This window comes from Thermomonas sp. (assembly GCF_035369645.1).
GTDB lineage: Bacteria > Pseudomonadota > Gammaproteobacteria > Xanthomonadales > Xanthomonadaceae > Thermomonas.
Map to the genome: position 1 here is coordinate 1 of NZ_DAOOUM010000008.1, position 43,607 is coordinate 43,607.

At 61.8% G+C, this 43,607-nt stretch carries 43 protein-coding genes; 29 read left to right on the forward strand and 14 right to left on the reverse strand.

Going from position 1 to position 43,607, the window contains the following annotated elements; translation table 11 throughout:
* From PK789_RS02615 to PK789_RS02630, 4 genes are all read left to right on the forward strand, one after another.
* Positions 1–447: energy transducer TonB (locus PK789_RS02615; RefSeq protein ID WP_324306821.1), on the forward strand; the 447-nt coding region annotated here is incomplete at its 5' end.
* Positions 448–524: 77 nt separating this feature from the next.
* Entirely contained in the window at positions 525–1,283 is a 759-nt protein-coding gene (locus PK789_RS02620) for a MotA/TolQ/ExbB proton channel family protein (RefSeq protein ID WP_324306823.1), read from the forward strand.
* Positions 1,284–1,318: 35 nt separating this feature from the next.
* Positions 1,319–1,747: an ExbD/TolR family protein gene (locus PK789_RS02625; RefSeq protein WP_324306825.1), complete on the forward strand. Its 429-nt coding sequence runs from the start codon at positions 1,319–1,321 to the stop codon at positions 1,745–1,747.
* Positions 1,748–1,758: 11 nt separating this feature from the next.
* Positions 1,759–2,172, forward strand: coding sequence for an ExbD/TolR family protein (locus tag PK789_RS02630; protein WP_324306826.1), 414 nt, complete (start codon positions 1,759–1,761; stop codon positions 2,170–2,172).
* Positions 2,173–2,298: 126 nt separating this feature from the next.
* On the opposite strand, the gene PK789_RS02635 is transcribed toward PK789_RS02630, so the two are convergent.
* The 6 genes from PK789_RS02635 to phhA all read right to left on the reverse strand — a co-directional run bounded on the left by PK789_RS02635 (position 2,299) and on the right by phhA (position 9,089).
* Positions 2,299–3,054, reverse strand: coding sequence for a pyridoxine 5'-phosphate synthase (locus PK789_RS02635; RefSeq protein WP_324306827.1), 756 nt, complete (start codon positions 3,052–3,054; stop codon positions 2,299–2,301).
* On the reverse strand, positions 3,051–3,308 hold the full coding sequence (locus PK789_RS02640; protein ID WP_324306829.1) for a hypothetical protein: 258 nt from the start codon (positions 3,306–3,308) through the stop codon (positions 3,051–3,053). Before PK789_RS02640 ends, PK789_RS02635 begins: the two co-directional genes overlap by 4 nt.
* A 49-nt stretch (positions 3,309–3,357) precedes the next feature.
* Complete coding sequence (cls, locus tag PK789_RS02645; RefSeq protein WP_503011877.1) at positions 3,358–4,788, reverse strand: cardiolipin synthase; 1,431 nt, start codon at positions 4,786–4,788, stop codon at positions 3,358–3,360.
* 43 nt (positions 4,789–4,831) lie between these two features.
* Positions 4,832–6,646 carry an SLC13 family permease gene (locus PK789_RS02650; protein WP_324306830.1) on the reverse strand — a complete coding sequence of 605 codons (1,815 nt, stop codon included), beginning with the start codon at positions 6,644–6,646 and terminating at the stop codon, positions 4,832–4,834.
* Between the two features lie 78 nt (positions 6,647–6,724).
* Positions 6,725–7,765: a class 1 fructose-bisphosphatase gene (locus PK789_RS02655; protein ID WP_324306892.1), complete on the reverse strand. Its 1,041-nt coding sequence runs from the start codon at positions 7,763–7,765 to the stop codon at positions 6,725–6,727.
* Positions 7,766–8,240: 475 nt separating this feature from the next.
* Positions 8,241–9,089 (reverse strand): phenylalanine 4-monooxygenase, encoded by an 849-nt coding sequence (phhA, locus tag PK789_RS02660; protein ID WP_324306831.1) that lies wholly within the window; start codon positions 9,087–9,089, stop codon positions 8,241–8,243.
* A 136-nt stretch (positions 9,090–9,225) separates the two neighbouring features.
* Between phhA and PK789_RS02665 the strand changes: the two genes are divergently transcribed.
* Complete coding sequence (locus PK789_RS02665; protein ID WP_324306893.1) at positions 9,226–9,696, forward strand: Lrp/AsnC family transcriptional regulator; 471 nt, start codon at positions 9,226–9,228, stop codon at positions 9,694–9,696.
* A gap of 16 nt (positions 9,697–9,712) precedes the next feature.
* Here PK789_RS02665 and PK789_RS02670 read toward each other — a convergent pair whose 3' ends face one another.
* Positions 9,713–11,125, reverse strand: coding sequence for a coniferyl aldehyde dehydrogenase (locus PK789_RS02670; protein ID WP_324306833.1), 1,413 nt, complete (start codon positions 11,123–11,125; stop codon positions 9,713–9,715).
* 38 nt (positions 11,126–11,163) lie between these two features.
* On the opposite strand from PK789_RS02670, the gene PK789_RS02675 reads away from it, so the two are divergent.
* From PK789_RS02675 to PK789_RS02715, 9 genes are all read left to right on the forward strand, one after another.
* Complete coding sequence (locus tag PK789_RS02675; RefSeq protein ID WP_324306835.1) at positions 11,164–11,712, forward strand: gamma carbonic anhydrase family protein; 549 nt, start codon at positions 11,164–11,166, stop codon at positions 11,710–11,712.
* 100 nt (positions 11,713–11,812) lie between these two features.
* Positions 11,813–12,358 (forward strand): RDD family protein, encoded by a 546-nt coding sequence (locus PK789_RS02680; RefSeq protein ID WP_324306837.1) that lies wholly within the window; start codon positions 11,813–11,815, stop codon positions 12,356–12,358.
* On the forward strand, positions 12,358–13,041 hold the full coding sequence (locus PK789_RS02685; RefSeq protein WP_324306839.1) for an RDD family protein: 684 nt from the start codon (positions 12,358–12,360) through the stop codon (positions 13,039–13,041). Before PK789_RS02680 ends, PK789_RS02685 begins: the two co-directional genes overlap by 1 nt.
* Before the next feature lie 5 nt (positions 13,042–13,046).
* Complete coding sequence (locus tag PK789_RS02690; RefSeq protein ID WP_324306840.1) at positions 13,047–14,036, forward strand: stage II sporulation protein M; 990 nt, start codon at positions 13,047–13,049, stop codon at positions 14,034–14,036.
* Positions 14,026–15,540, forward strand: a complete 1,515-nt coding sequence (locus PK789_RS02695) for a DUF4129 domain-containing protein (protein ID WP_324306842.1) — start codon at positions 14,026–14,028, stop codon at positions 15,538–15,540. The genes PK789_RS02690 and PK789_RS02695 overlap by 11 nt, the downstream gene beginning before the upstream one ends.
* The gene (locus tag PK789_RS02700; protein ID WP_324306843.1) at positions 15,537–16,667 is read left to right on the forward strand and encodes a DUF4350 domain-containing protein; all 1,131 of its coding nucleotides are present in this window, start codon (positions 15,537–15,539) and stop codon (positions 16,665–16,667) included. Before PK789_RS02695 ends, PK789_RS02700 begins: the two co-directional genes overlap by 4 nt.
* Positions 16,664–17,659, forward strand: a complete 996-nt coding sequence (locus tag PK789_RS02705) for an AAA family ATPase (protein ID WP_324306844.1) — start codon at positions 16,664–16,666, stop codon at positions 17,657–17,659. Before PK789_RS02700 ends, PK789_RS02705 begins: the two co-directional genes overlap by 4 nt.
* A complete protein-coding gene (locus tag PK789_RS02710; protein WP_324306845.1) occupies positions 17,656–18,957 on the forward strand; it encodes a DUF58 domain-containing protein in 1,302 nt (433 codons plus the stop codon). Before PK789_RS02705 ends, PK789_RS02710 begins: the two co-directional genes overlap by 4 nt.
* Positions 18,958–19,052: 95 nt before the next feature.
* On the forward strand, positions 19,053–20,006 hold the full coding sequence (locus PK789_RS02715) for an energy transducer TonB (RefSeq protein WP_324306846.1): 954 nt from the start codon (positions 19,053–19,055) through the stop codon (positions 20,004–20,006).
* Between the two features lie 8 nt (positions 20,007–20,014).
* Here the strand turns inward: PK789_RS02715 and aroE are convergent, their stop codons facing one another.
* The 6 genes from aroE to PK789_RS02745 form a co-directional block, all read right to left on the reverse strand.
* Positions 20,015–20,851, reverse strand: coding sequence for a shikimate dehydrogenase (aroE, locus tag PK789_RS02720; protein ID WP_503011875.1), 837 nt, complete (start codon positions 20,849–20,851; stop codon positions 20,015–20,017).
* Positions 20,852–20,963: 112 nt separating this feature from the next.
* Positions 20,964–21,953 carry a porphobilinogen synthase gene (gene hemB / locus PK789_RS02725; RefSeq protein ID WP_324306849.1) on the reverse strand — a complete coding sequence of 330 codons (990 nt, stop codon included), beginning with the start codon at positions 21,951–21,953 and terminating at the stop codon, positions 20,964–20,966.
* A gap of 66 nt (positions 21,954–22,019) precedes the next feature.
* Positions 22,020–22,268, reverse strand: a complete 249-nt coding sequence (locus PK789_RS02730; RefSeq protein ID WP_324306850.1) for a hypothetical protein — start codon at positions 22,266–22,268, stop codon at positions 22,020–22,022.
* A gap of 134 nt (positions 22,269–22,402) precedes the next feature.
* Positions 22,403–24,055 carry a PA domain-containing protein gene (locus PK789_RS02735; protein ID WP_324306852.1) on the reverse strand — a complete coding sequence of 551 codons (1,653 nt, stop codon included), beginning with the start codon at positions 24,053–24,055 and terminating at the stop codon, positions 22,403–22,405.
* Positions 24,048–24,500 (reverse strand): post-PEP-CTERM-1 domain-containing protein, encoded by a 453-nt coding sequence (locus PK789_RS02740; RefSeq protein ID WP_324306853.1) that lies wholly within the window; start codon positions 24,498–24,500, stop codon positions 24,048–24,050. Before PK789_RS02740 ends, PK789_RS02735 begins: the two co-directional genes overlap by 8 nt.
* Positions 24,501–24,695: 195 nt before the next feature.
* A complete protein-coding gene (locus tag PK789_RS02745) occupies positions 24,696–25,691 on the reverse strand; it encodes a chorismate transformation FkbO/Hyg5 family protein (RefSeq protein WP_324306854.1) in 996 nt (331 codons plus the stop codon).
* Between the two features lie 143 nt (positions 25,692–25,834).
* Here PK789_RS02745 and PK789_RS02750 point away from each other — a divergent pair, with 143 nt between their 5' ends.
* Complete coding sequence (locus tag PK789_RS02750) at positions 25,835–28,180, forward strand: S9 family peptidase (protein WP_324306855.1); 2,346 nt, start codon at positions 25,835–25,837, stop codon at positions 28,178–28,180.
* Between the two features lie 72 nt (positions 28,181–28,252).
* Here PK789_RS02750 and PK789_RS02755 read toward each other — a convergent pair whose 3' ends face one another.
* Positions 28,253–29,794, reverse strand: coding sequence for an MFS transporter (locus PK789_RS02755; protein ID WP_324306857.1), 1,542 nt, complete (start codon positions 29,792–29,794; stop codon positions 28,253–28,255).
* A gap of 97 nt (positions 29,795–29,891) precedes the next feature.
* Between PK789_RS02755 and PK789_RS02760 the strand changes: the two genes are divergently transcribed.
* The 14 genes from PK789_RS02760 to PK789_RS02825 form a co-directional block, all read left to right on the forward strand.
* Entirely contained in the window at positions 29,892–30,488 is a 597-nt protein-coding gene (locus PK789_RS02760; RefSeq protein ID WP_374348899.1) for a TIGR00645 family protein, read from the forward strand.
* A 28-nt stretch (positions 30,489–30,516) separates the two neighbouring features.
* The gene (gene uvrD, locus PK789_RS02765; protein WP_324306858.1) at positions 30,517–32,703 is read left to right on the forward strand and encodes a DNA helicase II; all 2,187 of its coding nucleotides are present in this window, start codon (positions 30,517–30,519) and stop codon (positions 32,701–32,703) included.
* 41 nt (positions 32,704–32,744) lie between these two features.
* Positions 32,745–33,476 carry a beta-ketoacyl synthase chain length factor gene (locus PK789_RS02770; protein ID WP_324306859.1) on the forward strand — a complete coding sequence of 244 codons (732 nt, stop codon included), beginning with the start codon at positions 32,745–32,747 and terminating at the stop codon, positions 33,474–33,476.
* A gap of 97 nt (positions 33,477–33,573) precedes the next feature.
* Positions 33,574–34,296, forward strand: coding sequence for a lysophospholipid acyltransferase family protein (locus PK789_RS02775; RefSeq protein ID WP_324306860.1), 723 nt, complete (start codon positions 33,574–33,576; stop codon positions 34,294–34,296).
* On the forward strand, positions 34,263–34,520 hold the full coding sequence (locus PK789_RS02780; RefSeq protein WP_324306861.1) for a phosphopantetheine-binding protein: 258 nt from the start codon (positions 34,263–34,265) through the stop codon (positions 34,518–34,520). The genes PK789_RS02775 and PK789_RS02780 overlap by 34 nt, the downstream gene beginning before the upstream one ends.
* A gap of 16 nt (positions 34,521–34,536) precedes the next feature.
* Positions 34,537–34,788 carry an acyl carrier protein gene (locus PK789_RS02785; protein WP_324306862.1) on the forward strand — a complete coding sequence of 84 codons (252 nt, stop codon included), beginning with the start codon at positions 34,537–34,539 and terminating at the stop codon, positions 34,786–34,788.
* A gap of 32 nt (positions 34,789–34,820) precedes the next feature.
* On the forward strand, positions 34,821–35,369 hold the full coding sequence (locus PK789_RS02790; protein ID WP_324306863.1) for a COG4648 family protein: 549 nt from the start codon (positions 34,821–34,823) through the stop codon (positions 35,367–35,369).
* Positions 35,362–37,068 (forward strand): ApeI family dehydratase, encoded by a 1,707-nt coding sequence (locus PK789_RS02795; RefSeq protein ID WP_324306865.1) that lies wholly within the window; start codon positions 35,362–35,364, stop codon positions 37,066–37,068. The genes PK789_RS02790 and PK789_RS02795 overlap by 8 nt, the downstream gene beginning before the upstream one ends.
* Positions 37,065–37,820, forward strand: coding sequence for a glycosyltransferase family 2 protein (locus PK789_RS02800; protein WP_324306866.1), 756 nt, complete (start codon positions 37,065–37,067; stop codon positions 37,818–37,820). The genes PK789_RS02795 and PK789_RS02800 overlap by 4 nt, the downstream gene beginning before the upstream one ends.
* Entirely contained in the window at positions 37,817–38,764 is a 948-nt protein-coding gene (locus PK789_RS02805) for a lysophospholipid acyltransferase family protein (protein WP_324306868.1), read from the forward strand. The genes PK789_RS02800 and PK789_RS02805 overlap by 4 nt, the downstream gene beginning before the upstream one ends.
* The gene (locus tag PK789_RS02810) at positions 38,745–40,298 is read left to right on the forward strand and encodes an HAL/PAL/TAL family ammonia-lyase (protein WP_324306869.1); all 1,554 of its coding nucleotides are present in this window, start codon (positions 38,745–38,747) and stop codon (positions 40,296–40,298) included. Before PK789_RS02805 ends, PK789_RS02810 begins: the two co-directional genes overlap by 20 nt.
* Positions 40,288–40,731, forward strand: coding sequence for an acyl-CoA thioesterase (locus PK789_RS02815; RefSeq protein ID WP_324306870.1), 444 nt, complete (start codon positions 40,288–40,290; stop codon positions 40,729–40,731). The genes PK789_RS02810 and PK789_RS02815 overlap by 11 nt, the downstream gene beginning before the upstream one ends.
* Complete coding sequence (locus PK789_RS02820; RefSeq protein WP_324306872.1) at positions 40,728–41,420, forward strand: outer membrane lipoprotein carrier protein LolA; 693 nt, start codon at positions 40,728–40,730, stop codon at positions 41,418–41,420. Before PK789_RS02815 ends, PK789_RS02820 begins: the two co-directional genes overlap by 4 nt.
* Positions 41,398–43,607, forward strand: a 2,210-nt coding sequence (locus PK789_RS02825) for an MMPL family transporter (protein WP_503011876.1), incomplete at its 3' end; no start/stop codon positions are given. The genes PK789_RS02820 and PK789_RS02825, both read left to right, overlap by 23 nt.

Consider the following 43,607-nt stretch of genomic DNA (forward strand, 5'->3'; position numbering starts at 1 on the left):
CCGCCGACGGATAAGCCGCCGCCGCCGATCAAGACCTTGGCGCCGCCGACCATCAAGACGCCAACCCCGCCGCCGCCGGAAGACCCGCCGGTTGTGCTGGATACCCCGCGTGCAGTGGATCGTCCGGCCCCGCCACCGTCGCCACCGTCGCCGCCAGCGGCAATCTCGGACGTGGGCTCTAGCGTGGACGCGTCTTCGCGCGGGATGAACCCGCCGAAGTACCCACCGGAAGAAATGCGTCGTCAAGTCACCGGCACCACGGTGTTGATCGTGAGTATCGATGCAAGCGGTGGTGTGCTGGATGTTGAAGTTGAGAAGTCCAGCGGCAATCGCAACCTGGATCGCGCGGCGCAAACTGCCGCACGTAAATGGCGCTTCAATCCAGAAATTAAGAACGGACAAAAAGTTGCCAGCCGTGTTCGTGTTCCGGTCGAGTTCAAGCTGTAAGGTTGTTTGCTTTCCCCTGTTCCACCCTGTGTCATTCGTTTTGAAACACCCCATCCACGACATTCAAAGGTAAGCGTATGTTGCAAGAAACTGCTGCCGCCGCACCTGCCGCCGCCGGAGGCAACAACGCCGCCGCGCTGCAGCAGATGGGCTTCGACCATCTGATCCAGGGCTTCGATGCGGTTGGTTGGGTCGTGTTTTTGACCCTTTCCATCATGTCGGTGATGTCCTGGTACTGGATCATCATCAACTTCATCAAAAACATGCGTATGCGTGGCCGTGCTGACCGCGTGGTCAGCACGTTCTGGGAAACCCCGAACGCGCAGGACGCCATCCGCTTCATGGAAGAACAGCCGAAGTCCGAGCCGTTCTCCAAGATCGCTTTGGATGCCGCCCAGGCTGCCGCCCACCATCAGCGTCACGATGGTTCGCGTCTGGCCGAGTCGCTGAACCGCTCGGAGTTCGTCGATCGCGCCCTGCGTCAGGCCGTGACCCGCGAATCGCTGGGTCTGGAAGACGGTTTGACCGTGCTGGCCACCGTGGGTTCGGCAGCACCGTTCGTCGGTCTGCTGGGTACCGTGTGGGGTATCTACCACGCGCTGATCAAGATCGGCTCGTCGGGTGACGCCTCGATCTCGGCAGTGGCAGGTCCGGTGGGTGAAGCGCTGATCATGACCGCGATTGGTCTGTTCGCCGCGATCCCGGCGCTGTTGGCATACAACGCCTACGTGCGCTTCAACCGCATCACCAACAACCAGTTCGACACCTTCGCGCACGACCTGCACGACTTCTTCGCCACCGGCTCGCGTGTCGGCGAAGCGGCCGGCAAGCGTTGATCGAAGCGAACAGATCCTGACGGAGGCCCCTGACCATGGGTGCGAGTGTTGGTAATAAAGAAGACGGCGCCCCGATGGCGGAAATCAATGTCACGCCTTTGGTGGACGTGATGTTGGTGCTGTTGATCATCTTCATGATCACCACGCCGTTGATGAACCATAAGGTCAAGGTGGCTTTGCCGGAAGCGACGGTCGTCAAGAAGGAAGACAAGAAGCAGCAAGTCCCGCCGATCACCATTTCGGTGACCGAAACCGGCGAGCTGTTCTTGAATGACGAACCCACCACCAAACAGGCGATCGAAAGTCGCCTGTCGGTGGAGGCACAAAAGACCCCGCAACCGCCATTGCAGATCCGTGGTGACAAGACCACGGCCTACCATTTGGTCAGCGATATCGTGAAGATCGCGCAGGCACAAGGTATGGCCAAGGTCGGCTTCATCACCACGCCGCCGAAGAAAGGCTGAGGAGAACGAGAATGGCCTTTTCAGCCAAATCTAGCCAAGGTGCGATGGCCGATATCAACGTCACTCCGTTGGTGGATGTGATGTTGGTGCTGCTGATCATCTTTATGGTGACCATGCCGATTCAGTCGGTGCCGGTGGATGTGGATCTACCGCAAAAGACTGACAAGCCGCCGGAGAACCCGAAAGAACCTCCGGAACCGATTCGTCTGCGTATCGACGCTTCGGGTGCGGTGTTCTGGAATGACTCCCCGGCCGATGTGAATGCTTTGCAAAAGCGCATGCTCGAAGAAGTGGCGCGCGATCCCAGCAATCAGCCGGAATTGCAGATCGAGACCAACGATCAAGCCGAATACGGCGTGTTGGCCAAGGTCTTGGCTTCGGCCAAGAATGCCGAAATGGCCAAAATCGGGTTTGTGCAAAACTGAAACACTGCTACAGGCTCCGGTTCCGGAGCACGTCGTGGATGACGAAACGCCACCCATCGGGTGGCGTTTTTTTATGCTGCCAGGTGTCTGCGCATGCACGCTGCGACGCTTACGGCGGATGTAGTGTCAGGGGTGCTGGTCGATGATCTGGCGATACGCACGGACAGTGGCTTCTAGGCCGGTGTATAGCGCCTCACCGATCAAGGCGTGGCCGATGGACACTTCCAGCACATTGGGGACATGCCCCAAAAACGCAGCCAAATTGGCTTGGCTGAGGTCATGCCCGGCATTGACGCCTAAACCTGCGTGCTGCGCGCGGCGCGCGGTATCTGCGGCTTCTTGCAAAGCCAGGCTGGGCTGACCGGCTGCAAACGCTTCGGCAAACGGGCCGGTGTAGAGTTCAACCCGGTCGGCACCTACGGCGGCGGCCTGTGCCACGTGGGTATCGCCCACATCGACGAACACGGCGATGCGGCAGCCCAAGGGTTTGAAGCTGGCAATCAAGGACTGCAAGGCTGCGCCCTCGCGATTGAAATCAAACCCATGATCGGAGGTGAGCTGGCCATCGCTATCGGGCACCAAGGTCACTTGGGCCGGGCGGGTGGCTTCACACAGCGCCAATAGGCCGGGATAACCGGCACGCGCGGGCGCGAAGGGGTTGCCTTCGATATTGAATTCCACCCCGCGTTGTGTACACAGCTGGCCCAGCGCCAGCACGTCGTCGGCGCGGATATGGCGGGCATCCGGGCGTGGATGCACGGTCAGGCCCTGCGCGCCGGCATCCAGACAGGTGATGCCCGCGCGCAGCACGTTGGGCTCGGCACCGCCGCGCGAATTACGCAGCACCGCAATTTTATTGAGGTTGACGCTGAGTGCGGTCATTGCGCGGGTGGCAACTCGTTGTCGTCCACTTTGCGTGCCTGCACTTGATCGCGGAGCCGGCGCATTTCGGTGGGGTCGATCATCATGCTGGTGTCGCGGCCACTACCGGCAACACGTGCTTGATATAGGCCCAGAACCCACAATACAAACAGTACCAAGGCGGCCAGCAGACAACCCAGCAACACCGGCATCGATGTGGTCAAAAAGCCAAACGCCATGGCGGCCAAGGCCAGCAGCAAAAACAACCAATGCATGCATGCAACTCCGGTTGGGACGCGCGCAGTGTAACGCCAGCAGCTGGGCTTACAGCAGGGGGGCGAGTAATCGCGCTAGGGCTTCGGGCAAGCGGGCAGAAAACAGCGGGCGAGGGCGATCGGTGCGAACCCGTGGGGCCGAGGCGAATTCGCGTTCGATCAACTGCGACAAGGCACTGGCGACGTGGGCATCTTCAAACAACAAGGAAGACTCGAAGTTCAGCCGAAAGCTGCGGTTATCGAAATTGGCGCTACCAATGATAGCCAGCGCGTCGTCCACCAGCAGGGTCTTGCTGTGCAGCATGCGTGGGCCGTATTCGTACACTTTGACACCCGCCGCCAGGAGGTCGTCATAAAAAGAACGCACACACCAAGTCACCAGCTGGCTATCACTCATTTTGGGAACCAGCAGGCGCACATCCAGCCCGCCCAGTGCCGCCGAGGTCAGCGCCATCATTGCCGCCTCGCCGGGGACGAAGTACGGCGTGGTTAGCCACACCCGGCGGGTGGCGGCATAAATTGCACTGACGTGCATGCGGTGGATGGCCTCCCATGCGGAGTCCGGCCCAGACACCAACAATTGGGCGCGAATCACCCCGGTCTGCGCAGGTGGCAGCGTGCGCATCACATCGCCCACGACATCGCTGCGTTCGGTGGCGTAGGCCCAGTCTTCGACGAACACTTCCTGCAAGGCGCGCACGATATCGCCTTCGACGCGTAAATGCAGGTCGCGGTAAGCGTCATCGCGCAGGCGCTCGTCTTCTTCGTCGGTGATATTGATGCCACCCAAAAAGCCAATCTTGCCGTCGATGATCACCAGTTTGCGGTGGGTGCGTAAGTTCAACCATGGCCGCCGCCAAGGCAGCCATAGACGCGCAGGATGAAACCACGCCACTTCACCGCCGACGGCGATCAACGGGGCAAAAAAACGTTGTTTGGCCAACTTCGAGCCCATGGCGTCCACCAGCAAGCGCACTTTGACACCGGCGCGCGCGCGCAGGACCAAGGCATCCAGCAGGGCACCACCGGTACGATCTGGGTTGTAGATGTAGTACTCAAGGTGGATGTGGTCACGGGCTTGCGCGATGGCATCCAGAAGTGCCGGGTATTTGTTGCCACCATCCACCAGCAGGCGCACGTCACGAGCGGTGCTGGGGGCCAACCCGGTGGTGGCGTGCGCCAGTGTGCGCAGTTCCACACTTTCATTGCCGCGACCCTGCGGGCCGAGCGGGAGGTGGACATGATGGCGGCGTCGACGTGCACGATGGCGTACGATGCGCTGCGGGCCCAGCACGTAATAGATGGCAAAGCCGATGTAGGGCAGCGCCGCCAGACTGACCAACCAGCTCAAGGTAGCGGCAGGCTCGCGTTTTTGCAGGACGATCCAGCCGCCTAGGCCGAGCAAATAAAGCGCCCAGCCAACGGTCAGCCAAAGGCGAATATGGGGGATCGCCCAAAACGTGTTCCAGGCATGCAGCAGCGTTTCCAGAACCGGTTCTCCTCAGGCCTGCCGTTCAAACAGGCTAGCCGAAGTGTGGCAGCAAGGGGCCACCCATCCACAACCAGCGTGCCATCCACGCGCTGACAAGTGCAACCAACGCGGTCAATGGCAGGCCGATGCGTAAAAAATCACCAAAACTGTATTGCCCGGGGCGCAGGATCAAAAGATTGCCGTGATGACCGATGGGGGTGAGGAAGGCCACCACCGCGCCCAGCGCGGTGCACACCACAAACGGCGCGGGGGGTAGGCCCAAGACTTGTGCAGTGGCAATGGAAATGGGGCCCAGCAAAGCGGTGGTGGCAGCATCGCTCATCACCTGGGTCAACAGTGCCGCCAGCGAGAACATCACCAGCAAGATGGCCAGTGGTGGCCAGTGCGCGATGACGTGGGCCAATCCTTGCGCTAAGAGTGCGGCGGTGCCGGTGGTTTCCATCGCAATGCCTAACGGAATGACACCGGCGATCATCACGTAAATGCGCAAATCGACGCTGCGGTAGGCTTGTTCCACATCGATGCAGCGGGTGGCGACCATGGCGACGGCGCCGAACAGGAAGGCCAAGGGGGCAGAGAGCCATTCGGTAGCGGCTGCCAGTACGGTCAGGCCGAGGATGGCCAGCGCCATCGGTGCGCGCAGACGGCGTTTGGCCTCGCCAGCAAACGGCACCAGCATCAGAAAACCATGATGCGCGGCCAGTTCGGCAAACCGCGCCGGCCGCCCCCATAACACCAGCAGATCCCCCTCACGCAGGCGCGCGTCGGACAGGCGGTCGGCCATGGCGTCACCACGCCGCCACAGGCCGGCGATCACCGCATGAAATTGGCGGGCGAAATCAAGTTCGCGAATGCTGCGGCCGATGAATTCCGACCCCGGTGCCACCACCGCCTGCACCAGTTGTGGCGTGCCCTCACCAGTGGCAAGTTTGCCAAAGCGGGTGATGGCATTGAGATCCAAGCCCACGTCATCGTGCAGCGACATCAATTCGTCGGCGGCGGCTTCCACCAACAACACGTCGCCGGCCAGTAATGGGCTGCTGCTGCCCAAGTCATCCCGGCGCTGGCCATCGCGCAACCAGCCGAGTAAGCGCAAGCGCTCACCCAAGGCTTTTTGCAATTCAGCCTGCGGGCGCGTACACCAATGGCCTTCTTTTACGATGACCAATTCGGTGCGGTAACGGTCCAGCCGCAGGTAGTCATCGTCGTTTTGCTCGCCGCTGCGCTTGGGCAGCAGCCAGCGGGTCAGCAGCATGTAGGCGGTGCCCACCAACACTAAGGCAAGGCCAATCGGGGTGATCGAAAAAATCCCTAAACCTTCGGCACCCGCACGCTCCAGCATGTCGTTGGCCAGCAGAAAGGCAGGCGCACTGAACAAGGTCAAGGTGGTGCCCAGCGAAGCTGCCAGTGACATCGGCATCAGCAAGCGCGAGGCCGGCAACCGGCGGTTGCGCGCGTGCCGTAGCAGCAGCGGCAGCATCATCGCGGTCACCATCACATGGTGGGTGAACGAGGCCAGTAGCGCCACCAATGGCATCACCACCGCAATGGTGCGCCATTCGTGATTGCCCGAAGCGCGTTCCATCCAGCTGCCCAGGCGTTCACTGATGCCGGTAGCCCCCAGCGCGCCGGAGATCACAAACACCGCGGCCACGATGATCGCCGGCTCGCTGGAAAACCCCGACAGCGCTTGTTTGTCATCCAGCAGCCGGGTCAGCACCAAGGCCAGCAGGATCAGCATGGCGGTCACATCGACGCGCAGCTTCTCACTGATGAACAAATATAGCCCGCTCAGCAGGATCAAGCCAAAGGCGAGTTGTGGCCACAGATGCGGGTCGATGTGCATGCGCTCATTCTGCCCAAGTTGTGGGCAGAAACCCTATTGCATGGCAAATATCAGGTGTCCAACGTGAGCCAGAGAGGTTCAGTTTGCCGCATTTGCATCATGCGCTTGGTGATACCGCACCGCGGCTTCCACCTCACCCTTGCTGCCCATAAAAACCGGCACCCGCATATGCAGGCCAGTGGGTTGCACCTCCAGCATGCGCATGCGCCCGGTACTGGCGGCACCGCCGGCTTGTTCGACCAACAAGCTCATTGGGTTGGCCTCGTACATCAAGCGCAGTTTGCCGCCCTTGGCCGCGCATTTGCTGTCCAGCGGATAGCTGAATATGCCGCCACGGGTCAGGATGCGGTGCACGTCGGCGACCATGCTGGCCACCCAGCGCATATTGAAGTCCTTGCCGCGCGGGCCTTCGCTGCCTTTCAGTAGATCGCCCACATAGGCCTGCATCGGCGCTTCCCAAAAGCGCTGGTTGGACATGTTCACCGCAAATTCTTTGGTGTCTTCGGGGATGCGCATGCCGCGTGTGGTCAGCACAAAGCTGCCCACTTCACGATCCAAGGTAAACGCATGGGTGCCGTGGCCCACGGTGAGCACCAACATGGTGCTGGGCCCGTAAGTGCAGTAGCCGGCGGCCACTTGTTCGGTGCCCGGCTGCAAATAATGTTCATCGCGGGGTTGCTCGACACCATCGGGGCAGCGCAGCACCGAGAAAATGGTGCCCACGGAGATGTTCACATCGATATTGGAGCTGCCATCCAGCGGGTCGAACATCAGCAGATAGTTGCCGCGTGGATACTTGTCCGGGATGGGCTGCGAGGTGTCCATTTCTTCCGAAGCCAGTCCCGCTAAATGGCCGCCCCAGGCATTGGCTTCCAGCAGAATTTCATTGCTCAGAACGTCCAGCTTCTTTTGCGCCTCACCCTGCACATTGATGCTGGCCTCGCCGGCACTGCCAGCATCGCCTAGCACCCCCCCCAATGCGCCCTTGCCCACCGCGATGGAAATGCGCTTGCAAGCACGCGACACCACCTCAATCAGCAAGCGCAGCTGCGGGTTGACGCGCCCGGCGCGTTGTTCTTCGATCAAAAATTGGGTGAGGGAAATATTGGAAGACGTCATCGGCAGGCCAGACATGGGCGAGGGTGTGGGTATTGTCGCCGATGTGGGTGCGGAAGGCGCGAATCCGTCGCGGTTGTTTACGGAGTGAGGGCGAGGTGAAGTAGCGTTTGATTGAGGCTCGCAGACCAACGTCCCGATCAGGTGGCAGGACTATCCTGCACACCGCACGGGTGGTGACTGGCGGTTGATGAGCGAGGAAGAATGGCTGGCAACTGTCCGCTGAAGAACTAGCGCAAGTGAAGCTCCTTAGTGTTCAAATGAAATCATGCACGAATTTCGGTGGCTGCGGCACCAATCAGCTACTAACCATGAAGATATGTAGCGAGCAATCTACTTGTGCTCCAGGTGCAACGGCAAATTCCATATGGCGCAGGGTATATGCACCAAGCGTTTATGATGCGGCAAGGAAACTCAGTGCATCAGCAACTGGATTTTAAATGCCGCCGCAACAGCGCAGTTTGCAGCGGTTCCGCGGTTACAACACCGCATCCCCGTCCAAAACTGCATCGGCGGGGATGGGGTCTTGCCCGGCAAGGCGGGCATACAGTGGGGTGAAGTCGGCCAGTGTGGCCTCGATCAATTGCTCGAAGCTGTCGATCACAAAATATGTCTGCTGAAAGCTGTCGATCTGGTAGCGGGTGCGCATGATGCGCTCTAGGTCAAAGCCCAGGCGGTTGGGGGCGGCGCTTTCCAAGCTGTAGATGGACTCGCCCTTGGAGCTGACGATGCCAGCGCCGTAGATACGCAGGCCGTCGGCTTGCCGGATCAGGCCAAATTCGACCGTGTACCAATACAGCCGCGCCAGTTGCATCAAGGCGTCGGGGCCGATGGCGTGGGCCTTGATGCCGCCTTGGCCGTAGGCTTGCAGGTAGTTGGCAAAGCGCGGTTCCATCAGCAGTGGCACATGCCCAAACAGGTCGTGGAATAAGTCGGGCTCTTCCAGGTAGTCCACTTGTTCGGGGCGGCGAATCCACCAGCTCACCGGGAAGCGGCGGTTGGCCAGATGGGTGAAAAAATCCAACTCCGGAAGCAGACCTTCAACGCCAACGATCTGCCAACCGGTAGCCGTACCCAAAATCTGGTTGAGGTCGGAAAACTTGGGGATCTGCGATGGCGACATCCGCATCCGTGCTTGGGCGTGCAAAAACGCATCGCAGGCGCGGCCGACCAGCAACTGTTGCTGGCGTGCGTAGAGTTGTTGCCAGACCATGTGGTCGGTGGCAGTGTACTGCGCCCATGGTTGCTCGACGGTGCCGGTGGCGTACACCGGGATCGAGCCGCGCTCGGTTTGGACACTTTCAAGGCGGCGGGGCTGGGCGAGCATGCGGCACGATCCAAGGTGGTGATTGCAGACTTCAGCATAAGTGTGGTGCCGCGCAATATGGCGGCGTTATTGCATGAAATCACATGCTTGATGCACGATGAGTGCGTAAAACTGAATTATGGCGAATGAAATGGGCGTGGCGGATTTGGATCGTATCGACCTGATGCTGTTGGCGCAGTTGCAACGTGCCGGCCGCCAGACCCATGCCGAATTAGCCGAGCGTGTGCATCTATCGCCATCGGCCTGTTTGCGCCGGGTGCAGCGGCTGGAGCGTGAAGGGGTAATCACCGGCTACCGTGCAGAGGTGGACCCGGAGCGCTTGGGGCTAGGTTTGCAGGCGTTTGTGCGGGTGCAATTGAAAAGCCATGACGCCGCGCGCATCGACACCTTTGCGCGGCAGGTCAACGCCTGGCCAGAAGTGGTGGCCTGCCATGCGCTGACTGGCGACATGGACTATCTGCTGCATGTGGTGGTGGCGGGGCTGGAGGATTTTTCGCGGTTTCTGCTGGATCAGCTACTGGCACAGGCCGAGGTGGCCGATGTCAATTCCAGCTTTGTGCTGCGCACGGTCAAGCGCGCGCAGGGCTTGTCGCTGCGCGGCGACTAGAGATAAACACCAGGCCTCAGCGCACGATCAAATCGATCAACCATTTTGCTTTTGAATACGGCGGCCGCAGCAGGTCGCCGCCACTGCGACGGGTCTGCCAAAACACCGGCAGTTGCTTGCTCATGGCATCAAACCCGGCGCGCCCGTGGTAGGCGCCCATGCCGCTGGCCCCCACCCCGCCAAACGGCAGGCTGCCGATGGCGAAATGGAACAAGGTGTCATTGACCGAAACGCCACCGGACAGGGTGTGGTGCAGGATGTGTTCGATCACGCCACGGTCATGACTGAACGGGTACAGCGCCAACGGGCGCGGGTGCGCATTGATATAGGCAATCGCCTCGTCCAAGTGGCTGTAACTCTTGATCGGCAGCAGTGGGCCAAAAATTTCGTCCTGCATCACCAGCGCATCATCGCCAGGCTCCAACAGCAAGGTAGGCGGCAGCAGGCGTTGCACCGGGTCGGCGTGGCCGGCCAAGGTGATGCGCTCGATCCCGCGCGTCTTGGCATCGTCCAAATAGCCTTTCAGACGGGCGTATTGGCCATCATTGATGATGCGGGTGTAGTCCGCCACATTGGTGAATTGCTCGCCATAGCGGGCGATGATCTCCTCGCGTAGTGCCTTGACCAAGGCATCGCGCTTGCCTTTGGGCACCAGCACGTAATCGGGGGCGATACAGGTCTGACCGCCGTTGAACCATTTGCCGGTGGCAATCCGTGCGGCGGCCTGTGCGATGGGGTAATCATCGGCAATCAGTGCTGGTGATTTGCCGCCCAGTTCCAAGGTCAACGGGGTCAAGTTGGCGGCGGCGGCGGCCATCACCTTACGCCCCACCGCAGTGGAGCCGGTGAACACCAAATGGTCAAACGGCAGGCCGGCAAAGGCGGCACCGATGTCGGCACCGCCGGTGGCCACCGCCACCCGCCCGGGGCCGATGGCTTCATTGAGCAGGCTGCGCAAAAACTGTGCGCTGTGCGGGGTGTGCTCGGAGGGCTTCAGGTATGCATGGTTGCCGGCGGCAAGCGCGGTGGCTAGCGGGATCAAGGCCAGATTGACGGGATAATTCCATGGTGCAATCACCCCCACCACGCCTAATGGCTGTGGCCGTACCTGCGCGCGGCCAGGCAGGAAGCGCCAACCCACGCCCACCCGCTGCGGCTTCATCCAGCCACGCAAATGCTTGCGCAGGTGGTCGATGTCGTTGAGCACGGTCATGCCGTCGGCGATGCGGGTTTCGGTTTTTGCGCGATGACCAAAATCGCGCGCAATCGCGTCGGCCATTTCATCCAGCCGCAGCTTCAGTGCATGCCGCAGCCGCCCAAGATCGTCCATGCGCTGGGCATAGTCGGGCTTATGCGCCTGCCAGTTGCTGCGCAAGCGGTGCAAGGTGGGGGCCAGATCGGCGATGGTGGTGTCAGCGGAATTTTCCATACGCCAAAGTATAGTCATGTGCAAGGTAGAATCTAGCCATGACGATCCGATCCTATCGCAATGTTCTGCCCACGCTTGGCCCACGCGTGTTCATCGACCCCCAAGCCTGTGTGATTGGTGATGTGGTGCTGGGCCAGGATGTGTCGATCTGGCCGTTCACTGTCGTGCGCGGCGATGTCAACTTCATCCGTATTGGTGACCGCACCAATGTGCAAGACGGCAGCGTCATCCATGTTAGCCACGATGGCCCGCACGCCAAACGCGGCGGCTTTGCCACCCACATCGGCAGCGATGTGACCATTGGCCACAAAGCCATCATCCACGCCTGCACGATCGAGGATGCCGTGTTGATTGGGATGGGCGCGGTGGTGCTGGATGGCGCGGTGATACGCAAACATGGGTTTGTGGGTGCGGGCGCACTGATTGCGCCGGGCAAGGAGGTGGGTGAAGCCGAGCTGTGGCTGGGCAACCCCGCCAAAAAAGTGCGAGTTTTGCGTGATGCCGAAATCGAAGCGTTGTACTACAGCGCCGGCCACTATGTGCGGCTGAAAGACGAATACTTGGCAGCACTGGCAGACGGACGCTGACGCCAGCCAACCCCCTGTTTCCCGTGCGCATTCTGGCCGTTACAGTAGTGGCTCGGGGATGTTTCGCACAGGTTTCAACCATCAAGGGAGAAGGGGACGCATGGATCCGTATAACAGCGCTGATGCATTGGACATCAAAAAACCGCAGGACAACCCCTACGCCGCACCGGCGGCGCGGTTGGCCGAAGCATTGCAAGATGGCACGCCGGAAAAGGCCGCACGCGGGGTGCGCTTGGGCGCGGTGCTGCTGGATGGGGTGCCGATTGCGGTCATCGCCATCATTGCAGCTATCGTGCTACCGACGGTTGGGGTGGGTAGCAATGGCAAAATTTCCCCGGTCGGGGTTGCGGTTCTTACCATCGTGCTGCTGCTGGCCCTGGCCTATGGCATCTATCAGCTGGTGCAGTTGCATCGTACTGGCCAGACCTTCGGCAAAAAAATGCTGGGAATCAAGATTGTGCGCAATGACGGCAGCCGCGCCGGGCTGGGCCGGATTTTCTGGCTGCGCATGTTTGTGCCGGGCTTGGTCGGGGCGATCCCGCTTGTCGGTGGGCTATTTGGCTTGATCGACCCGCTGTTTATTTTTGGCGAAGAAAAACGCTGCCTGCATGACCTGATCGCAGACACCATCGTCGTCACTGCCTGATGCTGGACACCGTGCGTGAGGTGTACACCCCCGAGGGGGTGGCCCTGCGGTTGCCGGCGGCAGGGCCAGTGCCGCGAGCATTGGCGTGGGCGATAGATTTTGGCATCCGCATGGTGCTGCTATCGGCGTGCTCGATGGTGTTTGGCTTGCTGGGCTCGGCGGGCATGGGGGCCTATTTGATCTGCTTGTTTGCGGTGTTCTGGCTGTATCCAATCGTGTGCGAAGGCTTGTTTGATGGGCAGACACCGGGCAAGCGCGCGCTGGATTTGCGTGTGGTGTCCAGCGACGGTGCGCCGGTGGGTTGGCTGGCCGCGTGTGTGCGCAATTTGATGCGCACGGTGGACATGCTGCCGTTTGGCTATGCCTGCGGGCTGGTGTCGGGGTTGTTGGACCCATGGGGGCGGCGGCTGGGCGATCTGGTGGCCGGCACCATGGTGGTACACGTGCCCAAGCTGCGGGACAGCGCCATGCTGGCAGCCAACGCACCGGCATTGCCGCCGTTGCAGCCACTGTTGCCGGCCGAGCAAGCTGCGGTCGTGGCATTTGCCGAGCGTGCCGGGCAACTCACTCCGGAGCGCCGCATCGAGCTGGCCGACATTGCCAGCGTGGTCACCGATGCATACGGCGAGATCGGCGTGCAGCGGCTGGCCGGGATTGCGCATTGGCTGCTGGGCAAGAGCTAGCACGCATGCGTCAGGAACATTTCATCCAGCGCCACCAACAAGAATGGGCCGACTTTGCGCAGTGGTTAGACGCACGTGCCGCCAAACCGCGCCGCGCACGGGCCGACCCCCGTTGGCGCGGGCTGCCTGACGAAAATATGCCGGCGGCGTATCGGCGCGTGTGCCAGCATTTGGGCTTGGCGCGCCGGCGCGGCTATAGCCCGCAATTGGTGACGCGCTTGCAGGTGTTGATGCAGCGCGGCCACAACGCCTTGTACCGGCCGCCATTGCCCCGCTGGCAGCGGGCGGTGGAGTTTTTGCTGGCCGACTTCCCGTGTCTGGTGCGCGCCGAACGCGGCGTGATGCTGGCCTCGCTACTGCTGTTTGTGCTGCCGCTGCTGCTTAGCTTTATCGCCGTGCAACTCAAGCCGGAATTGATCCACACCTTGCTAAGCCCGCAGCAAGTGGCCGATTTTGACGCCATGTACGCCAAGTCGGCGGGCAAATTGGGGCGCGATTCGGGCAGCGATTTGGCAATGTTTGGCTACTACATCTTCAATAACATCAGCATCGGCCTGCGCACCTATGCCAGCGGCCTGCTGGCGGGTGTCGGCCCGGTGCTGGCAATCGTCTTCAACGGTTTGATGATGGGCGCGGTGGCCGGGCATTTGCAGGATGTGGGCTTGGGTGACCCGTTTTGGCGCTTTGTGGTGGGGCATGCGGCGTTCGAGCTCACCGCGATTGTGATTGCCGGCGGGGCCGGGTTGCGGCTGGGGTTGGCGCTGCTGGCTCCGGGGCGGCGGCGGCGGGTGGATGCCTTGGTCGAAGACGGTCAGCGCGGGGCCAAGCTGTGTCTGGGCATTTTTGCGATGCTGCTGCTGGCGGCGTTTATCGAAGCGTTTTGGTCCTCGATGGGGTGGATGCCGGCGGCGGTGAAATACACGGTTGCGGCGGTGTTGTGGAGCGTGGTGGGGCTGTGGCTATGGCGCGGCGGGCGTGATCGCGATGCGTGCTGAACACCTGCAAGTCGAGTTGTATCCGCGCTCGCCATGGGAGGCGATGGAGTTGGGCGGCGCATTGGTGCGTCGGCATGCGCGCGCAATCTGGCTGCCGTGGCTGACGCTCAGCGTGCCAATGTTCGTGCTGCTCAATGCGCTGGGCGTGTGGCTGGGGATGGCGGGCGCGGCCTCGCTGCTGCTGTGGTGGCTGAAACCGGTGTTCGACCGCATCCCGCTATTTGTGTTGTCGCGGGCGGTATTTGGCGAAGCGCCGCGCGTGCGCGACACCTTGGCCGCGCAGTGGCATTGGGGCTGGCGGGCGATGCCGGCGTATCTGCTGTGGCGGCGGCTGGGCCCAGCGCGTGCCTTGTATCTGCCGGTGGATGTGTTGGAGGGCGGCGCCGCCGGGCCACGGCGGCGGGTGATTGGCGGTTCGGTGCGCGGTACCGCAGCACTGCTGACCTTGGTCTGCGTCAATTTTGAGCTGGTGCTGACCGTCGGCACCTTCGCACTGGCCTTGCTGTTTGTGCCGGTGGACTACCTGTCTGAATCGGCCAAAGCGGCATGGACGCTGCTGTCGCAAGACCCGCCGCCGTGGTTGTGGGTCGTGATCAATGCGGTGATCTGGTTGGCCAGCAGTGTGATCGAGCCGTTCTATGTGGGGGCCGGGTTTGGCATGTATCTGGACCGGCGCACACGCTTGGAAGCTTGGGATGTGGAAATTGGCCTGCGTCGCCTGCGCACCCGCCTGCGCACCACAGTGGCAACGCTGGCCGCGCTGGTCTGCGCCGGCGTGCTGGCCATGGCCACGCCCGCGCCTGCCCGCGCGGCGGCTCCGGCCGCCCCGGCGACGCAAGCCAATACCTTGGTCAACGTCTTCCCCCATATCGAGCAAGACCCCGCATTCGCGCAAGCGGTGCAGCACACCGAGCAAGACCCGCTGTTGCACCCGGTGCGCAAGCAAACCGCATGGGTGCCCATCCAGAAAGACAAACCCAAACCCAAGCCCGCACAAAACCCGGTGTTGGCCGCGATTGCCAAAGGCTTTGGCCTGATCGGCGAATGGGGTCTGTGGATCGCGCTGGCCTTGTTGCTGGGCCTGTTGCTGAAGACCCATCGGTATTGGTGGCCGTGGTTGCAAGGGGTGGCGCGGCCGCTGCCGGCCCCACTTGCTGCGGCCAGTTCTCAGGTGCATAGCGAGGTCGAGGTGCTGCCCGCCGATATCGTGGGCAGCGTGCGCGCGCTGTGGCAGGACGGCCGCCGTCGCCGCGCGCTGGCCTTGCTGTATCGCGCCAGTGTGGAGGCAATGGTGCAACGCACCGGCGCGGTGTTGGTGCCCGGTGCCACCGAGGCCGACTGTCTGCGTGCGGCGCGCGGGTTGCCGGATCCGGCCGACCGCGACGCCTTTGCCGGCATGGTGCGGGTCTGGCAGTACGCCGCCTATGCCGAACGTCTGCCCGATACCGAGACACTGGACACCCTGCTGCAACGGCTGGCAGCGCGCTTTGGGTGGGCCGCATGAGCCGCGACATGCACCGCGCACGCAGCCTGCTGCCGTGGGCGTTGGGGCTGGCCTTGCTGGCCGTGTTGGTGGCGTGGTTTGTAAGCACACACCGGCGCGAACAACAAACCCTGCCGCTGCCACCGCGCGGCGAAGCCAGCTACAACCCGCTGTATGCCCTGAAGCTGAGCCTGCTGGCGCTGGGCCAGCGGGTGAATTCGCGGCAGCGCCTGCAATTGGATACGGTGCCGCTGGGCCCGCGCGATACCGTGGTGATCTACAGCGACCCGCGCACGCTGAGCGACAGTGAGCTAGACGCGCTGTTTGATTTTGCCGATGCCGGCGGCCACCTGGTTTTGCGCCTGCCGCCGTGGCAATCGGACAAGACCGATGTGGCGCTTGCCGATTGGTTGCCCATCCAGCCAACCCTGCTGAAGCCGGCCTGCATGGCGCTGGACGTGCCCGGGCAAAAACCGCATGTCGAGTTTTGCCAGAGCGCACAATTTCGCCTAAGTCCGGATGCCGACCCCCGCGCCGCTTGGCGCACGCAGGATGGCCGGTATGTGTTTGCCCGTTTCGCGCAGGGCGATGGTCAGGTGGATGTGGTTTCAAGCTTGGAACTGCTGAATAACGATGAACTGACCGAGCGGCCACATAACCTGTTCGCCCGCCAATTGCTGGCCCCCAACTGGGGCGCTGGCACCATGCACCTGGTGTATGCCGCCGACATGCCACCGCTGTGGCATTGGCTGCTTGATCACGGCTGGATGGCGCTGTTGCCACTGCTACTGGGCTTGCTGCTGTGGTTGTGGCGGCGCGCGCAGCGGTTTGGCCCATGGCTGCCATCGCCGCTGCAAGCACGCCGCGCACTGCTGGAACATGTGGAAGCCAGCGGCGAGCACCTGCTGCGTTACGGCAAGCAAGCCCATTTGCAACACGCGATGCGCGACAACGTGTTGCTGCTGCTGCGCCGCCGCGACCCACTGGCGGCAGCGATGGAAGGCGACACCCAAGCGGCACTGCTGGCAGCACGCACGGGCTTGCCTGCGGCAAGCCTTCGCGCGGCCTTGGACACACGTCCGCCCGCCACCCCTCACGAATTTCGACAACGCATCGCCGGGCTGATCGCCCTGAGGAAACGCTTATGACCACCGACACCCCGCCGCCACTGCAACCCACTCCAGCCAGCAGCGCCTTGGGTACGCAGGCCCAAGCCATTCGCGATGAAGTCGCCAAGGCGTTTATCGGCCAAGAGGAGGTCTTGGATCAGGTGATGCTGGCGTTGTTGGCCGGTGGCCATGTGCTGCTGGAAGGCGTGCCGGGGCTGGGCAAAACCCTGCTGGTGCGAGCACTGTCGCAGGCACTGGGCTGCACCCATGCGCGCGTGCAATTCACCCCTGATTTGATGCCCAGCGACATCAGTGGGCATGCCGTGTACGACCCCAAACAAGAACGTTTCGAGGTGCGCAAAGGCCCCGTGTTCACGCATGTGCTGCTGGCCGACGAGATCAACCGCGCGCCGGCCAAAACCCAATCGGCCCTGCTTGAAGCGATGCAAGAACAGCAAGTCACCATCGAAGGCAAAAGCTTCCCACTGCCGCCGCCGTTTTTGTGTCTGGCCACGCAAAACCCATTGGAACTGGAAGGCACCTACCCCCTGCCCGAAGCCCAGCTCGACCGGTTTTTATTCAAAGTATTGATTGGCTACCCGGCACTGGCCGATGAAAAACGCATGGTGGCAGCCGTGTGCGATGGGCGGATGGCGGCCGATTTTGACCTTAGCCAAGTGCAGCAAGTGGCCAGCCGTGACGACGTGCTGGCCCTGCAACAGGCCACCGCCAGCTTGCGGGTGGATGCGGCGGTGCTGGATTACGCGGTGCGCATTGCCAGCGCCACCCGCAAATGGCCGGGCATCGCACTGGGCGCAGGCCCGCGCGGCAGTATTGCCTTGGTGCGTGCCGCGCGCGCGCAGGCGGTGTTGGCCGGGCGTGATTTCGTCACCCCCGACGATGTGCGCAGCATTGCCAAACCCGCCCTGCGCCACCGCATCGCGCTGGCACCGGAGCTGCACATCGAGGGCCAAAACGCCGATGCTGTGCTGCATGCCTTACTGGCCAAGGTGGACGCGCCACGCCAGTGAGGCCGTCGCTGCTGCTGCCGTTGTTGTGCGTGGGCTGGGCGCTGCTGGGCGTCGCGGCCAGCGCGGCTTGGCTGCCGGCGCTGGCGTGGTGGGCCACCGGCGGCGTGTTGTTGTCGGTGGCGTTGCTGGATGGCTGGCGGCTGCGCCGCTATGCCCTGCCCGAGGTGCTGCGTGAATTGCCGGATGCGCTGCCGGTAGGCGTTGCGCGCGAGGTTGTGCTGGTATTGGACAACGGCCCACGCGCGCTGCGGGTGGATGTGCACGATGTGCACCCCAGCGACTGGGTGGCCAGCGGCCTGCCGCGCACGCTGCATTTGGTGGCCGAAGCCAGCACCCGCGTCAGCTATACGCTGCGCCCTACTAGCCGTGGCGATGCCCACTTTGACGGCGTGCACCTGCGCCTGCATTCCCCGTGGCGGCTGTGGCGGCGCGCCTGCGTGGTGGGTGCGCCGCAGCGGGTGCGGGTGTATCCCAATTTTGCGCCGCTGGCCAAGCTGGCGATGCTGGGTTCCGAGCAGGCGTCGCGCACGGTGGGAGCGCATCTCCGTCGCCGTCGCGGTGAAGGCACCGACTTCCACCAAATGCGCGACTACCGGGTGGGCGACAGCCTGCGCCAAATCGACTGGAAAGCCACCGCGCGGGTGCGCCGGCTGATCTCGCGCGAGTATCAAGACGAGCGCAACCAGCAGGTGGTGCTGTTGATCGACACCGGGCTGCGGATGCTGGCGCGCGATGGAGAGTTGACCCACTTCGACCATGTGCTGGATGCCGCACTGGTGGTGTCGTATCTGGCCCTGCGCGAGGGCGATGCAGTTGGCCTGTTGGCCAGCGGTGGAGAACGCCGCTGGGTGGCCCCGCAGCGCGGTGCGGGCGCACTCGATGTCTTGCTACGCGCCAGCTACGACGTGCAGCCGCAGCCGGTGGCCACCGATTATCTGGCCGCCGCCACCGAGCTGTCGCTGCGCCAGCGCCGGCGCAGCTTGGTGATGCTGGTCACCAACCTGCGCGATGAGGATATCGACGACCTGCTGGTGGCGGTGCGCATGTTGCAACAACGGCACCACGTGGTGGTGGCCAGCCTGCGTGAAGAAGCACTGGACGCGGTGCTGGATGACGACGTGCAGAACCTGCGGGCTGCCCTGCGCGCAGCCGCCACCGCCCGCTACCTGCAACAACGCAGCCGCACCCACGACGCCCTGCGCGCGCAGCGCGTCAGCGTGCTCGACGTCACCTGCGCACAACTGCCCGGCGCGCTGGTGGAACGCTATCTGGCGATCAAGCGCGAGGGGCTGTTGTAGGGCGCTATGTGGCTGGCGTTGGCCTAGCCGGATGTGGCATGCCACACTATCTATTAGGGGATTGACCAACACCATGCTGCATGGGGAGCAATAACGTGAAACACGTTCTTTTGGGGCTTTTGCTGGCTATTTCCAGTGGGCAGGTCACGCCTGCGATCGCGGCCACACCCGTGGTCGGTGAAAGTGTGTTGACGATGCGCGTGGATGGTGAGTTGACCATCGGCACCGAGGGTCAGGTGTTGAGCTACAAAATCCGCAGCAAGCTTGCCCCGACACTACAAGCGATGCTGGATAAATCGATTCCGCGCTGGCAGTTAACGCCGGTACGGCAAGGCGGCAAGCCGGTCAATGCAAAAACCCCGATGCGTATCACTTTGGCGGCGACCCAAATCCCGCAAGGCTATGAAGTTCGGATCGACAATGTGGTGTTTACGCCGATCAGCAAAGAAGACTATGAGGCCAAGATTGCCGCCGCCCGTGCAATCCGCGAAGGCGGTGAAGCGATTACGGTAGGCGATGCGCCGCCGTCGCAACCGGTGGTGTTCGATTCCAAGCGGATGTTGTCACCACCGCGTTATCCCGTGGGTCTGATGCGTGCCGGGGTAAGTGGGGCGGTCTTGCTGCATCTGCGCCTGAACCCCGATGGTACGGTGGCGGATGTGGTGGCGTCACAATCCAGTCTGTTTGATATCAAAGGCGCTAGCGGCATCTTGGACAAGGCGCGTGGCTTATTGGAGAAAGAGTCCATTCGTGCCGCACGGAGTTGGTCTTGGCATGTGGATGCCGCGCATCCGGAGCTGTTGACGGCGGATGACCTTACGGTGTGTGTGCCGATTGAATTCAGAATGGATAGCCCCGGCAAACAGGGTGATGACAACACCGCCGTGTGGCGACAAGAATTCCGTGGTCCCAATCTGCCGATCCCGTGGTTGCTGGGCAAGCCCGGCGAGCAGGTCGTGGGGGTGTCTGACCTGAACAACGGTGAACAGGTGTCTGGCAGTTCACCGTTCCAGCTGATTGACCGCAGCGTGTTGAACCGGGCGCTTTGAAGGCCGCGCTAATCCGCCGTCACTAAAGCATCTGCGCGGCCGCTGAGTTGGGCGAAGATGCTGTCGGTGCTTGGGCGCACGCCGTGCCAGAGTAAAAAGCTTTCGGCGGCCTGTTCCACCAGCATGCCCAGGCCGTCGATGGCATGGGTGCAGCCGGCGGCGCGGGCCCAGGCCAAGAACGGGATCGCCGCTTCGCCATAGCTCAAATCCACCGCCGCACTGCGCGGGGCGGCCAATGCCATCGGCAGGCTGGGCAGGCTGCCGCCCCGGCTGGCCGAGGTGGCATTGAGCAACAAATCAAACTCGCCCAATTTGGGCAAGGTTTCCCATGTGCGGGCATGCACGCGGCCGGGTTCACCCATCGCATCGGCGAGGGCGTCGGCGCGGTCGGGATTGCGATTGACCACAAACAACGCACCGATACCGGCATCTAGCAACGCCGGCGCGACACCGCGTGCGGCACCACCTGCTCCCAGCAAGAGCACCCGCCGCTGGCGCAAGTCCAGCCCGTGGCGCTCGGTCAGGTCACGCACCAACCCGACACCATCGGTATTGTCGCCGTGCCAATGCTCCCCTTCACGCACCAAGGTATTGGCCGCGCCGGCACGCAGCGCGCGGGTGCTGCTGGTGCGGCAGAGCGCAAAGGCGGCTTCTTTCAGCGGCAGGGTGATATTGGCGCCCGCCAAGTTGCTGGCATCGAGCTTGGCGCGGAAGTCATCGTGATTGGCTTCAATCGCCAAGTAGTCCATCGCGATGCCGGTTTGTTTGGCAAACGCGGCATGGATGCGCGGGGATTGCGAATGGGTGATGGGGGAACCTAGCACCGCGTAATGCTTGCTCATCATCGTGCACGCTCCTTGATATCGACGGCGACGCCTAGCGCCGGGTGCTCGCTACGCGGCTCAAATGCCGCTACGCGATTCACCCGATGCTCTCGTCGCCACCCATGAGTGTCACTCATCCACGCAACCATCTTGCCGCATCCAGTGCGTAATAGGTCAATACGCCATCGGCACCGGCGCGCTTGAATGCAGTCAACGCTTCCATCGCCACCATTTTTTCATCCACCCAACCATTGGCGGCGGCGGCCTTGATCATCGCGTACTCGCCACTGACCTGATACGCATAGGTGGGCCGCTTGAAGTGTTGTTTCACCCGATACAGCACGTCCAGATACGGCAGGCCGGGTTTCACCATCACCATGTCCGCGCCCTCGGCCAAGTCCAGCGCGACTTCGTGCAGCGCTTCATCGCTATTGGCCGGATCCATCTGATAGGTGTACTTATTGCCTTTGCCCAAGTTGCCAGCGCTGCCCACCGCGCTGCGAAACGGGCCATAGAACGCGCTGGCGTATTTGGCGCTGTAGGCCATGATGCGGGTGTGGATGAAGCCATTGGCCTCCAGCGCGTTGCGGATCGCGCCGATGCGGCCGTCCATCATGTCGCTGGGCGAAAGAATGTCCGCGCCGGCGGCGGCATGCGCCAGTGATTGCTGGATCAAGGCTTCGATGGTCTCATCATTGAGGATGTAGCCGGTGTCGTCGATCAGCCCATCCTGCCCATGCGTGGTGTACGGGTCCAGCGCTTGGTCGCTCATCACACCGAGTTCTGGGAAGCGCGATTTCAGCGCGCGGATGGCACGCGGGATGATGCCGTTTGCGTCCCATGCAATGCGGCCATCGGCGGTCTTGGCGGCAGGATCGGGCACACCGAACAGGTCCAGCACCGGTACGCCCAGCTCCAGCGCCTGTTCGCCCACGCGCAGTAATTCGTCAATCGACAGCCGTTCAACCCCGGGCATCGACGGCACCGGTGCGCGGCCTTGCTCCTCGTGGACGAAGACCGGGTAGATCAGATCATTGGCGGTGAACGTGGTTTCGCGCATCATGCGGCGCGAAAAATCGTCATGACGCATGCGCCGTGGGCGAACGGGGAAGTGATTGCTCATGCCGGCATTTTACCCCCGCCGCAGCAAGCCGCTGTGATGCAGATCAGGTGATTCCAATCCGGTCTTTCAAAACAGGCCGCCGCCCAGCAGCAAACGCAAGCCGCCAATCAAGATCGCCACCACGTTCAAAATCAGGCCGGTCTTGGCGCGGCTGCGATGCGGTGCCGAGGTGATGGCAATGCCAATGGCGGCGATGATCGCGCCGACCACCGCAAACGGGATCATGAACCAGTTGCCCCAGCCAAGCATCGGGATAAACGCCAGCAGCATCCACAACAATGCCACGATGCCCCACAACAGACTGATGATGCCCATGCACAGATTTCCTAGATTGGCGAAGATCAAGAATAAGCGCGATTGGGCCGCGGCAAGCAAATAATGCGACGAACATAAAAAACCGGCGCCCGAAGGCGCCGGTTGGAGTGATGAATCACCGAGTCAAGCACGGATTAGCGGCGGTATTGATCCGACTGGCGCTTGATGCAGGTGTTCAACTTGAGTGCCTGTTGCTGGGTGATCAGGCCATCGGCCAGCAACCCATCGCGGTACTTGTACATGCACGACACGTACTCGTTGCGCAGCACATTCGTGGACTTGCACGCTTCGCTGGTGGCGGCCATGTTGGAGCCGATCACAATGCCGTAGGCGTCGGCAGCAGCAGTACCGGTATCGCAATTGGCAAAAGTCGCACCACCTTGATGCAGCTTCCAGCCAATATCAGCAAACAGCGCCGGGGTCAGATCAACGTTGTACTGTGCCTGCACCGTTGGGGAATCGAACGGCTCCATCAGGGCATCTGGTGTTAGCGTGGTATCGAAGTGCGAGAAGGTTGAACCGGTAGCAACCACCCACGGCGAGTACAGACGGGTATGACCTGCGCTGTCCATGCCGGCCTTGGTGGCGGGCAGATCCACCATGCCGCCGGTGACGGGTGTATTGGCCTTGAACGTCACACCATCGGCGTATTGCACGATGACCGAGGGGATGGTGATGGTGGGATCAGCGCCACCCATCGAGCCCCAAGTGCCGGTCGACGAGTTGGCAATGACCACACCGATGGCACCGGCGTTTTGCGCGTTCTTCACCTTCACCGCAAAACCACAGGTGCCACGGTCGATGATGGCAATCTTGCCGGCCACGGCCGCCGCATTGGTGATGGCCGAGCAACCATCGGTCGTCAGCGGGCCGGCGGCGTCGGCGGCGTCGAGTGCCACCACCCATTGGCCATTGAAATTGGCGGCAGCTGCGGCCGGGCCAAATGCGGCACCGTAGAAGCCGTAGTTACCCACCAACGCTGTCGGTGCAGTGACCCGCAGCACGCTTTCGTGGAAGTTGTTGTTCAAGATGACATTGGCAACGGCATTGACCTTCGGCCCCACCCACACCGTGCGACCCGGTGTGCGCATGGCCTTGGCGCGCAGCGCATCGGTCATGCTGGCGTCTTCGAAGCTCTTGTTCAGCTCATTGTCGTAAGCGTATTTGGTGTAGGCATCGGAATAGCCGTTGTAGAGCGCGCCGGTGGATTTATTGATGAACCCCTGCGCACCCAGGCCGTGGCCGATTTCATGCATCACCACATTCAGGAAGTTGATTTTGCCGGCGGGGGTATTACCGTCAATACCGAAATACCAACCCGAACCATCCAGGCACCCGGGATTGCCAAGATTGCCATTGAAGCGCGAAGCGATGTCGCCCGGATCGTTCGGATCGGGAACGATGTCGTAACCGACGATCGAATCGGCCAGCGCCGAACCGTAATAGCGGACACGCACGCCGTCAGTGAGCCGAATCAGCCAGTTGGTACCGGCCGAGCCCAGCACGCCCGAGGTGGAGGTGCAGGTCAGCGGAGCAAACGAGGCATACACCTTGATCGGCACTTTGCTTTCCAGCACCGAGCCCCACATTTTCATGGCGAACTCGTACACAAAGGTGGCTTGCGCACCCTTGGTGGTGCCCGGGTTGCCGCCGACCGGAGTGGCAGGAACGGTGCTATTCAGACCCACACCTGGACTATCGAGGTTGAGCAGTACGATGTCCGCCGCATTGGCGGAGCCGGCGGCCAACAGGGCCGTGGTGGCAAGTGCCAGTAGGGTCTTATTCATTGCCAGCCTCCGGAGTTTTCTGGGCCTTCGAGGACATGACATCGCCGTTTTCGAGGATCGTCAGGCTACCGTCGGCATTTTTCTGCACGGTCATTTCACTCAGGCTTTCAGCCGGTGGCTTGATCACGGAATAGCCGTTGTAGGTGGTTTCGGTGGCTAGCACTTCTTTCTTGGTGGTCGGCAGGCGGAACAGGCGTTGAGCACGTGACGACAGCTGCGCGCGGGTGCCGGCGCGCAGGCTATTGTTGTCGTTACCTTGCTGAGCGGCTTGTGTGTCCAGTGCGGCACTTTCTGCGTCGGTCAGCGGGCGCAGCTTGCCAGTAGTCTTGTCGATGCCGACCTTGACGGACGGGGCGGAAGCTGCGGCTTGTGGAGTGGGATCGCCAGCCAGCGCGGTGCCGGTCATTGCGAGCCCTGCCGCGAGGAGCAGAAGCTTGGTATTCATTTGGATTTGATGTCCTTGACGAGAGCATGGAGTCGAAAAGCGGACGATGTGGCCCGCAGCCGACGGATTCTGCGTTTGTCAGAATTCCCCCTGACCGGGCGAGTGTGCCCGTGCTTGAGCAAAAGCTCAAGCAAGCAAAACTGGACGGCAGTCACACCGCAAGATTGATGCAACGCAGCATTTTTCGGAATGCGTTCAGCCGTGGCTGCCGTCGATCTCGACCCGCAATTCTTGTCGGCACACATGGCCATGCAGCACGATGCGTGGCACCTCGGGTAGGTGTTGCGCCAGCAGGGCGTCGATGTGGGCCATCGCATCGGCATCGCGCACATACACCTTCAAGCGTGAACCTGCGCCCAGCCGGGGCGGCAGTGCCGGGCGCTGGCTGCGGGCGGTGTCGATCAGGCTGTGCAGGTTGCGCAGCACTTCGTCCAGTTGTGCATCCAATGCTTCACCGTGTTGCGAGGCATGGCCCACCACCGCCGCCGTGCCCGAGAGTAGCAATGGCATCTGGGCGCTGGCCGGCAGCAGCGCGCGGGCAAACCCGGGCGGCTGTGGGCCGTACTGGCGTGGGTAGCGCCAGGCTTGCACTTGTCGGGGGTTTTCCAGCGCGGTGCCAGCGTGCTGGCCCGCCAGCCAATACAACTGAAAACGACCGCTGGGCGCGGGGTGGCCAATCGCGGTGGCGGCCGGCAGGTCGCCGGGGGCCAGCGCGCGGCCGATTCCGCGCGCGCGGCCCACGCAGAAGCGCCGGTAGCGTTCGGCGTCCCCCGTGCCGAAGGTAATGGCATCCAGGTAATTCCAAATCCGGAGTGGATGCGGGTAGGCGCAGGTGGACAGCCAGTCATGCAGGCGGGCATAGGCCTGCGCGGCGGCGGTTTCAATATCGCCGGTGTCGGTCACTTCCAGCGCGCCAAATTGCAGGCCGCCGCCTTGCGCCCAGGCGATGTCGCCTGCCCGGCCATGCACGACCTCGGTGGCAACCTGCCAGCACTCCAACGCTGCGCAGCCGTGGCTGGGCAGGGCAACGTGCAGGTAGCGCGGGTCATCGTGACGTGGGGCTGCACGATCACCAAAGCCGAACACCGCCAAGGTGCCCGGGGTGGCGAGGGCGTCGGTCAGCGGCACATCGCGAAATTCGATATGCAAAGGGGTGGCCGGGGTAGCGGGGGCAAGTGGGAGTACGGGCATCAGGGGGCACATGATACCGCGCCGCCTTGCTACCCCCACTGCACTGCATGCCCCCCACCATCGGCACGGGCAGGCGATAGCGGCCCGCGTTAGCATCGCTAAGATTGGCGAATGCCGAGGGGCGAACCACGATGAGGATCGGGATGGATGCAAAACATATTTTGCTGGGGGCGGTGCTGATGAGTGGCGCGGCAATTGGCCATGCACAAGCACAGGCACCCTTGGCACAAGGGCCTGCAACACCGGTCACCGCTGCCGATTACGCACGCGCCGCCAGCATGCTGGCAGACCGCACCGGGCCATTGGTCGATCACGCCATCAGCGGTGCCAATTGGTTGAGCGACGGCACGCTGATTTACAACGAAAGCACGCAAGGCAAAACGCAGGCGTTGCGATTTGATCCCGGCAGTGGCAAGACCACGCCCGCGTTCAATACACAAGCCTTGGCCGATGCCATGAACTTGGCCGCCGGAGGCAAGGGGATGCCGGCACGCGCCGACAAATTGCCACCGCTGAAAATCACCCGCAATGCCGATGGTTCGCTGAAACTCAGCAGCCTGTTTGGTGGCGGTGATTTCCGCTGCGATAAAGCCGGCTGCAGCGCGATCAGCAAGGCGAAATCTGGCGACGAGCCGGGTGCGGCCGCGCCCGATGGCAGCCGCGAGGCCTTCATCCGTGGTGGTAATTTGTGGCTGCGCGATGTGGCCAGCGGCAAAGAAACCCAACTCACCACCGATGCCCAGCCCGACTACGGCTATGCCACCAGCAATGCCGGTTGGCAGCATTCGGATGACGCCGTGTTGGTGTGGTCGCCGGACGGCAACAAGATTGCCACCTTCCAGCAAGACCAGCGCAAGACCAGCAGCATGACCTTGGTCGGCACCAATGTGGGTGCGCCGAAGGTGGAGCAGTGGAAATACCCGTTCGTGGGCGACAAGGACGTGACCATGATCGAGCGCGTCATCATCGATGTGTCCGGTGCTGCACCCAAGGTCATCCGTCTGCAAATGCCGGCCGATCAGCACCGCTCCACCTGCGCCGATGACGTGGTGTGTGATGGCGGTTGGGACGATGTGCAGTGGGCCAAGGATGGCAAGACGCTGGCCTTCATCAGCACCGATCGTGGCCATAAATCCGCCACCTTGCGGGTGGCCGATGCTGCCAGCGGCAAGGTACGCGACGTGTATACCGAAACCGTGGCCACCCAGTACCAGAGCGCGCCGGCCTTGGGCAATGTGGCATGGCGGTACTTGCCCGAGAGCAACGAGTTTTTGTGGTTCTCGCAAAAAAGCAATTGGGGCCATCTGTACTTGCATGACTTGAGCACGGGCAAAGAAAAGCGCCAGCTCACCAGCGGTGATTGGAATGCCACCAAAATCGGCTATCTGGATCAAGCCTCACGCACGCTGTGGTTCAGTGGCGTGGGTCGCGAGCCGGGTGACCCGTACTTCGTGCATTACTACAAGGTCGGATTGGATGCCGGTGCAGTGCAGTTGCTGACGCCTGAGGATGCCAATCACAGCATCACGCCTTCGGAAGATGGCAAGTATTTTGTCGATGTGTATTCGAAGATCGACACGGCGCCGATAGCCGTTGTGCGCGATGGCAATGGCAAGCAAGTGAAAGAATTGGCGCATGCCGATCTCACTCGTTTGAAAGCCGCCGGCTGGGTGGCACCGGAATCGTTCACGGTAAAAGCTCGCGACGGCAAAACCGACATCTATGGGCAACTGTTCAAGCCCTCGCATTTCGATGCCAAAAAGAAGTATCCGATCATCACCTACATCTATCCAGGTCCGCAGGTGGGTTCGATTCGTTCGCGCAGCTTCGTGCCGGCCCACGGTGACCACCAGGCATTGGCCGAGCTGGGCTTCATCGTGATTGCGGTGGATGGCATGGGCACGCCCCTGCGCAGCAAGGCGTTCCAGGATGCCTATTACGGCAACATGATCGACAACACCCTGCCCGACCAAGTGGCCGCGCTGAAGCAATTGGGCGAGCGTTACCCGTGGGTGGACACCAGTCGCGCTGGCATCTGGGGGCATTCCGGTGGCGGCAATGCCACCGCGACGGCGATGTTCACCTATCCCGATGTGTACAAAGTGGGGATTGCCGAATCGGGTAATCACGACAATCTGAGTTATGAAGACGATTGGGGTGAGCGCTACCACGGTTTGCTGGAAGACAAAGGCGACGGCAAGACCAATTACAGCGGGCAAGACAACGCCTCGATCGCGAAAAACCTGAAAGGCAAATTGTTCCTGCTGCACGGCCTGATGGATGACAACGTGCCGCCGCAAACCACGCTATTGGTGGTGGATGCATTGATCAAGGCCAACAAGGATTTCGACCTGTTGCTGTTGCCCAAGGCGCGTCACGGCTACGGTGCGGATAGCTATTACGTGATGCGTCGGCGCTGGGATTATTTCGTGAAAAATCTGCTGGGCGCAGAGCCGCCAAAGGAATTTGAGCTCAAGCCGCAGTACTGACCGCGGTACCCCTTGAGACGACAACGGCAGCGCAGGCTGCCGTTGTTGTGAGCGCAGGCAGGGCGATACCACTCAATGCCCGTTTTGTGCCGCCAGCTGGTCGAGGTCAATCCCTTGTTTGTGCAGCAAACTGGATGCGCGCAGTGCATAGAACGCCAGATAAGCAAAGCAGACCACACCCACCCAGAAGCTCATGTGCACGCCCACCACATCGGCCAGTGCGCCTTGTGCCCAGCTCACCAGGCCGCCGCCCATGATCATCATGATCAGCAGGCTGCTGCCCTGATTGGTATTGCGGCCCAGGCCAGTAATCGCCAATGCAAAAATGCACGGCCACATCGTGCTGCAAAACAGGCCCACACTGATAAAGGCAATGGTGCTGGTCATGCCGCTGCTGAACATCCCGATCAGCAGCGCCACAATGCCGCACACGGCGAAATACAGCAGCATCCGCGCCGGGTTGCCATGGCTCAGCCAGGTGGCGGCAATCATCACCACGATCACGCCGGCATAGCCGTAGAACTGCGACACATCATGCTGGGCGATGGCATTGACCGCCAGATACACGCCAAACGCAAGAAACGGCAGCAGCAACAGCAACATCGATTTGGTGCTGCGGCCAACGTCAAATGCCCCCGCTGCGCCAGTCCAGCGGCCAATCATCAAGCTGGCCCAGTACAACGAAACATACGGCGCCAAGTGCTGGGTTTCGATACCCAGGCCTTCATGCAAATACGCCGGTAAATTACTGACCGTGGACACTTCCACGCCCACATACACAAAGATTGCCAGCATCCCCAATACCAGCTGTGGATAGGCAAATGCGGAGGACTTGTGCACCAGCTTGCCGGTATCTTGCGCCTCGTCGCTGGCCAGTGTGTCCAGATCAATCTGGTTTGGCACGGAGGAAAACTTGATAAACAACGCCACCAACACAAAGGCGGCGCCCAGCACGAGGTAGGGCAGTTTCACGCTTTCGATGCTGGCCTCGGTATTGCCGGAGGTCACGCTGCCAAAAATCGCCAGACTGACCAGCAGCGGGCCAATCGTGGTACCAAAATTATTGACCCCGCCCGCCATGGTCAACCGCTGTGCACCGGTGGCCGGGTTGCCCATCACGATGGCCAGGGGATTGGCCGCGATCTGTTGCAGCGCAAATCCAAGCCCGACGATAAACAAGCCCGACAGCATCAGCGGGAATGAACTGTTATTGGCTGCCGGATAAAACAGCAAGGTGCCCAACGCCGAGATCAATAGCCCCACGCAAATGCCGTTCTTGTAACCGATCTTGTTCAGCAGGTCCTGCCCAACCCATTTGGAAATGCCGAAATAAATCAACGAGCCCACGGTATAGGCGACGTAAAACGCCACGGCCACCAGCTGGCTTTGCGACTGACTGAGGTTGAACGCTTTTTTGAAGACAGGGATCAGGATGTCATTGCTGGCGGCAACAAAGCCCCAGAAAAAGAACACGGTGATCAGGACGCCGAACTGCGCCCATCGGGTTGGTTGATGACTCATGGTGCCCCGCTGCGATTTGAGTGCCTGTGGCCGGGGATCCATCGGGCCGGTAGGCGTTTCCCCAGCGGCAGTACACCAGTGCCTATCCGGCATGTACAGCGTTGCGGCATTGCAAACGATTGCGAAGGTGGGTTGACGTCACCCCTGCTTGCACGTTGCAATGCAGCATCCTCGATCCGAACGGTTGCCGATGTTGCCTGAATCCACTTCCCGCCTGTCGCCGATGTCCGCGCTGATATTTTCCTCGCGCTGGCTGCAGTTGCCGCTGTATCTGGGCTTGATCGTGGCCCAAGGCGTGTATGTGTTCCTGTTCGTCAAGGAACTCTGGCACCTGATCCACGATGCCGCCAGCCTGAACGAGCAGGGCATCATGCTGATCGTGCTGGGCCTGATCGACGTGGTGATGATCTCCAACCTGCTGGTGATGGTGATCGTCGGTGGCTACGAAACCTTCGTCTCAAGGCTCAATCTGGAAGGCCATCCCGACCAGCCGGAATGGCTGTCACACGTCAATGCCAGCGTGTTGAAGGTCAAATTGGCGATGGCGATCATCGGCATTTCCTCGATCCACCTGCTCAAGTCCTTCATCGAAGCCGGCCAATTGGGTTTGCCGCTGTGCACCGTTGACCTGCTGGCGGCCAAAGCGCTCTGTACCAAAGCCACCGCACAGGGTGTGATGTGGCAGACCATCATCCATATCGTATTCATCCTGTCGGCCATCGGCATCGCATGGACCGACAAGTTGATGACCGGCAACGCCAGCAAGCGCGAACACGCGGGCCATTGAGGCCGCCCATCCCGGTAAAATCCGGCGGATGGATGTTTCCCACTTGCTTGATGGGCTGAACCCGGCCCAACGCGAAGCCGTTTCTGCCGCACCCGGCCACTATTTGGTGTTGGCCGGGGCCGGTTCCGGCAAAACCCGTGTGTTGACCCATCGCATCGCATGGCTGCATGAGGTGTTCGGGGTGCCGCTGCACGGCATCCTGGCGGTCACCTTCACCAACAAGGCCGCCGGCGAGATGCGCGGACGCATTGCCGCGCAACTGGGTGGCGAGCCGCGCGGCGCGTGGATCGGCACCTTCCACGGCCTGGCCCATCGCCTGCTGCGCCTGCACTGGCAGGAGGCGAAGTTGCCGGAAGGGTTTCAGGTGTTGGACAGCGACGACCAGCTGCGGCTGGTCAAGCGCGTGGTGCAGCAATTGGAATTGGACGATGGCCAATTTCCGCCGCGCCAGCTGACCTGGTGGATCAACGCGCAAAAGGACGAAGGTCGCCGCCCGCAGCATATCCAGCCCACCCCGCATGACCCATGGGGGGATGTGCAGTTGCGTGTGTACACCGCCTATGAAGAGCGCTGCCAGCGCGCAGGCTTGGTGGACTTTGCCGAACTGCTGCTGCGTGCGCATGAATTGCTGCGCGATACCCCGGCGTTGCTGGCGCATTACCGGCATCGTTTCGGGCAGATTCTGGTGGACGAGTTTCAAGACACCAATGCCATCCAGTACGGATTTATCCGGTTGTTGGCAGGCAGCTCCGGGCACGTCTTTGTGGTGGGTGATGACGACCAGGCCATCTATGGTTGGCGCGGTGCGAAGGTGGAGAACGTGCAGCGGTTCTTGGGTGATTTTCCAGGTGCGCACACCATTCGCCTTGAACAAAATTACCGTTCCACCAGCACCATCCTGGATGCCGCCAATGCGGTGATCGCGCATAACAGCGACCGGCTGGGCAAGAAGCTGTGGACCGATGCCGGCGAAGGTGAGCGCATCGACCTGTATGCGGCCTACACCGAGATGGACGAGGCCGCTTATGTGGTCGATCGCATCCACCAATGGGTGCGCGAGGGTGGCAGCCGTAGCGATGCGGCGATCTTGTATCGCAGCAACGCGCAGTCGCGTGCCTTTGAAGAAGAATTGTTGAAGCGGCAAATGCCGTATCGCGTGTATGGCGGCATGCGCTTTTTCGAGCGCGCCGAAATCAAGGACGCACTGGCGTATCTGCGTTTGCAGGCCAACCGCGATGACGACGCGGCATTCGAGCGCGCCGTGAACACGCCACCACGCGGCATTGGCGAGCGCACTCTGGATGAAGTGCGCCGCACCGCGCGAGAGTATGGGCAATCGCTATGGCAGGCCGCGCAACGCCTGTGCCGGATGTCCACCCTCAGCGCCCGCGCACGCAATGCGCTGGCCGCGTTCGCGCAGTTGATCGACGGGCTGGGGCAGGCAACCACCGAACTGCCGCTGGCAGAAAAAATCGACCATGCACTGTTGCGTTCCGGTCTGCGTGCGCATTACGAAAAAGAATCGCAAGGACAGTTGGATTCACGCACCGACAACCTCGACGAACTGATCAGTGTGGCCAGCCGGTTTATCCGCAGTGATGAAGACGATGCGGCCGCCATGCCGGAGCTGGTCGCCTTCCTCAGCTATGCCGCACTGGAGGCCGGCGAAGGCCAAGCGCAGGCCGACGAAGACAGCGTGCAGCTGATGACCCTGCATAGCGCCAAGGGCTTGGAGTTCCCGCTGGTGTTTCTGGTCGGGTTGGAAGACGGTTTGTTTCCGAATGCACGCAGCAAGGAAGAACCCGGCCGCATGGCCGAAGAGCGCCGGCTGGCCTATGTCGGCATCACCCGTGCCCGCCAGCAATTGGTGTTGTGTCACGCCGAATCACGGCGCATCTACGGCAGCGATGTGCTCAACGCACCCTCGTGCTTCCTGCGCGAAATTCCGCAAGCGCTGCTGCGCGAGATACGTCCAAAACCCAAGCCGCAGCCGTTTGCCCGTGGCGCAGCGCAGATCCCTGCACGCAACTATGGTCACGCCGCACTGGACGCGCCGCCCATCCGGTTGGGCGCGAACGTGCGTCACCCCAAGTTCGGCACCGGCTTCGTGACCGACGTCGAAGGCAACGGCGCGCATGCCCGCGTGCAAGTCAATTTCGAGGATGTGGGCAGCAAATGGCTGGTGCTGGCCTATGCGAATTTGAGTCCGGCGTGATGCATGCATTGCCATCACGCAACACTGCAATTGGCGGGAACATGATCGAATTTTGCGTGACGGAATGGGCCGCATGGGCGCCCGGTGTGGAGACGCGGGAGGCATGGCAGGCGTGGGCGTTGGCGCCGGCCATGCCGGTGGGTGACGGGATGCCGGCCTTGCCGGAGGTGCCGGCCATTCAGCGTCGCCGCATTGACCGGCTGGGGCGGATGGCCGTGCAGGTGGCGTATTGGTGCGCGCAGGCGGAGGGCACCGGTGTGCCGTTGGTGTTTGCCTCGCGGCACGGTGATGTGCGGCGCTCATTGGAGTTGTTGCAACAGCAGGCGCGTGGCGAGCCAATGTCGCCTACCCAGTTTGGACTGTCGGTGCATAACGCGATTGCGGCGTTGTACTCCATCGTGCGTGGCCAGCACGGCAACTATTTGGCATTGGCGGCGGGCAAAGCCACCGCAGCGACGGCCATGATCGAAGCGGCAGGTTTGCTCGCCGATGGTGCGCCGGAGGTGTTGGTAGTGGTGTATGACGCTTGCTTGCCCGAAGCCTATGCGGCCTTTGTGGATGAGGTGCAGGCTGACCATGCGTGGTGCTGGCGCGTGCGTGCAGATGGTGAAGGGCAGCGGTTGTCGTTGGATTGGCAGATGGCTGAGGACGATGCCGCGATAACGCCAGCGCTGCCGGCGAGTTTGGAGGTGCTGCGCTTTGTATTGGCCGGCGACGCTGCATGTACGCAACTGGCCGATGGTCTGCGCTGGCACTGGCTACGACATGACTGAGGTGGGTTTGCCCACCGCGTTGCGATCCAGCCGGCTTAATCACGGCTGGCGCATCGTGGCGACAGGTTTAAGCTTTTTCGCGTTTGGAATCGGCGGTGTGCTGCTGTCGACGCTGGCGTTTCCCATGCTGGCGCTGCTGGTGCGCAACCCTGCGCGCCGACAAACCTTGGCACGGCGGTTGGTGCAGCGTAGCTTTGCCTTGCATATCGAGCTGATGCGTGTGTTGGGGGTGCTGACCTACGAGATTCGTGGCCGCGAGTGCTTGCGGCGGGACGGCTTGTTGATTCTGGCCAATCATCCCACCCTAATCGACGTGGTGTTTCTGATTGCGCTGCTGCCCAATGCCGATTGTGTGGTCAAATCTTCATTGGCACGCAACCCCTTCACGCGTGGCCCGGTGCGGGCTGCGGGCTATGTCTGCAATGACGATGGCGCAGGGTTGATCGATGATTGCATCGCCGCGGTACACCGTGGCGGCAATCTGGTAATGTTTCCGGAAGGGACACGCAGCCGCCGCGATGCGCCATTGCGACTGCAGCGCGGCGCCGCCAATATCGCGGTGCGTGGCGGTTTGAACATCACACCCGTGCGCCTGAGTTGCCGCCCGATGACGCTGGGAAAAGGCGAGAAATGGTATCGTGTCCCGGCGTACCCCTTCCATGTCGTAGTAGACATTCAGCCAGACATTGAGATCGCATCGCTGCTGGGCGGGGCAACCAGTGAAGCGATGGCTGCGCGTCAACTGACGGACTATTTGACCCATTATTTCGCGGCGGGAGAGCCTGCGTGCAATCACTCGAACTTGAGATCAAACAACTAATCATTTCCGCATTGGCATTGGAAGATTTGACGCCCGATGCCATTGATGCCACCGCACCGTTGTTTGGCGAAGGCTTGGGCCTGGACTCGATCGACGCGTTGGAATTGGGATTGGCTCTGCAGAAACGCTATGGCGTGACACTGTCGGCCGACTCGCAGGAAACCCGTCAGCATTTTTCCAGCGTCAATGCACTGGCTCATCTCGTTGCCGGACAACGGGTGTAAACCAATGACGGCCATCATGACCAGGGACGAGCTGTTCACCCGCATCAGTAGCATCTTGCAGGACACGTTCGAAATCGACCCCGCACGGATCACGCCTGCGGCCAATCTGTACACCGATCTGGATATCGACAGTATCGATGCGGTGGATCTGATCGTGCAACTCAAGCCGCTATTGGGTGGCAAGTTGCAGCCGGATGCGTTCAAAGCGGTACGCACGGTGCAGGACGTGGTTGACGTGCTGCATGGACTGCTCCGCGGCGCTGCCTGAGTTGTCGGCGGCACATTGCCGTGGCGTATACCGTGAAACACGCACGACTACTGTTATTTGCGCTGCTCTCGCTGGCCTATCCACTGGCGGTGTATCTGCTGCTGGGCCGGTTCGAGCCACGTTGGTTGGCACTGCTGCTGTGCGCGCTGGCCTTGCTGCGTGCATTCACCACGCGCGAGCCAATGTGGTTGTGGGCGGCAGCGGCAACGGGTCTATTGGCCGGCTGGACCAGTTGGACCAATAGCGCATTGCCGTTGAAGTTGTATCCGGTCGTGATCAATGGCGTGTTGTTGCTGGTGTTCAGTCTCAGCTTGCGGTTCGGCCCGCCCGTGATCGAGCGCTTGGCGCGCCTGCGCGAACCCGATTTGCCACCGCACGCGGTGGTGTATGTGCGCCGTGTCACCCAGGTCTGGTGCGGATTCTTTTTACTCAACGGCAGCGTGGCGCTGGCCACCGCGTTGTGGGCCAGCGAGCGGGTGTGGGCACTGTATAACGGCCTGATTGCTTATCTGTTGATCGGTACCTTGTTTGCCGTGGAATGGCTGGTGCGGCAGCGGGTGAAGGCGCGCGCGCATGGCTGAGTGGATCGCGCTGAATGCAGTGGCCTGTCAGCCGCGCAGCGGACGCGTGGTGGCGCGCTGGTGCAATGCGCAGCACGCACAAGACGTACTGGATCACGCCGCGTTCCGAGCGCAAGTGGCGGCATGGCGCGCGGCATTTTCTGCGCACGCGGGGGCACGCTATGCATTGTATTTCGATGACGCCGTGCCCTTTGCGGCAGCACTGTTCGGCGCGTGGCATGCCGGCAAGACTGTATTGCTGTGTGCTGATGTGTTGCCACAAACACTGGTGCGGTTGGCTGCCGAGGTGGATGGCTGGGCGGGCGACGTGCCTGCCACGTGTGTGCGCATCGCGCCGCAGTGGCATCTGTCCGAGGATGGTGACGTGTGGCCTGTCCTGGATGAACACACAACACGGCTGCAAGTACTGACCTCCGGCTCTACCGGTGCGCCGGAGGTGATCGACAAGACACTGGCGCAACTGGCGCGCGAAGTGGAAGCGCAAGAGCGCGTGTTTGGTGCCCGCTTGGGCGATGCACAGGTGCATGGCACAGTGTCACACCAGCACATCTACGGCTTGTTGTTCCGCGTGCTGTGGCCATTGGCGGCCGGGCGCGCGCTGCTGCCACGGGTGTTTTTTCTTGAAGATTTGAATGCCGCGATGGATGCGCCCGCAGTGTTGGTGAGCAGTCCTGCGCATCTCAAACGGATTCCCGCCAGCATGGATTGGCATGCCATACGTTGTCAGTTGCGCGCAGTGTTCAGCTCCGGTGGCGCATTGCCGGTAGAGGCCGCTGCCGATGTACACGAACAATTCGGGCAAGCGGTTATCGAAATATTTGGCAGCAGTGAAACCGGCGGCATCGCGTGGCGACAACACGCGGCTGCGGCCACTGCGTGGACACCGTTGCCGGGTGTGCAATGGCGCATGCGGGATGCACAATTGGAAGTGACTTCGCCACATCTTCCCAATGCCGATTGGTGGCGCACACAAGACTGTGTGGAGTCCGATGCAGGGGGCGGGTTTCGCTTGCTGGGCCGCGCCGATCGCATCGTCAAAGTGGAAGAACGGCGCGTGTCATTGACCGCGCTGGAGCGCCAGTTGCTGGCGTTGACCGACGTCGCCGAGGCGCGCGTGATCTTGCTGGATGGCGCGCGTGCGCAGCTGGCGGCGGTGATCTGCCTGACCAGCACAGGTGCAGCCTGCTTGCAGGCACATGGCGCACGCGCCCTTGCGCAGCGCTTGAGCCTCGCATTGGCGCAAGTGCAGGAGGCCGTCACCCGGCCGCGGCGTTGGCGCTTTGTCGAGGCCATGCCGATGAACGTACAAGGCAAGACCACCGATGCAGCATTGGCCGCGTTGTTCCGTCCGGAGCGCCCACAGCCCATCTGGCAGTTGCGTACCGCCACGCAGGCGCAGCTGACGCTTGTGCTGGATCCGGCCCTGCTCGTGTTCGATGGTCACTTTCCGCAGTTTCCTATCCTGCCCGGCGTGGCACAGTTGGACTGGGCAGTGCGCTTGGGGCGCGAGGCGTTTGCGATCAACACCGCATTTTCACGGATGGAGGCGCTGAAGTTCCAGCAGGTGGCGCGCCCAGGGTTGCAACTGCAATTGCATTTGGAATGGCGGCCAGACAAAACCACGCTGCAGTTTCGCTATGTCTCTGCACTTGGCGCCCATGCCAGCGGCCGTGTAGTGTTCGCCGAGGCCGCGCCATGAACAATGCAGCGAGCCATGCGGTGTTCAAGCCGTTGGTAGTGATCCCGGTCTATAACCACGAACAGGCGATCGGCGCGATGGTGGATGGCGTGCGCATGCACGCGCTGGAGTGCTTGCTGGTGGATGACGGTTCGCGCGCGTCTTGCGCGGCCGTGTTGGACGCCCTGGCGCAACGTGAAGGCGTACACCTGCTGCGGCTGCCACACAACCAAGGCAAAGGTGGTGCGATGCTGGCCGGCTTTCGCAACGCCGCACAACGCGGGGCCACGCATGTCTTGCAAATCGATGCCGATGGTCAGCACACCTGCGCCGATATTCCGCGTTTTATCGCCGCAGCGCAGGCCACGCCAGACGCCATCATCAATGGCACACCGGTGTACGACGCAAGCGTTCCCAAGGGCCGTTTGTATGGCCGTTACCTCACCCATGTCTGGGTGTGGATCAATACGTTGTCATTGCAAATCCACGACGCGATGTGCGGGTTTCGGGTGTATCCACTAGCACCGGTGTTATCACTCATCAATGAGGAAACACTAGGCTTACGTATGGATTTCGATCCTGAAATCCTGGTGCGCCTGCATTGGCGTGGCGTGCAAATTCAAAGCGTGGAAACCCACGTGCGCTACCCCACCGATGGCGTCTCGCATTTTGATGTGTGGCGCGACAATGTGCGGATCAGCCGCATGCACGCGCGGCTGTTTTTCGGCATGTTGCGGCGGCTGCCGCACCTGTTGTGGCGCAAGTTGCGATGAGTACGGCCACGCCAACCCATTGGGCGGAGCTCGGTGAAACCACCTTCGTTGCCGGCATTCGGTTTTTATGCGCGATCGAACATTGGCTGGGGCGCTGGCCGTTTCGACTGTGCCTGGCACCCGTGGTCGTGGCGCATTGGCTGGGCAACCGGACTGCGCGCCACGCCTCGCGCGACTATCTGGCGCGAATGCAGGCCACGCACGCGGTGTTTGCGCACACGCCGGGGCACTGGTTGAGCCTGCGGCATTTTTTCAGCTTTGCCGAAACCATGCTGGATAAATTATTGGCCAGCCATGACCGCTACCCGGCCACCCGCGTGCAGGTGGAACGTGAGGTCATGTTGCAGCAGATGGCGCGTGGCGAGGGTGGGGTCATCATCACCGCACACATCGGGTGCCTGGAGTTGTGCCAAGCCTTGGCCAAACACGTGCCGGGGTTTCGATTGACGGCATTGGTGCACACCGCACATGCCGAGGACTTCAATCGCCTGTTGAAAAAGCTCAACCCGGATGCGCAGGTTCGCTTGCAGCAAGTCACCACACTCGATGCTGCAACGGCCTATCAATTGGGCCAACGTGTTGCCGCCGGCGAATTTGTGGCGATTGCCGGTGACCGTGTGCCGGTGCACGGTGGGCGGAGTGTGTTTGCGCCATTTTTGGGCCGGCCTGCCGCCTTCCCGATTGGCCCGTATGTGCTGGCCGCAGCACTGGGCTGCCCGTTGTTTACGTTGGCTTGCACCCACGCAGGACGCGGCTACCGGATATGTTTTGCACGACTGTGCGAACGCGTGCTGCTACCGCGCGCGCAGCGCGAGGCGGCCTTGATCGCACACGCCACCCGCTACGCTGACTGGCTGCAAGCGCAGTTGCGCAACGCACCGTTGGACTGGTTCAATTTTTTCCCATTTTGGGATCAGGTACCCGATGACCGCTTCCACCGATGACCTTCCTGCACTGACCTTGGGTGCTGCGCCTTTGACGATCGAAGACGTGGTCGCGCTTGCGCGTGGCCAACGGGCGGCGGTGCTGTCACCCGACCCCGCTTTTCGTGCCCGTATCAGCGCTGGTGCCGATTTTCTGGACCGTCTATTACGCGAAGACGGCGTGGTGTACGGCGTCACCACCGGCTACGGCGACTCCTGCACGGTGGTCATCCCACCCGAGTTGCTGCATGAGCTGCCGCACCATCTGTACACCTACCACGGCTGTGGGCTGGGGCGGTTTTTGGATGCACAGGAAACCCGCGCGGTGCTGGCCGCACGTTTGGCCTCGTTGTGCGTGGGTATGTCCGGGGTCAGCCTGCCCTTGTTGGAAGGCTTGGTGGGTTTGTTGCAACACGACATCCTGCCGTTGATCCCGGCCGAAGGCTCGGTGGGGGCCAGCGGCGATCTCACCCCGCTGTCGTATGTGGCCGCCGTGCTGTGCGGCGAGCGCGAAGTGATGCACCACGGGCAGCGCAAGCCGGCGGCCGAGGCGCTGGCAGCGGCCGGCATCACGCCGCTGCGGCTGCGCCCGAAAGAAGGCTTGGCGATCATGAACGGCACCGCGGTGATGACCGCACTGGCCTGCCTTGCATTTGCGCGCGCCGATTATCTGTGCCGCCTTGCAACCCGTCTGACCGCTTTCAATGTGATCGCCAGCGCCGGCAATGCACACCATTTTGACGCCACTCTGTTTGCCGCCAAGCCGCATCCGGGGCAGACCCGGGTGGCGGCGCGCCTGCGCGACGACCTGCATAACGCGCGTCCATCGCGCAACGAGCAACGCCTGCAAGATCGCTACTCGCTGCGCTGCGCACCGCATGTGATCGGGGTGCTGGAAGATGCACTGCCCTTTTTGCGCCAGCTGATCGAAACCGAGCTCAATAGCGCCAACGACAACCCCTTAGTGGATGCCGAGAACGGCCAGATTTTGCACGGCGGCCATTTTTACGGCGGCCATATCGCCTTGGCGATGGACACCCTGAAAAACGCGGTGGCCAATCTGGCCGACCTGCTGGACCGGCAACTGGCTTTGCTGGTGGACACCCGTTTCAATCACGGCCTGCCATCAAATCTGTCGGCCGCCAGTGGCCCGCGCGCGGCGATCAATCATGGTTTGAAAGCGCTACAAATCAGCGTGTCAGCGTGGACTGCCGAGGCACTCAAACAGACCATGCCGGCCTCAGTATTTTCGCGCTCCACCGAATGCCACAACCAAGACAAAGTCAGCATGGGCACGATTGCCGCGCGCGACTGCTTGCGGGTGTTAGAGCTGACCGAACAAGTGGTGGCGGCGATGTTGATCGCGGCCCGTCAAGGTGTGACCTTGCGCCAGCAGATTGCACCCGACACGGTGGTGCAAGGCGCACCGCTGGCGATGTTAGAGGACTTGTGCGCGCGCATTCCGCTGGTGCAAGAAGACCGTGCGCTGGATGCGGATCTGTTGCGCCTGCTCGATGACATCCGCGCGCAGCGCTGGAGTGTGTATGGCCACTGATGCCGAAAAATCTGCGGCCGAGCGCTTACAGATCGTCATCGATCTGGAGCCGGCCTTCCACGACTGCGACCCCATGCGGGTGGTGTGGCATGGGCACTACTTCAAATATTTTGAAATCGCGCGTTGCACCTTGCTGCGCCGCTTCGACTACGACTACCCGCAGATGCAGGCGTCGGGTTATTTGTTCCCGATCGTGGACACGCGGGTGAAGTACCTGCGCTCACTGCATTTTGCACAGCCGCTGCGCGTGCATGCGCAAATTAGTGAATGGGAAAACCGCTTGAAAATCGACTACGAAATCCGCGACGCCAGCAGCAATGAATTATTGACCCGCGCGCACACCATTCAAGCGGCGGTGGCGGTGGATTCCGGCGAGATGCTGTACCTGTGTCCGCCGGTATTGTGGCAACGCTTGGGAGTGACCCCCGCATGAATATGTTGATGCTCAGCGTGCGCGTTGGTGGCGCACTGGGCCTGCTGTTGAGTGGTGCACTGGCCTTTGCGCAGTCGCCGGTCAAACCCTTGGCAAAACCGGCCATCGCCGCGCCGGTCACCAGCGTGCGGCAAGGCGATGCACTGACGCAGTTGCAACAGCGCATCGCACAGGTGCCGCTGCTGCGGGGCGAGTTTGTGCAGGAAAAACAACTGCAAGGCTTCAAACATCCGCTGAAATCAGAAGGCCGCCTGTTGGTGGCGCGCACACACGGGGTGATCTGGACCACGCTGAAGCCGTTTCCTTCCGAATTGGTACTGACCCGTGACCGTATTTTGTCGCGGCAAGCCGATGGCCGTTCGCGGGTCGAGGTGGATGCGCGCACGCAACCGGCATTGCGCTCGGTCAATGCGATGTTGTTTGCATTGATGAGCGGCGATGTGCAGGCACTGACCGCACGTTTTGATGCGCGCCCCAGTTTGCGTGCGGACAACGGCTGGACGTTGTTGCTCACGCCCAAACCCGGCGCGTTGGCGCAGGCATTTGCTCAAATTACCCTGGAAGGGGATCGCTATGTGCGCAGCGTGCTGATCGAAGAGCGCAATGGTGACCGCACGCGCTTGCAATTCACTGCACTGGCCGAATCCCCCGCGCAGTTGAGTGCCGATGAGGCGCGCCGTTTTGACTAAGCATGCAAGCACCCGTGGTTGGCGCTGGCTGGCGTGGTTATGGCTGGCCGTGGTGTTGGCACTAGGCGTGCATCAACTGCGGTTTTGGAGCGAGTCGCGCTTGGAAAGCGACATTATGGCGCTACTGCCGCAAGACGCACATGACCCGGTACTGGCCGAGGCCACACGCAAGATCGCCGATGCTGGCGCGCGGCAGATGGTGGTGCTGCTGGGCGCACGGGACGCCAGCAAAGCGCAAGCCGCCGCACAGGCTTATCGCGCCCGCTTGCAACAGGCCGAGCAGCAGCAGGCATTGCCGTTTGCAGAAGACCAGACGATGCGCGGCTGGTTTGCCGAAGCACGCACATTTTATCTGCCGTGGCGCGACCGATTATTGACGGGCGAGCAGCGTGAGCGCCTGCAACAGCAATCTGCTGACAGCTTGGCCAATGATGCGTTGTCTGCCCTGTACGGCCCGATGGGTGCGCCACGCCTGACCGACTGGCGTGCAGATCCACTCAATCTGTGGGCCGGCTGGTGGCAGGCGCGCGCAGCGGGCGCAGGCCTGCGGTTTGATGCCGATGGTTTGCTGCACGCCGATGACCGGGTGTGGGCGGTGCTGCAACTACAAACCCGTGGCTCGGCGTTTCGTTTGGATGGGCAGCGGGTCATCGATGATGCCTTGGACGCCGCTGCCAATGCGGCCCGCCACGCAGTGCCCGACGTGCGTGAATTGCGTGCAGGCGTCCCCTTGCACGCCGAAGCCGCTGCGGTGCAGGCTAGCTACGAAGTCAATGTGATTGGCTGGGGCTCGTTGGCGGCGGTGTTGTTGCTGGTGTGGTGGGCATTTCGATCACTACGTCCGATTTTGCTGGTGGCCTTGTCATTGCTGATTGGTGTGGCGGCTGCGCTATCGGTCACCGCAATGGTGTTTGGCAAAGTGCATTTGCTCACGATGGTGTTTGGTGCCAGTTTGGTGGGCGTGGCCGAGGACTACGGCATTCATTGGTTCGCCTCGCGACAGGGGCATCCGCAGCAAGAACGCTTCACGTTGTTGCGTGCGCTGCTGCCGGGCATGTCACTGGCATGGCTAACCAGTGCCCTCGCCTACCTTGCATTGGGGCTGGCTCCGTTCCCGGGGCTGCGGCAAATGGCGGTGTTCTCGGTGGTGGGTCTGGCGGGCGCGTTTCTCACCGTGATTTGCTGGTTTCCGTGGCTGGAGCGCGGCGCACCACCGGCAACCTCGCTGTCACGTGCGATGCATGGTTGGTTGCAACGCTGGCCACGGGTGCGCACCAACAAAACATGGGCGGCACTGGCAGCAGTAACGGCCGTGGTCATCGTCAGTGGTCTGTGGCAAGTACGGGCCCAGGATGATTTGCGCAGCTTGCAGGCATCTCCCAAAGCCTTGATCGCGCAGCAAATCGAAGTGGGCCGTTTGCTGGGTTTGCCCAGCCCGGCGCAGTTCTACTTGGTGCGCGCGCCCGACCCAGACACCTTGCTGCAACGCGAACAGGCACTGACCGCACGGCTGGCAGTCTTGACGACGCAGGGCAAGATCAAGGGCTATCGCGCCATCAGTGATTGGTTGCCGTCACCGCAGCAACAAGCGGCCGATGCGGCACGCACCGCGCATGTCGAAACAGCGGTGCTTGCGCGCCTATCTGTCGCTACTGGTGAGCAGCTGCAACGCCCAGCATTTTCAACACAGCCGCTGCGGTTGCAGGCGTGGTTGGCCGCGCCGGCATCGCGCCCGTTGCGACAGTTATGGCTAGGCAAGCTGGGGAATGGCGTGGGCAGCGTGGTGTTGGTGGATGTGGCGGGCAATTACGCCATCTTGGACACGCTGCATCACACGGCTGAAGGGCTGGCAGGTGTGCGCTGGGTCAACCGCACCGCTGAATTTTCCGCATTGCTTGGCCACTATCGACAGATGATGTTGTGGCTACTGCTGGCCGGTACACTCTTGGTGATACTGGCGTTGTGGTGGCGTTATCGTGGTGATGCGTGGCGCACCTTATTGCCCACCTTATTGGCAGGTGGCTTGTGCGTGGCCATGCTGGGCTGGCTGGGGATGCCCTTGCAGTTGTTCAATGTGCTGGCGCTGTTACTGCTGCTGGGCATGGGTGTGGATTACGGCATCTTCCTGCTGGAGCATCGTGGCGATGCGTCGGCATGGCTGGCGGTGTGTGTCGGCGCGGCCAGCAC

What these genes read in the sequence shown, in the direction of transcription:
- PK789_RS02730 (WP_324306850.1), bottom strand. Translation starts at nt 22,268, where the DNA reads ATGGGCATCATCAGTCTGTTGTGGGGCATCGTGGCATTGTTGTGGATG.
- PK789_RS02625 (WP_324306825.1), top strand. Translation starts at nt 1,319, where the DNA reads ATGGGTGCGAGTGTTGGTAATAAAGAAGACGGCGCCCCGATGGCGGAA.
- hemB (WP_324306849.1), bottom strand. Translation starts at nt 21,953, where the DNA reads ATGAGCAATCACTTCCCCGTTCGCCCACGGCGCATGCGTCATGACGAT.
- PK789_RS02800 (WP_324306866.1), top strand. Translation starts at nt 37,065, where the DNA reads ATGAACAATGCAGCGAGCCATGCGGTGTTCAAGCCGTTGGTAGTGATC.
- PK789_RS02695 (WP_324306842.1), top strand. Translation starts at nt 14,026, where the DNA reads ATGCGTGCTGAACACCTGCAAGTCGAGTTGTATCCGCGCTCGCCATGG.
- PK789_RS02685 (WP_324306839.1), top strand. Translation starts at nt 12,358, where the DNA reads ATGCTGGACACCGTGCGTGAGGTGTACACCCCCGAGGGGGTGGCCCTG.
- PK789_RS02815 (WP_324306870.1), top strand. Translation starts at nt 40,288, where the DNA reads ATGGCCACTGATGCCGAAAAATCTGCGGCCGAGCGCTTACAGATCGTC.
- PK789_RS02810 (WP_324306869.1), top strand. Translation starts at nt 38,745, where the DNA reads ATGACCGCTTCCACCGATGACCTTCCTGCACTGACCTTGGGTGCTGCG.
- PK789_RS02755 (WP_324306857.1), bottom strand. Translation starts at nt 29,794, where the DNA reads ATGCCGGATAGGCACTGGTGTACTGCCGCTGGGGAAACGCCTACCGGC.
- PK789_RS02650 (WP_324306830.1), bottom strand. Translation starts at nt 6,646, where the DNA reads ATGCACATCGACCCGCATCTGTGGCCACAACTCGCCTTTGGCTTGATC.
- uvrD (WP_324306858.1), top strand. Translation starts at nt 30,517, where the DNA reads ATGGATGTTTCCCACTTGCTTGATGGGCTGAACCCGGCCCAACGCGAA.
- PK789_RS02750 (WP_324306855.1), top strand. Translation starts at nt 25,835, where the DNA reads ATGGATGCAAAACATATTTTGCTGGGGGCGGTGCTGATGAGTGGCGCG.
- PK789_RS02760 (WP_374348899.1), top strand. Translation starts at nt 29,892, where the DNA reads ATGTTGCCTGAATCCACTTCCCGCCTGTCGCCGATGTCCGCGCTGATA.
- PK789_RS02785 (WP_324306862.1), top strand. Translation starts at nt 34,537, where the DNA reads ATGACCAGGGACGAGCTGTTCACCCGCATCAGTAGCATCTTGCAGGAC.
- PK789_RS02630 (WP_324306826.1), top strand. Translation starts at nt 1,759, where the DNA reads ATGGCCTTTTCAGCCAAATCTAGCCAAGGTGCGATGGCCGATATCAAC.
- PK789_RS02640 (WP_324306829.1), bottom strand. Translation starts at nt 3,308, where the DNA reads ATGCATTGGTTGTTTTTGCTGCTGGCCTTGGCCGCCATGGCGTTTGGC.
- PK789_RS02680 (WP_324306837.1), top strand. Translation starts at nt 11,813, where the DNA reads ATGGATCCGTATAACAGCGCTGATGCATTGGACATCAAAAAACCGCAG.
- PK789_RS02820 (WP_324306872.1), top strand. Translation starts at nt 40,728, where the DNA reads ATGAATATGTTGATGCTCAGCGTGCGCGTTGGTGGCGCACTGGGCCTG.
- PK789_RS02675 (WP_324306835.1), top strand. Translation starts at nt 11,164, where the DNA reads ATGACGATCCGATCCTATCGCAATGTTCTGCCCACGCTTGGCCCACGC.
- PK789_RS02655 (WP_324306892.1), bottom strand. Translation starts at nt 7,765, where the DNA reads ATGACGTCTTCCAATATTTCCCTCACCCAATTTTTGATCGAAGAACAA.
- PK789_RS02745 (WP_324306854.1), bottom strand. Translation starts at nt 25,691, where the DNA reads ATGCCCGTACTCCCACTTGCCCCCGCTACCCCGGCCACCCCTTTGCAT.
- PK789_RS02770 (WP_324306859.1), top strand. Translation starts at nt 32,745, where the DNA reads ATGATCGAATTTTGCGTGACGGAATGGGCCGCATGGGCGCCCGGTGTG.
- PK789_RS02705 (WP_324306844.1), top strand. Translation starts at nt 16,664, where the DNA reads ATGACCACCGACACCCCGCCGCCACTGCAACCCACTCCAGCCAGCAGC.
- PK789_RS02700 (WP_324306843.1), top strand. Translation starts at nt 15,537, where the DNA reads ATGAGCCGCGACATGCACCGCGCACGCAGCCTGCTGCCGTGGGCGTTG.
- PK789_RS02735 (WP_324306852.1), bottom strand. Translation starts at nt 24,055, where the DNA reads ATGAATAAGACCCTACTGGCACTTGCCACCACGGCCCTGTTGGCCGCC.
- PK789_RS02635 (WP_324306827.1), bottom strand. Translation starts at nt 3,054, where the DNA reads ATGACCGCACTCAGCGTCAACCTCAATAAAATTGCGGTGCTGCGTAAT.
- phhA (WP_324306831.1), bottom strand. Translation starts at nt 9,089, where the DNA reads ATGCTCGCCCAGCCCCGCCGCCTTGAAAGTGTCCAAACCGAGCGCGGC.
- PK789_RS02740 (WP_324306853.1), bottom strand. Translation starts at nt 24,500, where the DNA reads ATGAATACCAAGCTTCTGCTCCTCGCGGCAGGGCTCGCAATGACCGGC.
- PK789_RS02690 (WP_324306840.1), top strand. Translation starts at nt 13,047, where the DNA reads ATGCGTCAGGAACATTTCATCCAGCGCCACCAACAAGAATGGGCCGAC.
- PK789_RS02805 (WP_324306868.1), top strand. Translation starts at nt 37,817, where the DNA reads ATGAGTACGGCCACGCCAACCCATTGGGCGGAGCTCGGTGAAACCACC.
- aroE (WP_503011875.1), bottom strand. Translation starts at nt 20,851, where the DNA reads ATGATGAGCAAGCATTACGCGGTGCTAGGTTCCCCCATCACCCATTCG.
- PK789_RS02670 (WP_324306833.1), bottom strand. Translation starts at nt 11,125, where the DNA reads ATGGAAAATTCCGCTGACACCACCATCGCCGATCTGGCCCCCACCTTG.
- PK789_RS02620 (WP_324306823.1), top strand. Translation starts at nt 525, where the DNA reads ATGTTGCAAGAAACTGCTGCCGCCGCACCTGCCGCCGCCGGAGGCAAC.
- PK789_RS02795 (WP_324306865.1), top strand. Translation starts at nt 35,362, where the DNA reads ATGGCTGAGTGGATCGCGCTGAATGCAGTGGCCTGTCAGCCGCGCAGC.